The following is a 57,438-nucleotide window of genomic DNA, read 5'->3' on the forward strand; positions in this document are numbered from 1 at the left end:
TGTAACAGCAATGCGAGCAAGGGGAAGTATTGCAGTTCAGATTAGAGATGTGCCAGATGGTGGAACTATAAAACTGAATGTTGATGACTGAGAAACGCTTAGATTCTTCTGAATGAATCCTGTGTAGTGGAAAGAAGAATTTCCCTAAGCGATGCTATTTTTTATTCAATGCCGTAAGCGATAGATGCAAGTATTGTTGAGCAGATGACAGCAACGCACATCGTCACTATAAATATAACACCGTGGTGACAAACGTACCGGTGGGATAAGTTTTCACATAGGGTAGCCGTGGTGGAAGACGTTGTGAGCCTGGTAAGAGGCGTAAAGGGCGAAACTGAAGGATTGGAATACGCGATCAGATATCTTATTTAACATAATCATGATTATGCGCACTTTAGCCCGAAAGGTAAATCAGTAGCACCCATACACAGCTCCATTAGTTTAAGGCTGCCAGTTATGGCGCATTCACCATATTCAAATCCTCGCTGGCAATAATGGATAACACTTCGTCCAGTTATAATTAGTCTTCGCCAGCATCAGTTCTCCCGCCACCGCACCAAAATTAATGCCCCGATTTACCGGATCGTAATAGTTCTCTTCACGGATGTTCCCGATGCCTGCATTTTTCGCCCACAGCGCAATGGTGTTTTCGTTTGCAGAACGGTACCGGGTTTGCAGACTGATTGGTTGCATGTCAGACCTTAAGGTATTTGGATGAGCGCACATAATTAATTATGAAACGTTTTTTAGCAGATACCCCAGCCTGATTGTAATGAAAACGCGTGATTATCTCATGCCTGTTCAACACCGCTTAAACGATGCGCGATTTGTCTTCGCTCTGGCGGATCAAAGCGTCTACAATGCCGGCGAAATTTTCACTGATGAGGATACACAATTGGACACCTGTCCCACACGATTACAATCGGTGCCGATGCTGAGATAGCCTCATCGCTGTCTTAGCCCTGCGTTAAGACGGTGGATTTCCCTCCCCCTTTTTCCTGCGTTCTTCCTGGCCCGCTGTAATCCATTCTTATAACCCTGAATATCCATTGCCCGGCGGTGATGGAGTGAGGTCTGACATGGACTGGAAAATCTTTTTATTGCGCGTCACGGTCGCGCTGATTCTGGGCGCGCTGATTGGCAGCGAGCGCCAGCTGCGCCAGCGCCTGACCGGGCTGCGCACCAATGCGCTGGTTAGCACCGGTGCCTGTTTGTTTGTACTGATGACGCAAAGCGTACCGGGAATTGCCGCAGATGCCTCGCGCGTCGCGGCCTATGTAGTTTCCGGCATCGGCTTTCTTGGCGGTGGCGTCATTATGCGCGATGGCCTGAATGTGCGCGGCCTTAATACCGCCGCCACGCTGTGGTGTACCGCGGCGATTGGCGTTCTTTGCAGCATGGGCTTGTTGCTGGAAGCAGGCATCGGTTGTGTGGTTATTCTGTGCGCCAACATCCTGCTGCGCGAGCTGGCACAGGGCATCAATCGGCAAAGCATCATTACTGCGGAAGACGCCAGCCAGTATTACAAAGTGCAGATCATCTGTCTGGCGGCCGATGAGGTGCAGGTGCGCAGCCTGATGCTGCATAGCCTCGGTGGCAGCGGTCTGCGGCTGCAATCCCTGCACAGTGAGGATCTGGAACCCTCACACCGCATGGCGGTAAATGCGGAAGTGCTGGGTAAACCCAGCCTGACCGATCAGCTGGAAAATCTGGTCAGCCGCATCAGCCTGGAAAAAGGCGTCAGCTCGGTCAGATGGCAGGTGTGTGAGCCGGAGACCGATTGAGTCGTTAAACGCGATGCGGCTGCGCTACCTGCCAAAGCGCAGCCGCAGCGTTGCCGGCAGCACGGTATGCTGGCTGATGGGTTCATCGCTGTTAATCATGGTAGTGAGCAGCGTAAAACACTCCTGCGCCAGGCGCGGCACATCCTGTTCAACGGTATCGATCGGCAGTGTCAGTGAGTCATACAGATAGTGATCGTCAAAGCTGGCCACGCGGATGTCGCTGTGCAGCAGGTGGTGCTGGCTCATGTAACGCAACACCCCTTCCAGCAGTCCGCAGGCAGCGGTAAAAATCGCTTTCGGCGGACGCCCCAGCCGGGCGCACAGCGCGGCGAACATCTCATAACCGCTACTGGGATGATAATTGCCGTGAATAATCCACTCCGGCCGCGGCGTGATGCCCGCCCGCTCCAGCCCCTGCATAAAACCGGCCAGACGGTCTTTGGTGGGTGACAGACGCGGCTGACCGCCGAGAAAGTAAATTTCATCCGGATTGGCGCGCGCCAGCCGTTCCACCAGCTCGGCGGTCGGCGTGACCGAATCGGTCATCACCAGCGGCAGCTGCGTGTCATTAACGTAGCGGTCAAACAGCACAACTGGCAGCTGGTCACTCAGCTTCACATAGTCACTGTCGCTCAACATGCTGGACGCCACAATCAGTCCGTCCACCTGACGCGCCACCAGGTTATCCACTACTACCCGCTCCTGCCCGGCGTTTTCATCAGTGCAGGAGATCAGCAGCTGCAAGCCGGCCTCGCGACACAGATTTTCCAGCGCGTGCGAGAACACGGCAAAACCATGGTTGGTGATCTCCGGCACCACTAAACCCAGCGTATGGCTGCGATTATCGCGCAGCGAGCGCGCGTGAATACTGGCCTGGTAGTGATGTTCGCGCGCCAGCGTTAATACCCGTTCACGCGTCTCTTTCGCCACGCGCAACTCTTTGCCACGGCCATTCAGCACCAGGCTGGCGGTGGCTTTGGACACCCCCGCCAGCGCGGCGATATCCGCTATGGTAACGCGTTTGGTTTTTCTCACGTCAGTGCATCGGTTAAGGAAACAATGACTTATTCTACCATGCACGGCCGTAACGACCAGTAGCGCGCCGTCACTTCTGCGTGTCCGGTCAGGGTTAATTGCGCCGGATGCGCCGGGAAGTAGCGGCTGCTCATCACCCCTTCTCCTTCATTAATGAAAATCTCGACGCTGGAGTGATCGCACAGTAACTGGAGCTGACTCACCGCGCCGCGCCAGTAACGGAACTGCCACTCGTCGTTTGCCAGACTGCGCCGCGCGAGCCGCAGCCCGTCGGCACGCCATTCTAGCCGTAGCCGGTCGGCGAAATTCAGGGTGATGTCGCCCTGCCCGCTCAGCAGTAACTCCAGCCGCTGCGCATCAATGACCGGCGCATCGGCGGCTGGCCCCTGATAGTGCTGTTCAGTGCTGCGCAGCGCCTGCAGTTCAGTGACAGGACGCTGGAAAAGCCGGCCATCACGCGTGCCCAGTTCGCGCACGCAGGTCATCTGATGGATCCAGCCATTGGCCACCGTGGGCTGCAGCATCTCCTCGCCATCCGGCACGCCCATCCAGCCCACCAGCAGCCGGCGTCCGTCGGCGGTTAGCGTGGTTTGCGGTGCGTAAAATTCGAAACCGGCGTCAAGCTCATGCAATTCGCCATGGCTAAAGCGGGCGTTAGCGTAATCAAGATCGCCGGAGAGCCACGCGCTGGGATGCGCATTGAGAAAACGGTGCTGTTCCCGGGCAAGCCCCTGCGGGCAGCAAATCAGGAAGGTGGTATCGCCGAGGGTAAACATGTCCGGGCATTCCCACATATAACTGGCTGCCGCCAGCCCGTTCAGGCCGCTGCCGGCAATCTCGCCCAGATTGTGCCACTCACGCAGGTCCGCCGAGCGCAGCAGCAATACTTTGCCCTGCTTTTGTTGATCCTGCGCACCCAGCACCATGAACCAGTGTTCGCCATGCCGCCACACTTTCGGATCGCGCACGTGTCCGGTATAGCCGTCGGGCAGCGCGATCACCGGCCCGAGTTTGTCAAAGCCGCCCTGCGCATTCTGCACCGCCAGACACTGCCACGCGGTGCGCGAACCATCCGCGAACTTCACGTTGCCGGTATAGATCAGCGTCAGTGCGCCATTATCATCAACGGCGCTGCCCGAATAGCAGCCGCTGCGGTCATACTCCTCATCCGGCATTAGCGCTATGGGTTCATGCTGCCAGTGCAGCAGATCGGCGGAACTCCAGTGGCCCCAGCATTTATGCTGATGCTTACAGCCCAGCGCATTCCACTGATAAAACAGATGGTAACGCCCGGCGAAGTGGATAAAACCGTTCGGATCGTTAAGCAAGCCCGTTACGGGTGCCAGATGCCAGCCCGGATAATGCGGGTCGCTCAGCGCGCGCGGCTGACCGCGCATCACCGCCTGCAAAATATCGGGTAACAATGAAGAAGCCGTCATTATTCCGCGTCCGTTTTGTATTTGAGCAGATAAGAGATCATAAATGCGCTGCTGAACGCGATCACCATGCCAATCGCATAGTTAAGCAACGAACTGGCCTGCACAATCGCCATGCCAGGCAGACCGGTCAAACCGACAGCCGTCATATACACATGCACTGACACCACCCAGGCCCCGCCCAGCGCGCCGCCGATCAGGCCGGCGATAAAGGGTTTCATAAAGCGCAGGTTGATACCGAAAATCGCCGCCTCGGTAATACCCAGCAGCGCTGAAAAGCCGGACGGCAGCGAAATCGCTTTGATTTTCACATCTTTGGTTTTGAACCATACCGCCAGACAGGCACCGCCCTGCGCCACGTTAGCCATCGCCCAAATCGGCAGCAGGAAGTTGACGCCAATCGCCGGATTGCCCAGCAGCCCGGCTTCAATCGCATGGAAGCTGTGGTGCACGCCGGTGATAACGATAACTGAGTAAAGCCCGCCAAACACCAGTCCGGCCAGCCAGCCGGCATGGGCAATCAGCGTGCTGAGGACGAATGAGATACCGTCGCCCAGCATCCGTCCTGCCGGACCAATCACCAGCAGCGCAACGAAGCCGGCGATAATCACCGTCAGAAACGGCGTCAGGATCAGATCCAGCGCGTCCGGAATCACCCGGCGCAGCTGCTTCTCCAGCACGCTCATAAACCACACCGCCAGCAGCACCGGAAACACCGTGCCCTGGTAGCCGATCATCGCCACTTCGATGCCGAAAAAGTTCATGGTATGGAAGCCGGCCGCCACCCCCCAGGCGTTGGTGAGCGCCGGATGCGTCAGGATGCCGCCGAGCGTGGCACCGAGGAACGGGTTACCGCCAAACTCACGTGCCGCAGTAAAGCCTATCAGGATTGGCAGGATGATAAAGGCCGCCGAGCTGCACATATCCAGCATGATATACAGCGCGTTGTCGGGGTTAACCCAGCCGTAGGTTTTAACCATGCCGAGCAGTCCCATCAGCAGGCCAGAGGCCACAATCGCCGGGATGATCGGTACAAAAATGTTCGACAGCAGACGCGCAATGCGCTGGAACGGATTGAGCTTGCGCGCGGCGATATCCGCCGCTTCCGACTTGCTGGTTTCACTGATGCCAGCTTCGCGGATAAACGCGGCATACACTTTATTCACCACGCCAGTGCCAAAAATCACCTGCAGTTGTCCGGCATTGCGAAAACAGCCCTTCACGCCCTCCAGTTTGCCAATCGCCGCGGTGTCGGCTTTGGCGTCATCCACCAGCACCAGGCGCAAACGTGTGGCACAGTGCGCCGCACTGGCGATATTTTCCCGGCCTCCCAGCAGCGGCAGCAGCGACCGGGAAAGAGTAACAAAATCCATAGTAACCTCTGTTTTTGGTTGTTATGCCATCATGCGCTAAGCGGCCCGCACGCGGGCCGTTTCATCAGAACCAGGTTTCCATTTGCACGCCAAAGTTCCACTCGCCACCGGATTTAAAGCCGGTGCTGCCAAAGGCGTCATCGCTGGCGTAGTTATCCAGACGATGATCCCAGTCCATCCAGCTGGCGAACAGGCGGATTTCCGGACGCTTGAGGAATTCGCCCACGTCGCTGGCTTTGAGCGTGGGGGCGACGGTGAGCTTGTAGAAGTTGCCGCTGACGGCCTGACGATTGTTATAGCCTTCAGGCCGCAGATCCATGTACTGATATGAGCCTTCATACTGCATCTCAAAGTTCTGCGTAAATTCCTGAATCAGGCGCAGGTTCACGGTGGCCCACTCATAGCTGTCGCCTTTGACGTAGCGGTCTTTGCTGCTCTGCGCCAGCAGCGCCGGCGCGATATGCCAGCCAGCGCCCAGCGGCGTCATGCCGTAGCTGGCGAGCCGCCAGGTATTCGCCTGCGGCAACAGCGCGCCATCGGAACCGATGCTCTTCACTTCTGCACCGAGGCCATGACCGTACAGCAGCGCGGTTTTCGCTGAACCTTCCCCCAGACCGTAGAAGCTGTCGTTGTGCAATCCGACCAGGGCGTGCACACCGTCACTGGCGGCATCACTTTTCACGCGGTTGCCGTCAATATCGGTGCGCTGATCGTTATCTTTCGCGCGCATGCCGCTCACCATCAGCTGCAGCGGCCCGACGAAGTTATTCAGCGACAGAATGTAGTTTTGCGCGGTGTTGTCGTTATTTTCGATGTCCCCGAAGGTGCGGCCATAAATCGACAGGTTGCTGCGGGCGTCATCGCCCCACTTCATGTCGTAAATACCGGCCCCGGTTCCGGCGAGAAACACCACATCGGAATCGATCCAGTGGATGTCGAAGTTATCGCGGTCGAAACGCTTACCGGCCCACACCGTGGAGTCTTTGAACGCACCGGTGAAGGTCGGTAGCTGCCCCAGCTCGACAAACGCCTGACGCAGGTTGAGATCGCTGCTGGCGGCAGTCCAGTCGTTGTAGGTGCGCTGTCCGTCGGCCAGCATCGCCTTGAAGCGCGTGGTGGCACCGTTGGCCAGCGTTTGTTTATGTTCGAGGTTAAGTTCAACGTAGGTATCCGGCTCATTGCCGAGCCGCCCGACGTGACCGCCGGTCTCACCGGCTGGCGTGACGGTGGGCCCGCCCTGAGTTTTCGCAGCGGAGCTGTTCATCAACAGGCCGGAACGCGCGTAGCCATGAAACTCAAAGCCCTCTGACTCGCTGCTGGCGGCGGGCGCAACAGGCTGAGCGGCGCGCGGTTCGGTCTGTGCGACGGCAACCGGCGTCGGGTTCTGCTGCTGCACCGCAGCCAGCTTTTGCACCTGCTGTTCCGCTGCCTGCGCGCGCTGCTCCGCCACGCTGGCACGCTGTTCAGCCGCGGCCAGCCGTTTTTCCATCGCCGCCAGGCGCGCTTCAATACTGCTCATGTCGTCAGCCGCCCAGGCTGAGCCTGAGCCTAATACGGTGCTAAGGGTTATCGCGATTATACTTTTTTTCACTGTTTTGCATCCCTGAGGCAAGGCTATCATCAGATGTATTTTTTTTGCTAAACCGGTTTAGGCACCGCATCATAGCGGTGCCGATTTTTAAAGCGCAATGGATTTTGCTAAACCGATTTAGTGGATGTGAGATACATCGCAAAACAGGGAAAACGGCGGGGTCAGATACCGTGCTGCTGTAACTGTTGATAGTTGGGTAACGCGGTCATCGCGCCTTTGGCGGTGGTGGCCAGCGCCCCGCACGCCTGCGCCGTGCGCAGGCAGGCCGCCAGCTGCGCTTCATCCGCCGGCAAACCCCGCTGCGCCAGTTCCCACAGCAGTCCCGCCACGAAGGCATCGCCGGCACCGGTGGTATCCACGCTGATCACCGCGCGCGCGGGATAGTGAGTTTGCCGGCCATCAAAATAAGCACGCACGCCAGCGCTGCCCTGCGTGACTAATAACAATTTAAGAGAGAAGCGCTGCGCCAGTTGCGCGATGCCGCTGTCAATGTCGGCGGTGTCCGTCATAAAGGCCAGTTCTTCCACGGAGAGCTTCACCACATCCGCCCGTTGCAGGGCCGCACTGAGGCATTGCAACAACTCCGCCGCATCGGACCACAAATCAAGACGGATATTGGGATCGAAGCTGACAAAACCGCCCGCCTCACGCACACGCTGCATGGCGGTTAACGCCGCCGTGCGCGACGGCTCGGTGAGTAACGCAATCGAACAGCAGTGCAGCCACTCGCCACACTGAAACCGCGGCAAATCGTCTGGCGTGAGAAATAAGTCGGCGCTGGGGCGCACCATGAAGGTGAAGGTGCGCTCGCCCTGCTCATCCAGGGCCACGACCACCGTGGAGGTGCGCTGCTGCATATCTTTGCGCATATGGGAAACATCCACCTTTTCCTGCGCCAGCGTACGACACAAAAACCGACCAAAAGGATCGTCGCCCACCCGTCCGATAAATCCGCTACTGCCCGCCAGCCGGGCGATACCCACTGCCACATTGGCGGGCGCGCCGCCGGGACACTGCAACAAACGGCCTGCGTCATCAGGCAGCAAATCCACTACGGCATCACCCAGACACCAGATACGTTTCATCATGATTCGGTCTCACTTAATCGCTAAAACGGTTTAGCAAAGCAGGCATATTAATCATGAATGCGGGCATTTGTCACCGTGAACAGTCCGACAGGCTTCAGACTTGTCCGTTGCTGGGATCGGTTTCGCCCTGCCGCATGGTCGTCTGCGTATTGACGTCTATGCTTAAAGTTTTCCAAAACCTTATAAAAATCGGTGTCATTGAGATTTCATTTCGCCACTTGTCCGGAGGCAAAGGCATGAGCAACCCACGCGATGAAAAGACGCAGCGGTATTCACCGCAGCAGGAAGAGACAGAGCGAGCCCGGCTGACGGCCGGTGCCGGTTCCGCCGCGCCGGTCCCCGTCACGGTGCCAGTCACGCTGCAGGTGAACGGCGAACCTCAGCAGCTTAACGTGGATACCCGTACCACGCTGCTGGACGCGCTGCGCGAACATTTACACCTGACCGGTACCAAAAAAGGCTGCGATCACGGTCAGTGCGGTGCCTGTACCGTGCTGGTCAATGGCCGGCGCATCAACGCCTGCCTCACTCTCGCGGTGATGCAGCAGGATGCCGAAGTGACCACCATTGAAGGCGTCGGCACGCCCGATGATCTGCACCCGCTGCAGTCCGCGTTTATCCGCCACGACGGCTATCAGTGCGGCTACTGCACGCCGGGGCAAATCTGCTCCTCGCTGGCGGTGCTGCAGGAAATTGCGGCGGGCATTCCCAGCCATGTCACGGGCGATCTGACTGCCGCGCCAGCGCTGAGCGATGACGAAATTCGTGAGCGCATGAGCGGCAACATCTGCCGCTGCGGCGCCTATGCCAACATTCTTGCCGCCATTGAAGAGTACGCCGGAGGCCAGAAAGCATGAGAGCCTTTACCTTTGAACGGGCTGCGACGCCCGCACAGGCTGCCAGCAGCGCGATGCAGCATCCGGGCGCACGCTTTATCGCCGGCGGTACCAATTTGCTCGATTTGATGAAGCTGGAAATTGAAACCCCGTCGCATCTGATTGATGTTAACGGACTGGCGCTGGACAGCATTGAACCCACCGCCGGGGGCGGCTTACGTATTGGTGCGCTGGTGCGCAACACCGATCTGGCGGCAGACGCGCGCATCCGGCGCGACTATGCCGTGCTGACGCGCGCGCTGGTGGCAGGCGCTTCTGGCCAGCTGCGCAATCAGGCCACCACCGCTGGCAACCTGCTGCAGCGCACGCGCTGTCCCTATTTTTATGATGTTAATCAACCCTGTAACAAGCGTCAGCCGGGTACGGGCTGTGCCGCACGCGAAGGATTCAGCCGCCAGCACGCGGTGGTGGGTGTCAGCGAAGCCTGTATTGCCACCCATCCCAGCGATATGGCGGTGGCGATGCGAGTGCTGGATGCGGTGATTGAAACCGTCAGCCCTGATGGCAGCCAGCGCGCTATTCCCATCGCTGAATTCTACTGCGCACCGGGCGACACGCCGCACATCGAAACCGTGCTGCAGCCGGGTGAGCTGATCGTCGCGGTTACCCTGCCTGCACCGCTGGGTGGCACGCACATTTACCGTAAGGTGCGCGATCGCGCTTCTTACGCCTTTGCGCTGGTCTCAGTAGCAGCGGTTATCCTGCCTGAGGGTGGCGGCCGGGTGGCCGTCGGCGGCGTGGCCCATCAGCCGTGGCGCAGCGCGGCGGCGGATGCTGAACTTCCTCACGGGGCGCAGGCGGTCTGCGATGTGCTGTTTGCTGATGCACGTCCCACTGAAGCCAACCGATACAAATTGTTGCTGGCGCAGCGCACGCTCGCCTCAGCGATCGCGGAAGCGAGGAGCAACACATGAAATTTGACACACCTGCAACCGCCAATCCTATCGATCGGCAGCGCGTCGTCGGCCAGCCACTGGCACGCATCGACGGCCCGTTGAAAACCACCGGCTCGGCGCATTACGCCTATGAATGGCACGCTGAAGCACCGGATGCGGCCTACGGTTATGTGGTCGGCGCGCCAGTTGCCAAAGGCAATATTCTCTCGATTGACACCCACGCCGCAGCACAGGCACCGGGCGTGCTCGGCATCGTCACCGGAGCAACTGCAGGCAAGCTCAACAAGGCAGAGCGCAACACCGCGACGCTGCTGGCGAATAATCAAATCGAACACTATCACCAGGCTGTGGCGCTGGTGGTGGCGGAGACCTTCGAGCAGGCACGTGCGGCCGCGCAACTGGTTAAGGTTAACTGCCAGGCTGAAACGGGGGCTTACGATCTCGCAGCGGCCCAGCCAGAGGTGACAACGTCACCCGAAGGTGAACCGGATAAAACGCTGGGCGACGTCGATGCTGCCCTGCACAGCGCAGCCTTTACGCTGGACGCCACCTACACCACGCCCGATCAAAGCCATATGGCAATGGAACCGCACGCTTCCATGGCGCTGTGGCAGGACGATCACCTGACGGTCTGGACCTCGAATCAGATGATTAACTGGTGCCACACCGACCTGGCGCACACGCTCGACATGCCGATGGAAAAGGTGCGCGTGCTCTCTCCTTACGTCGGCGGTGGCTTTGGCAGCAAACTGTTTCTACGAAGCGATGCGCTGCTGGCGGCTCTGGGTGCGCGCGCCGTGGGACGCGCGGTGAAAGTGATGGTGCCGCGCCCGATGATCCCTAACAACACTACGCACCGGCCAGCAACGCGGCAGCGCATCCGATTAGCTACCGATGCGCATGGCCATCTCACCGCCATTGCCCATGAAAGCTGGTCCGGTAACCTGCCGGGCGGAACGCCGGAAACTGCGGTGCAGCAGACTGAATTACTCTACGCCGCTGCCAATCGGCTTACCGGGCTGCGCCTCGCCGAACTCGATCTGCCTGAGGGCAACGCGATGCGTGCGCCAGGTGAAGCACCCGGTCTGATGGCGCTGGAGATTGCCATGGATGAAATGGCCGCCATCGCCGGTATCGACCCGGTTGAGTTTCGCATCATCAATGATACACAGGTCGATCCGCTGCATCCGGAGCGCTTCTTTTCACGCCGCCAGCTGGTGCAATGCCTGCGCACCGGCGCCAGCAAATTTGGCTGGGCTGAGCGCTGTACCGAACCCGGGCAGCGGCGCGAGGGGCGCTGGCTGGTGGGCATGGGCGTGGCAGCCGGTTTCCGTAATAACCTGCTGGCGCCCTCTGCCGCGCGCGTGCAGCTGGATGCGCAAGGCACAATCACCGTCGAAACCGACATGACCGATATCGGCACCGGCAGCTATACCATCATCGCCCAGACGGCAGCCGAGATGATGGGCGTGCCGATTGAGCAGGTCAGCGTGCGGCTCGGCGATTCGGCGTTTCCTGTCTCGGCGGGTTCGGGTGGCCAGTGGGGAGCCAACACCTCCACGGCCGGAGTGTATGCGGCCTGCGTCCGGCTACGCGAAAAGATTGCCGCACAGTTGGGTCTGGATGCGGAAAGTGCAGAGTTTGCCGATGGGCACATTCACGCCAGCGGGCAGCGCCTGCCGCTCACTGCGGCGGGTCCGCTGATGGCGGAAGAGACCATGGAATTCGGCGATCTGGACAAAACCTTCCAGCAATCCACCTTTGCCGGCCATTTCGTCGAAGTGGCGGTCGATAGCGCCACCGGCGAAGTGCGCGTGCGGCGCATGCTGGCGGTGTGTGCTGCGGGGCGCATACTTAACCCTAAAACCGCGCGTAGCCAGGTGATCGGCGCGATGACCATGGGCCTCGGCGCCGCGCTGATGGAGGAGCTGGCGGTGGACACCCGGCTCGGCTACTTCGTCAATCACGACATGGCAGGCTATGAAGTGCCGGTACACGCCGATGTGCCCGAGCAGGAGGTGATTTTCCTCGATGATACCGATCCGGTCTCTTCGCCGATGAAAGCCAAAGGCGTCGGTGAACTGGGGCTGTGTGGCGTCGGTGCCGCGCTGGTTAATGCGGTCTACAATGCAACCGGCATTCGGGTGAGAGACTATCCGGTGACGCTGGATAAGTTACTTGCCGCGCTGCCCGATCAGCCGTAATGCAGGTCCCTTCCGCCAGTGCATGCTGGCTGGCGGATGGTGGAAAAGCGTAAGTGGCTAAGCTGTCAGGACTAGTTAACAGGTCACCAAACTGATAATATTGAGACCTGTTAACCAGTCTGGAGAGACGTATGCCAAACATCATTCTCAGCGATATGAGCGCCAGCGTCAGTGAATTAAAAAAGAATCCTATGGCGACCGTCAATGCGGGAGAAGGCTTGCCGGTGGCGATTCTCAATCGTAATCAGCCCGCCTTTTATTGTGTTCCCGCACAACTTTACGAGCAAATGCTGGAGGCGCTGGACGATCAAGAGCTGGTTAAAAAGGTAACTGAACGCCACCAGCAGCCGCTGATTGAAGTGGATTTGGACAGCTTTCTGTGACATGGACAGTGAAGTTCAGGGAAGAAGCCCTGAAGGAGTGGCATAAGCTGGATAAAGCCATTCAGCAGCAGTTTGCCAAAAAGCTCAAAAAATGTTGTGAAAATCCTCATATCCCCTCAGCCAAATTGCGTGGCATTAAAGACTGCTACAAAATTAAACTCAGGGCTTCCGGGTTTCGCCTGGTTTATCAGGTGATTGATGACCAGTTGATCATCGCCGTGGTCGCGGTGGGTAAACGCGAGCGCAGCGACGTTTATCATCTTGCCAGTGACAGAATGCGCTAACGCATGACGCCGGCCCTCTGCGGCCAGCGTCACTGCGGTGGTTAATGCTCTCAGCGCCCCGCTTCCTTAGCCAGCCCGCACCAGTGCACCAGCGTCAGCGCAATGGCTTTGGTACAGGCCACCAGATCGGCAATCGGCACATGTTCGTTAGGCTGATGCGACAGCGCCGGATCGCCGGGACCAAAGTTGACCGTCGGCGTCTGGCCCAGCGTGCTGGGCAGGCCAATGTCGCTGTGGGCACCAAAGCCGGCCAGCTGCGGGCTCAGTGCCGCGTCACTCACGCCCTGCTGAAAAGCGCTGACAAAAGGATGATCGGCCGGGATCTCGGCGCAGTCGGCGTCCAGTATCCACTCCACGCGCGCCGGATGCTTTGCCAGGTAAGGATCCAGCGCGCATACCTTCGCCACGTGCGCCTCAATCTCCTGTTTTACCTTACCGCCCAGCCCCATCTCATCCTTTTCTGCCGGCAGATATTGCACGTCGATGACGATCTCGGCGCGGCCGGCAATTGACGCCGGATGCTCGCCCACTTTCAGCTGCGTCACGATAATCTGGTTGGGCAGATCCATGAGTGGATGGTTTTTGTCGGGCTGCGTCTGCCAGCGGCGGTTCAGCACATCGAGCCCGTCCAGCATCTGGCGACACAACATCACGGCATCAACCGGACCGCTGCTGTCCCAGCTGTTCGGCGTTAATTCCGCATGACCGCCGATGCCATCCAGAATGATGCGCGCCCACAAAATGCCGTGGCAAATCGGCGCGATACGGTTGGCAGTGGGCTCCGTCATGATACCGGCATCGGCTTTGAAGCCGCGATCCACCATTGCCAGCGAGCCCATGCCGCCGATCTCTTCATCCACTACCGTGGTGAACACCACGTCGCCGGCCAGCTGCACGTTGAGATCCTGCAGCAGCTCCACCGCCATCAGCATGCAGGCCACGCCACCTTTCATATCGACCGCGCCGCGACCATACACCGCCTCGTTGCGGATCTCCGGCACAAAAGGATCGCTGTGCCAGTGCTCAGCCGGACCCGGTGGTACCACGTCAATATGGCCGGTAAGCATCAGCGACCTGCCGCCACCGGATCCGCTCAGGGTGCCGCCCAGATTGGGACGGCCTTCGAAGGTGCGGCCTTTATTGGCGCCCGGGCGGCCCTGATACTTCTGGTACAGCGCCGGGCCATCCGGATCCCACAGATCGGTGTCCATGCCCAGCGCCATCAGCCGCTGCTGCAGATAGCGCTGGCAGTCGCGCTCGCCTGGCCCGGCCTCGCGCGGATCGACCTTTACCACCGAGGGAAACGCCAGCAGGTCGCATAATGTCTGCGCGATACGCTGCGCGCTGGCATCGACGTGCGCGCTAATTTTTTCAGTCAGACTCATGTGTTATCTCCGATAGATAAAAAGTCGTTGTGCCATTAACACCATGATTAACAGCATGCCCACCACGCCCAGTTGCCACACGCTGTTCAGCCCCAGCTGCAACATGCAGGTTTTGAGGGTGACCAGCATCAGCGCGGCGGCGAGAACGCCGATGACACTGCCGCGCCCGCCAAAGATCGCCACGCCACCCAGCAGCGCGGCAGTCAGCGATTCCAGCTCAAGATTGACGCCGATTTCCGGGCGGGCGCTGCCGAGCCAGCACAGCGAAATAAAGCCGGCGCAGCCCGCCAGCGCGCCGCTCAGGCAGTAAACCAGCAGCCGCAGGCGATCGACCGGAATGCCCACCAGCCGCGTGGCGTGCTCGTTGAAGCCGCAGGCGTAGATCCATTTGCCCCACGCGCTATTGCTGAGGATCAGCCACGCCAGCAGAAACGCCGGGATGACACAGGTTAAGAAAGGCAACGGAACGGACAGCATGGCCGCCCGGCCCCACTGCGTCAGCAGCGGCGGCACGCCGGCCAGCGCCGCACCGCCGGTTAATGCCAGCGCCAAACCGGAGAACAGATAAAAACTGCCCAGCGTAACGATCAGCGGCCAGAGGCGTAAGCGCGCCACCAGCAGGCCGTTCAGCGCGCCAGCCAGGCTACCGCTCAGCAGGCAAATCAGCGGCAGCCAGCCGGGCGCAATGCCCTGATCGAGTGCCAGCATGCCGATGACCGCCGAGAGCGAAACGTTACCGCCAACCGACAAATCAATGCCGCCGCCGCCAGTCATCACCACCAGCGACTGCCCAAGCGCCACCAGCGACAGCAGCGTGGCAAACTGCAGGATGGAGGTCAGCGACCATGCCGCCAGCATCTGCGGCAGCACAATCGCGATGGCGCCCAGCAGCAACAGCCACAGCGCCAGCAGCAGCGTCAGGTCGGGGGCTTTGCGCCACAGTTTCATGCCAGCCTCCTTAGCGATAACAGCCGCCCACTGGCTGCTTCACTGCTCAGCACCAGCAACAGCACCGCCCCGGTGACCACGGTTTGCCACAGCGAGGGCACGCCAATCAGCAGCAGGCCATTTTGCAGAATGCGCAACAGCAGCACGCCGAGCAGCGTGCCGAGCAGACTGCAGGAGCCGCCGGTAATGCGCGTGCCGCCCAGCACCACCGCGGCAATCGCCTCCAGTGCCAGCGTGCCGCCGACGGTCATCTCCACGTTACGATAGGTGGCGATGTAGCAGGTGGCGGCCAGGCCGCACAGCACGCCGCTGAGGGCAAAGGTCGCAACACGCACCCGGGTCACCGGAATGCCCGCCAGCCGCGCTTTTTCTTCGGAGTTGCCGGCGGCCAGCAGCCATAACCCGTACGGCGTATGGCGCAGCGCCAGCCACACCAGCGCCCAGGCCGCGACAATCAGCCAGGCCATCAGCGGCAGTCCCAGCAGCGGCCGCATCAGCGCATGCGTCAGATCGCCTGGCAGACCGGAAAGCCACTGCCCGCCCAGCAGTACAAACAGCGCCGTGCGCCAGACGCCGAACAGCCCCAGCGTGCCAACAATCGCCGGAATGCGGCCAATCACCACTACCAGCGCGGTGATCAGCCCTGCCAGCAGGCCAATAAGCGGTCCGGCCAGCGCCGCCAGCAGCGGGGATTGCAGCATCAGCAGTTGTCCGACGCCCCACGCGGCCACGCCCATCACCACGCCCACCGACACATCGACGCCGCCCATGGCGATCACCAGCGTCATACCCAGCGCGATCAACAGCAGTTCGCTGCTGTTGCGCAGAATGGTTAGCAGGTTGTCAGCGGTAGCAAACCACGGCGAAAACAACGTAAAGCAGGCGCCAGCCAGCACGGCGATCGCCAGCAGGACGATTTCCCGCGAAGTCATATGCATCACAGGCCTCGTCAGAATTTGAACTGGTCGACGTTATCTTTGGTGAACACCGCCGGCTTGCCGAGCAGCAGCACACCGGTTTTGCTGTCAAAGGTCACCGGTTGGGCAAAGCCGGGAACGTGATTTTCGGCGGCAAACGCTTTCCCGTCGATCAGCTGTTTGCCCGCCCACACCGTCAGATAGCCAAGCTTTTCCGGGTCCCACAGCACGGTGTAGCCAAACGCCCCGCTTTTCAGGTAGGCGCGCGCGGTGTTCGGGCTGCAGAAACCGCTGCCAATCACCTTGCCGTTTTTGCCGGCGGTTTCGATGGCCTGCGCCACGCCCGGACAGGTTGTGGAGGCCATGGCAATCACCCCTTTCAGATCGGGGTTAGCGGACATCAAATCGGTGGTGATTTGCGCCGCGCGGCTGGCGGAGCCGCCGGCGTACTGGGGTTTGAGCAGCGTAATGTGCGGGTATTTGCTTTTCACCCGCTGCTGCATAAAGCCAATCCAGCTGTTGAGGTTGGACGCGGTAGCTTCGCCGGAGACGATGCCAATTTTGCCGCGCTCGCCGACGCGTTTGACCATCTCATCGATCACCGTATCGCCCAGTCCCTCATCGGTGGCCTGCGCCACATAGACCGGCCGCCCGCTGTCGGGTGCATCGCTGTCGCTGGTGAACAGATGCACATTACTCGCCTGCGCCTGCGCCATCACCGGCGCAATACTGGAGGCATCCAGCACGCTGATGCCAATCGCATTGACCTTCTGCGCAATCAGGTTCTGCACGATCTGCAGCTGATCCATCGGGTTGGTATCTACCGGACCGCTGTAGACAAACTCCACGCCGAGATCGTGCGCGGCGCGCTTGCCGCCCGCCTCCATCGCCTGAAAATAGGGAATACCGATGATTTGCGGCACGAAGGCCACCTTTTGTGCCGCGAAGGCGTAACCCGATACCAGCAACGACAGCGAACAAACAGCAGTAGCAATGCGATGCATGATGATTTCCCCTGGTGTGAGTGCTTAGGTGTTTTCGAAAATGCGCGCATCAGGATGCGCACCGGTAATGAGTGCAACGATTTCGTCTGGCGTGGTGTCCGCGTGACGGCGCTCGGCGATTTTGCGGCCGCGACGAAACACCACCATGCGATCGGCCACGGCAAACACATCGCTGATGTTGTGGCTGATCAGCACCACGGCGCAGCCGCGTTCCGCCAGGCGGCGCGTCAGCTGCAGGACTTTCTGCGTCTCCGCGACCGCCAGCGCGGCGGTGGGTTCATCCATGATCACCAGCTGCGCGTTGAGATTGAGTGCGCGGCAGATCGCCACCGCCTGGCGCTGGCCACCGGACAGACTGCCGACCGCCGCTTCGGCATCGGAAATGTGCGCATCGAGTTCGGTCAGCAGTTGATCCACCGTTTCGCGCATCGCGCGGCGGCGCAGAAAAGGAATGCCGAGCACGCGGCGCTTCAGCTCGCGGCCAAGAAACACGTTCTCGGCAATCGACAGATTCTCTGCCAGCGCCAGCTCCTGATAGATGGTGGCAATACCGTGCTCGGCGGCCTGGCGCGGCGAGGTGAATTTCACCGCCCTGCCGTCTACCCACAGCTCGCCGTCGCTGGCGCTGTACGCGCCGGATAACACTTTGGTAAAGGTCGATTTGCCCGCGCCGTTGTCACCCAGCAGCGCCAGCACTTCGCCGCGATGGATCGACAGATTGACCTGGCTGAGCGCCGTTAGCGCGCCGAAGCGTTTACCGATGTTGCGCGCTTCGATGAAACAACTAGTCATGGGCGCTCTCCGGGTAAGCCGCGCTGTGGAAATCGATCTCCCACTGCAGCACGCGGGCGTAAAGCTGCGACAGCTGCGCCTGTTGCGCCGCGCTGAGCGTCAGTGCGCACTGGTCCAGCTCGGTTTTCAGCCACTGCGCCTGCTGATGGAACTCGTCTTCGGCATGCATCTCTACCCAGCGGCGTACGTCAGCGTCCTGCTGCGATTGCGCGCTGACGCGCAGGCACCAGTGGTAATACATCCACTCGGCACCGAACATCAGGGTGATGATTTCCGCATAGCTGCCCTGCTGCGCGACTTTCAGCATGCCATCGCGGAATGCGCTGACGCCGGGCAGATCGTCCGGATAATCCGCTGGCCGAATGCCGCGCCGCGCCAGCACCGCCTCAAACCAGGCGATTTGCGTATCCACCAGCGCATTGAGCACGCCAATCAGCCAGCGCTGCTGACGAATGCCGGGCGCCTTGCTCACCGCCAGCGCAAAAATAGCGATGGCGGTGGCGACGAAGTTACCCTCAAACACCAGATAACGATTAAACACGCTGGCCGGCAGCCGATCGTGCTCAATGTCGACGACAAAGCGGTGCTGCTGCATCGCCTGCCACAGCGCCTGATGCTGCGTCAGCAGCCGATCGCTGAAGCTTTCCATCACGCCTCCTCCAGCGCAGCCTGCGCCACCGCCATGAAGTGCTTCACGCGCGCCAGTTCCACCGGGTTCCACCACACGCCATCGACTTTCAGCGTGCTGGCGACAATCACCCCCTGTGTGCGGCCAAGGATCTGGCAGACGTTGTCCGGCGTTACGCCTGAGCCCACCAGCAGCGGCAAGGCAGTTGCGGCGCGGATTTCGTCGATTTCACTCAGCGTGGCGCTGTCGCCGGTGCGCTGGCCGGTGGCGATCACCGCATCGGCTTCGAAGAAGTCGACGTCACGCGTTAGCTCCTGAATCGAGCGGTCGGCGACAATGGCGTGGCTGCCGTGTTTAACATGGCTATCGGCAAATACGCGGATATGATCGGCCCGCAGCTGATTGCGATAGCGCAGCGCTTTAGCGGCTGCCCCTTCGATAAAACCTTCATTGGCGATATAGGCATTGGCCCACTGGTTAACGCGCACAAAATCCGCCCCGCCGGCTAATGCCGTGGCAATCGCCGGGATTGCCGCATTGGCCAGCACGTTAATTCCCAGCGGTGCAGCAAAACGCTCGCGAATTTTATCGGTGATCACCGCCATAAATGCCGCCGTTTCCGGACCAATATCGTCGGGCTTGGCAAAGGGAATATCGCCATGATTCTCAACGATTAAACCGTGCACGCCGCCAGCCAGATAATTATCCGCATCGCGCAGGGCGCAATCGATAATTTCACTCACCGGTTTTCCGCGATATTTAGGCGAGCCGGGAAAAGCATCGCAGTGAATAACCCCAATCACCGCTTTACTGCGTGAAAAAATATCTTGTATCGCGTTACTTTTTTCTGCTGATATAGAAGCCATCTCTTTCACCTTATTAACGAGAAAACTATGCGTGTCTATGTTGCAGGCAATATTGTGGTGGATGAAACCTGGTCCATCGATCAACTCCCTGAAAAAGGCGCCTCAATTCATGGTAAAAAAATTGCGCAGGATATCGGTGGCAAAGGCGCCAATCAGGCAATCATACTTTCGCGTTGCGGCATCGACACGCGCTTAATTAGCGCCACTGGCGATGATATTAACGGCCAGTGGATCCGCGAACGCATCCGGCACGAGAAATTAACCCTACTGCCGTCTCAGTTTTTGTCTGCTCACAGTGACACCTCAATTATTTTTAATAGCAGCGATGGCGATAATGCCATTATTACTACCACCGCCGCGGCCGACGCGCTGGCAGCGGATATTATCCTGGCTCACTTAGCCGATGCCGCTGCCGGCGATATTCTGCTGCAGCAGGGCAATTTTTCTGCAGATAAAACCCGCCGGTTATTTAGCTGGGCAAAAGCGCACGGCTTAACCACGGTATTTAATCCTTCACCGGTCAATCCGGACTTCGCCGATCTCTGGCCACTGATTGACATCGCGGTGGTCAATCAACCGGAAGCCGATCTGCTGCAACCCGCCGGCGTTAACACGCTGGTGATTACCCAGGGTGCTGCCGGTGCGCTGCTGATACGCGGCAATCAGCGCGTGTTCTGCCCGGCGATTAACGTCGCGGCCGTCGATACCACCGGCGCCGGTGACACCTTCCTCGCCGTGCTGCTGGCATCTGCCCTGCTGCGCGGCGTCGCGCCCGACCTGCTGGCGCTGCAGCATGCCAGCGCGGCGGCGGCGATCACCGTCAGTCGCACTGGCACGCTGAACGCGTTTCCCTATGCTGATGAATTACAACGTATTCTGGCGCAGCGCTAAGCCTGGGCGCAGACGTTCGCGTCTGCGCCTGGCGGTTACTTAAACAGCGAACGGTAGCTGTCGACGTTGGCTTTGGTCACCACCGTGGCCGGAACCAGAATGGTTTTGCTCACGGTTTTGCCGGCCGTCAGGCTATTCAGCGCTTTCAGCGCTTCTTCACCCATTTTCTTTGGATCCTGCTGCAGCACGGCGGTAACGTAGCCACCGTCAATGCCGCTGATGGCTTTTGCCGTCAGATCCCAGCCGAATACTTTGATGTCCTTCTGCCGCCCCTGATTTTCCACTGCGGCAATGGCACCCAGCAGCGCCGGCTCGCCGGTGGCATAGATCGCGGTGAGATCCGGGTTGCCGGTAATCAGGTTTTCGGCGGCGGTCATGGCGTTGTCCTGAATATTCTGGCCATCGACCACATCGGCGACCGTTATCTGGCTGTTGCTTTTAATCGTCTCTTCAAAGCCTTTCTGGCGCTGGTTTTGGATGGCCGAATTGAGCGCGCCGACAATTCCCAGTCGCGCTTTGCCGCCCATCTCTTTCGCAACATAATCGACAAAGTATTTACCGAGGATTTTTCCACCTTCGAGGTTATCTACGCCCACCTGCGCTGCCTGCGGACCGGCAGGCAATACGGCATCAATCGCAATCACCGGAATATTCGCCGCTGCGGCTTCTTTTATCGCTGGCATAATACCGTTGACATCGATTGCATCCACCAGAATGCCTTTCACTCCCTGCTGAATATAGTTTTCAATCGCATCGTTTTGCGCCACGGGATTATCGTTGGCGTTATAAATCACCAGCTGTTTACCGCTGGCTTTGGCTGCTTCCTGCGCGCCCTGATTCATCAGATTGAAAAACAGCGCCTGCTGATTAATCTGGACTAACGCATAAGTGGGTGCGGCGTGAGCCTGAACGCATAATGAACCTGCGGCGAGTAAACCACTCGCAATGAACAGTGAACGCAGTTTTCCGCTGAAAGATGACATCATTGAGTTCCTCGTCGGGAATAATAATAACCAGCGCTTCTCAGCGATGTACCGCTGAGCGTTTATTTTGGCAGGTAAATATCAGTTCAATGATTCTGAGCACGGCGATAATGCCGTGTTTTGATGCCGCCGGCGTTATCTTTTTCGGCATCCCATCCACTGGGAGTGCGGGGTGAAAAAAACAATGTCGGGTTGGGAAGTTAATCCCGGTACTGCGGTAAACGCTTTATACAATTCGCCCGACGAATTTTTTTGTCAAGTGTTTATTTCTCCAGCAATGCAATCGGGAAAGCGCTGTATTAGTCGCGCTTAACTGTGTTACAGATAAGCCACCCCGGCAAACATGGCGAAATGGATGAGTACAAAACGCGTGTTGTTATCTGACGTGGCAAAGCTGGCTGGCCTGTCAAAAGCCACGGTGTCACGCTATCTGAATCACAGTATTGTGCTGCCGCAGGACACCGTTGACCGCATTGAAAGCGCGATCCGCACGCTGGACTATCGCGGTAATTCTCTTGCGCGGCGTTTAAGCAAAGGCGGCAGCGAAACCCTGGGCCTGGTGTTGCCGGATATCACTAACCCGTTTTTTGCCGAACTGGCGGATGCCGCCGAAGAAGCGGCGTCAGCGCACGGTTACAGTCTGGTGCTGTGCATCACGCGCAACAACCCGGACAAAGAGGCGCAGTTTATCCGCTGGCTGGATACACGCCAGGTGGATGGTCTCCTGTTCACCACCAACCGGCCGGACAACGGCCTGCTGCGCGACGAGATCCAGCGGCAGCGCCATGTGGTGCTGCTGGATGAAGACATTCCCGGCAGTAACGTGCCGAAGGTCTTTGCGGACAACGTGCAGGGTGGCCGCATGGCCACCGAGCAGCTGATCGCCGCCGGGCACACACAGATTGCGTTTATCGGCGGCCCGGAGCAGCTGATGAGCGTGCGCGAACGCTATCTTGGCTTTTGCACCGCGATGCAGCAGGCCGGTTTAACCGTACCGCCGCAATGGGTGATGTATGGCAACTACGAACGCGAATTTGGTCAGCAGGCGTTGCAGCACCTGTTCCGCTGCACGCCGCGCCCTACCGCCGTATTCGCCGCCAGTGACTATCTGGTGCTGGGACTGCTCGACGGTCTGCGCGCCATCGGCCTGCAGGCACCGGCGGCGCTGTCGCTGGTCGGCTTCGATGACGCCAACTACAGCGATCTGACCCAGCCGCGGATCTCCACCATCCGCCAGCCAGCGCGCCAGCTGGGCCACACGGCGGTAAGCATTATGCTGCGCCTGCTCAACAACGACAGCAGCATCCCGATGGAGACACGTTTACCGGTGGAATGGATTGGTCGCGATTCGGTGGGATTTGTTAGCGATGTCCCAAAATGAGGCAAAACTGCACAATCATGGCGCAAAAAATTGAGCGATTTTTTCCGTTAGCGGTATAGTGAGTAAACCGGTTTACTTGCTGATTACATAACATACGATGTATTACAACAAGTTAGCCGCGAGTGCAGTGCCTGTTATTCAGGCTGGCATGGATGCTGCAATGTCATACCTGGCGAGTAAATATCATTGTAGCGTTTACCCTGTTGCTGTGAATTAAGGGTTTATCTGGCAGGTAAACCGGTTTACTAGATTGTAAATCGTGTCAGATAGCCTCTTTTTCCCGACCGGCTAAACATTTCCCACAGGCGTTGATGGGAGTGATCCAATGCAGCAATTACAAGCTCTTCCGGCCCGGGTGGAGATGATTAACATCACCAAAACCTACGGCTCAATTCGTTCTCTGCGCGGCGTCAATCTGCAGCTGGCCCCCGGTGAAGTGCTCGGTCTGGTGGGCGACAACGGTGCCGGCAAATCGACGCTGACCAAAGTGCTGTCCGGCGCGGTGATCCCTACCAGCGGCGCGATCCGCATTGATGGCGAACAGCAGCACTTCAGCAATCCGGCGGATTCGCGCCGTTGCCATATCGAAATGGTTTATCAGGATCTGTCGCTGTGCGACACGGTCGACGTGGCCGGTAACCTGTTCATGGGCCGCGAACCGACCAGACGCATCCTCGGCGTGCCGTTTCTCGATCAGGCCACAATGCATGCGCAGGCGCGTGAGATGCTGAAAGGCCTCGGCATCTCAATTCCCGATACCCGTCTGCTGGTGCGTAACCTCTCCGGCGGGCAGCGCCAGGCGATTGCTATCGCCCGTGCCGCCGCGTTCGATCCTAAAGTGCTCATTATGGATGAACCCACTGCCGCGCTGGCGGTGGCGGAAGTCGAGGCGGTGCTGGAACTGATTCGCCGCGTGTCGGCGCGCGGCGTCAGCGTGATTCTCATCACCCATCGGCTGCAGGATCTGTTCCTGGTGTGCGATCGCATCATGGTGATGTACGAGGGCACTAACGTGGCCGATCGCCGCGTGGCGGACACCAGCCTGAGCGATATCGTCAACCTGATCGTGGGTGAGAAATTTACCGCGCAGTCCGCGGCAGCACACTGAGGTAACAGGATGAGCATCATGAATTTAGGCAGTTCACGCATGATCCAGCACTCTCTGCCGCGCCGCTTGTTGCATAACCATTCGGGTGTGGTGAGCATCGCGCTGTTTTTTGTCTTTTGCTGCGTAGTGTTTTCGCTGATCACCAGCAACTTTCTTACCAGTACCAACTGGCTGAATATCATCCGGCAAAGCGCGCCGCTGCTGATCGTCGCCACCGCGATGACGCTGGTGATTACTACCGGCGGCATCGATTTGTCGGTCGGCTCGACGCTGGCGCTGGTGGGCGCGCTGTCGGCCATTGCGCTCAATAACTGGGGCTTGCCGTGGCCGGTGGTGCTGATTGGCGGGCTGCTGCTCGGTGCGCTGGTGGGCGCCATCAACGGCTTCTTTATCGCCTGGGAAGGGATACCGGCATTTATCGTCACACTGGCCACGCTGGCAGTGGTGCGCGGCATCGCGCTGCTGGTGACGCAGGGCTATTCGATTCCGGTGCCGGCTGACAGCCTGTTCACCTTTATGGGTCGCGCCTGGGTGCTGGGGATTCCCATGCCGGCGCTGATCGGCATCGTGGTGCTGCTGGCCGGTCACATTGTGCTTAATCACCTGCGCTTTGGCCGCTACGTCACCGCCATCGGTGCCAACGCGGAAGGCGCACGCCGCAGCGGTATCAATACCAAAGCGGTGACCATGAAAGTGTACATTCTCAGCGGTATGGCGGCGGCGCTGGCTGGCATGATCATCACCGCGCGCCTCGGCAGCGGCTCTTCTAACCAGGGCGAAGGTTTTGAACTGCAGGTGATTGCGGCGGTGGTGCTGGGCAGTACCAGCCTGTTTGGCGGCTTTGGAACCGTGATCGGTACGCTGCTCGGCGCGCTGTCGATTGCCATTATCCAGAACGGCCTGATTTTGTCGCATATCTCGCCGTTTTATACCCAGATCGCCACTGGCACCATCATTCTGCTCGCCATCTGGCTCAACACCCGCATTCTCAACCCGAGCCGCGCGCCCGCCAAAGGATAGCCCATGAAAGGATCAATTTTTCGCCATGCGGATCCGTTGCCGCTCGGCGTCAGCAGCGGTCAGGTGATGACGGTGCTCGGTCCGCTGCCGGTGGCGGAGATGGGCGTCACGCTGATGCACGAGCACATTTTACTGGATGCCTCCGGTAAATGGGTGCCGCCCTGCTGCTGTAGCGACCGCCACATTGCTGAAATGCCGGTGCGCATCGAAAACCTCGGCGAGCTGTCACTCAACCCGCTGATGAGCCGCGACAACTGCCAGCTGTTTGACGTCGACACCGCAATTGACGAGCTAATGAAATACCGCGCGCTGGGCGGCGAAACGGTGATCGATCCGACCAATATCGGCATCGGCCGCGATGGCAAAGCGCTGCAGCGCATCGCCCGTCTCACCGGCCTGAATATTGTGATGGGCACCGGCCTGTATCTGGAGCCGTCGCATCCGGAGTGGGTAAAAACCATCAGCGTGGAACAGCTGACCGACAAGCTGATTTATGACCTCGGCGGACTGCCGGAGAAGCCGGAGGTCCTGGCCGGGCTGATCGGTGAAATCGGCATCTCCAGCCGCTTCACGCCGGATGAAGAGAAGTCGCTGCGTGCCGCCGGACGCGCCAGCGCCGCCACCGGCGTACCGATTCAGGTGCATCTGCCGGGCTGGGAGCGGCTAGGCCATAAGGTGCTGGATATTCTGGCGCAGGAAGGCGCCGATCTGCGCCACACCGTGCTGTGTCACATGAACCCCAGCTTTGCCGACAAAACCTACCAGCGCGAGCTGGCGGATCGCGGCGTGTTCCTCGAATACGACATGATCGGCATGAGCTACTACTACGCCGACGAATCGGCGCAGTCACCGTCCGATGAGGAGAACGCGCGCGCCATTTGCGCACTGATCGACGATGGTTATCTGCCGCAGATTTTGCTGTCCCAGGACGTGTTCCTGAAAACCATGCTGACGCGCTACGGCGGTCACGGCTATGGCTACATCCTCAAACATTTTGTGCCGCGCCTGAAACGTCATGGCGTCAGCGGCGAACAACTCGAAACCCTGATGATCACTAATCCGCAACGGGTGTTTGGCGGATAAACGGAGAAGTTGGCATGCAAAAGAACGTCTTGCTGGTCGGTGAATCCTGGACCAGTACCGCAACGCACGTAAAAGGCTTTGATCAGTTTGCTACCGCCACCTGGCACAGCGGTGCGGCGGATTTTCTCGCCTCGCTGCAGGAGAGCGCCTATGCCGTCACGCATATGCCGGCCCACGCCGCCGCCACCGATTTTCCGCAGACGCTGGAGGATTTGCAGCGCTGGAACGTGATTATACTGTCCGATATCGGTGCCAATACCCTGCTGCTGCATCCGGACACCTGGCTGAAAAGCCGGCGCACGCCCAATCGCCTGGCGCTGATTCACGACTATGTTGCCGCGGGTGGCGCATTAATGATGGTAGGCGGCTATTACAGTTTTCAGGGGATTAACGGCGGCGCACGCTATCGCAATACGCTGGTGGAGAAAGTGCTGCCGGTGCGCTGTCTGGCCTGGGATGACCGCATCGAAACGCCGGAGGGCAGTTACGTTGAGGTGACAACGTCACACAAAGTGGTTACCGATCTTCCCGGCGACTGGCCGTGGCTGCTCGGTTATAACGAAGTGGAGATGCATCCGGAAGGCACGCTGCTGGCCACTGTGGCGGGCACCGGTCATCCGCTGCTGGCGGTGCGCGAATATCAGCAAGGCCGCTCGCTGGTGTGGACCAGTGACATGTCAGCCCACTGGCTGCCGGAAGAGTTCAGCCGCTGGCCGGGCTATCGCCAGCTGTGGATTAACTGTCTCGACTGGCTGACGGAGCGTGACTGATGCCAGCGCGCTCACTGCCTCTGGCGCAGCAGCTGCTGAGCTTTGACACCATCAATCCACCGGGCAATGAGCTGGTCTGTCTGCAATTCCTCGCCGCGTGGCTACAGGAGCAGGGCTTCGTGGTCGAACTGACGGCGTTTGGCGAGCAGCGCGCCAACCTGATCGCCCGCCTGCCGGGCCAGATGCCGGGCAAACCGCTGGCCTTTACCGGCCATCTGGACACCGTGCCGCTGGGTAATCAGCCGTGGCAGTTTGATCCCTTTGGTCACGATATTGATGGCGACCGGCTGTACGGGCGCGGTGCCAGCGATATGAAAGCGTCGGTAGCGGCGTTTGTGCTGGCCTGCGTGCAGCACAAAGCGGCGATTTCCGCCGGGCGCGGCGTGGTACTGCTGCTGACCGGCGGTGAAGAGACCGGCTGCCACGGTGCGCAGGCGCTGATCGCGGCCGGGCAGTTGCCTGAAATTGGCGCGCTGATCGTGGGCGAGCCGACCGCCAACCAGCCGGTGATCGGCCACAAAGGCGCGCTGTGGCTGCGCTGCGAAACGCGTGGCAAAACGGCGCACGGAGCCATGCCGGAGCTGGGTATCAACGCCATCTACCTGGCGGCTGATGCGCTGGGTAAAATTCGTCACTTTTCACCGGGCGCGCCGCATCCGCTGATGAAACAGCCGACGCTGAATGTCGGTCGCATTGAGGGCGGCCTCAACATTAACTCGGTGCCGGACCGCGCCGCGTTTGATGTGGATATCCGCAGCGCGCCCAACCTGCAACACGCGGTGATTCGTCAGCAGCTGGCGACCTTTCTCGGTGACAGCGTGCACATCAGCACGCTGGTCGATCTGCCAGCGGTGCTGAGCCCGGAGCGGCACCAGTGGATTCAGTCGGTGTACCGTGCCTGCGAAGCCGTGACGCAGCAACCTGCGGAAGCGCGCATCGTGCCCTATTTTACCGATGCCTCGCTGCTGCTGCCGGCGCTCGGCGATCCGCCCTGCATTATTCTCGGTCCCGGTGAGCCGACGCAGGCGCATCAGACCGATGAATACTGTCTGGTGAGCCGTCTGAGCGAGGCAGAGCAGATTTACGGGCAGCTCATCGCTGACTGGATGCGCTAAGTGCCGCTGATGCGCTAAAAACGGATTTTTTCCCGCTGCGCCGCCGGAAACGCGCAGCAGCCTGTTACACTCGTCGGCTATAACAACTTTTTAACGTCAGCGGCGCAGTGTGCTGGCGTTATTACGCAGGATAGTCGCGGTTATGCCCGTCAATTTTGACCTCAACGATCTCTACGCCTTCCGCGCGCTGGTGGAGTACGGCAACTTTCGGCTGGCGGCGGAGTCGATCTGCCTGTCGCAGTCAGCGCTCAGCCGCAGAATTGAGAAGCTGGAAGCGGCGCTCGGCACCCGGCTGTTTGACCGCACCACGCGGCGCGTCACGCTAACGCTGTATGGCCAGAACTTTGCTCAGCGCTCGGAGCAGCTGCTGGATAATGTCGAATCGATGCTGGCCGACGTCGAGCGCGCCAGCCAGGATCGCACCGGCCTGATCACCGTCGCTACCGTGCCCTCGGGCGCTTACTATTTTATGCCGGAGGTGATCCGCCGCTTTCAGGCGCGTTACCCGCGCGTGCGCATCAAGCTGATAGACAGCAGCGTCGGCAACGTGATGGATGCAGTCAGCAGCGGACAGGCCGATTTCGGTATCTGCTTTGCGCGCAATCTTCCGTCGGAGCTCACCTTCACGCCGCTGGTGGAAGATGTTTACGTCGCCGCCTGTCGCCACGATCATCCGCTGGCGACGCGCCAGCAGCTCAGCTGGCAGGAGTATTTTGCGCAGGATTATGTGGCGCTGGATAAAGTGTCCGGTAACCGCAATCTGCTGGACAACGCGCTGGCGCACATTACGCCCGCCCGGCAAAGCATCTGCGAAACGCGCCATGTCACGACGCTGCTGGGGATGGTAGAAGCGGGCATCGGCATTGCTGCCGTGCCCGCGATGTCGATGCCGGCGAACGGGCATCCGCTGCTGCGCCAGCTGGCGCTGACCGATCCGCAGGTCACCCGTTCGGTGGGATTAATTCGCCGCAGCGGACGTATGCAATCTTACGTCGCTGCGGAACTGGAAAAGCTGATTATCGAACAGTCTCATCACGCTTAACGCGCGGTTTGCAACGTCAGCGCGCGGCGGCGATACAGGTACAGCGTCGCCAGCAGCGCACAAATCGCCGCAAAGCTCATCCAGTAACCCGGTGACGCTTTGTCGCCGGTGTATTCGATCAGCGCGGTAGACACCACCGGCGTAAAGCCGCCAAACAGCGCGGTTGCCAGGCTGTAGGCCAGCGAGAAACCGGCGACGCGCACTTCTGCCGGCATCACTTCAGTCAGCGCCGGGATCATCGCACCGTTATACAGGCCGTAAATAAACGACAGCCACAGCAGCACGCTCAGCATCATGCTGAAGGTCGGCGTCTGCGCCAGCAGCGTCAGTGCCGGGTAGGCGGTCGCCAGCGCCAGCAGCGTCATCGCCAGCAGCACCGGTTTACGCCCAAAGCGGTCCGACAGCGCACCGCCAATTGGCAACCAGATAAAGTTGGAGATCGCCACCAGCAGCGTCACCAGCAGGCTATCCGAGGCGCTCAGCATCAGCACTTTTTTGCCGAAGGTGGGCGCATAGACGGTAATGAGGTAGAACGCGGTGGTGGTCATCGCCACCATCAGCATCCCGGCAATCACCACCGGCCAGTTCTGCAACAGCGTGCTAAATACCTGACGCATATCCAGATGATGACGGCGCGCGCTGAACTCCTGCGTCTCCTCCAGACGGCGGCGCAGAATAAAGATAAACGGCACGATCAGGCAGCCAAACAGGAACGGAATACGCCAGCCCCAGGCGCTGATGGCGCTCTGCTCCAGCGCGGCATTGAGCGCGAAGCCCATCGCGGCAGCGACCATGATGGCAACCTGCTGACTGCCGGATTGCCAGCTGGTGTAGAAACCTTTGCGCCCGGGTGTGGCAATCTCTGCCAGATAAACCGACACGCCACCCAGTTCTGCCCCGGCCGAGAAGCCCTGCAGCAGACGACCAATCAGCACCAGCAGCGGCGCCCACAGGCCAATCGACTGGTACGACGGAATCAGCACGATCAGGAAGGTGCCCGCCGCCATGATCGACAGCGTGACGATCAGCCCTTTGCGCCGGCCAACCTTATCGATATAAGCACCCAGCACAATCGCGCCAATCGGCCGCATCAGGAAGCCGGCACCAAACACCGCAAAGGTCATCATCAGCGATGCGAATTCGCTGCTGGCGGGGAAAAAGGTGTGCGCGATATAGGTGGCATAGAAACCGAACAGAAAGAAATCAAACTGTTCGAGGAAGTTGCCGGAGGTGACGCGGAAAATAGCGCCAACCCGGGCTCGGGTGGTCATCGGTAAGGCAGAGGAATGCATAAGTATCTCCAGTTTGTCCCTGGCGCTGTTATCAATCGCGCCTGCTTCGGAAGACTGGATCAGAACGTTAAGGTTAATAAGCGCAATAAACGCATGGCGTGATGCGTGCGGCGCATTAATCGCTGCCGGCAACGGGCCGCCCTCAATATTAACAATGAGTTAACAAAGCCAGCCGCGTTTTTACTCCGCTCAGACCTGCGGGCACTACAATACAGATTTGTGACCAGCTTCAAGCCGCCCACCGTGAGGCTGGCGCATCACAGGTTAAACACATCTCTTTTTTCGCATATGTTGTTGACTTGATCGCGTCGCCGCACGACACTATTGGTTTTTCATCCAGGAGGTATTATGTCGCCGCTGACGCCACTGCAGCTGTTTAAAAACCTATCCGATGAGACGCGTCTGACGCTGGTGCTGCTGCTGAAAGAACGTCAGGAGCTGTGCGTGTGCGAGCTGTCTGCCATCCTGCAACTGCCGCAGCCGAAGATTTCCCGCCATCTGGCGCTGTTACGTAATAGCGGTTTGCTGAGCGATCGCCGTGACGGCAAGTGGATCCACTATCGCCTTTCGCCGCATATGCCGGTGTGGGCAGCGACGGTGATCGAACAGGCATGGCAATGCCAGCGCGATGCGATCCATGCCCTGCTGTTGCCGGTGCAGCGCGACCAGCTGACCACCGATGGCCGGGCGGTGTGTCTGTAAAAAATTTTACCCATACATATTCGATTTTCCACATATGAAACGAACACAACCTGACTTTCCGGAGGAAACATGTTACTGGCAGGGACTATTTTCGCCATTACTTTACTGCTGGTGATCTGGCAACCGCGCGGGCTGGGCATTGGCTGGAGCGCCAGCGCCGGCGCGCTTCTGGCGCTGCTGACGGGCGTGGTGCATCCCGGCGATATCCCGGCGGTGTGGCAGATTGTCTGGAACGCCACCGCCACCTTTATCGCGGTGATCATCATCAGCCTGCTGCTTGATGAGGCCGGTTTTTTTGCCTGGGCGGCGCTGCACGTGGCGCGCTGGGGCGGTGGCAGCGGTAAAAAATTGTTCTCCTTTATTATCCTGCTGGGTGCCGCAGTCGCCGCGCTGTTTGCCAATGACGGCGCCGCGCTGATTCTGACGCCTATCGTGATCGCGATGCTGCTGGCGCTGGGTTTCAGCCGGGGAGCCACGCTGGCGTTTGTCATGGCGGCCGGGTTCATCGCCGATACCGCCAGCCTGCCGCTGGTGGTGTCCAATCTGGTTAACATCGTCTCCGCCGACTATTTCCGGCTCGGCTTTGACGATTACGCCGCCGTGATGGTGCCGGTCACGCTCGCGGCAGTACTGGCGACATTGCTGATGCTGCATCTGTTTTTCCGCAAAGAGCTACCGCTCAGCTACGATCGCGCCCGGCTGACGTCGCCCGCGGCGGCGATTCGGGATCGAGCTACTTTCCGCGCGGGATGGCAGGTGCTGCTCTTGTTGCTGGCTGGCTTTTTTGCCCTTGAGCCGCTGGGCGTGCCGGTGAGTGCCGTGGCCGCCGCAGGCGCACTGATGCTGTGGCTGGTGGCGCGACGGGGCCAGGTGATTGACACGGGTAAAGTGCTGCGCAGCGCGCCGTGGCAGATTGTGGTGTTTTCGCTCGGCATGTACCTGGTGGTGTATGGTTTGCGCAACGCCGGGCTGACCGTCTGGCTTACCGGCTTGCTGAATAGTTTTTCTGCGACCGGCCTGTGGGGCGCAACGTTTGCTACGGGCTTCTTCAGCGCCCTGCTCTCCTCCATCATGAACAATATGCCGACGGTGCTGGTGGGCGCCCTGGCGATTGATGCCAGCACGGCGCACGTCGTGGTGCGCGAGGCGATGATTTACGCCAACATTATCGGCTGCGATCTGGGCCCGAAAATCACGCCGATTGGCAGTCTGGCAACGCTGCTGTGGCTGCACGTGCTGGCGCAAAAAGAGATTCGCATCAGCTGGGGCTACTATTTTCGCGTCGGCATCACCCTGACGTTACCGGTGCTGGCCGTGACGCTGGCAGCTCTGGCGCTGCGCCTTTCCCTCTGACCGTGAAGAGACTGACAATGACTAATATTACGATCTATCACAACCCGGACTGCGGCACCTCGCGCAATACGCTGGCACTGATTCGCGACAGCGGCGTCGAGCCCACCATTGTGCTTTATCTGGTTACGCCGCCCACGCGTGAAACGTTGCAGCAATTGATCGACGCTATGGGGATTGGCCTGCGCGCGCTGGTGCGTCAAAACACCGACGCCTGGCAGGCGCTGGGGCCCGCACGTGAGACGCTGAGCGATGAGCAACTGCTGGATGCCATGCTGGCGCAGCCGATTCTCATCAACCGCCCGATTGTGGTGACGCCACTGGGAACGCGTCTGTGCCGTCCTTCTGAGCAGGTGCTGGATATCCTGCCCGATGCGCAGCGCGGTCCGTTTATTAAAGAGGATGGTGAGGTAGTGATTGATACGCAGGGCCGGCGCGTCAGTCTTTAGTCGGTCAGAAATCGTCCCGGATAATCTGCTTCAATCGCGTGTACCTGGTCATAACGGCCAAACAGGCGATAGCGATTGCGGGCAATCAGGTTGTAGATCAGATTAGTGAGCCCGTCCGGCAGATAACGCAGAACGCCGCAGGCGCGCCACGGCCAGGGCAGCGAGTGCATAATGCGACAGATAGCCTGCGCGCGCAGCCAGTGCTGCCCATCGCGCAGTAACACGATGGTGCGGATGTTAGCTTGCGGTAATCCGGCGCGCTGCAGCAGCTGTTTGCCGCGCTCGCTCTGGATCGCTGCAAAGTGATAATCGCGCGGCAGGCGGTGGCGCAGCAGAAAAATCACCCAGGCATTACACAGCTTGCATTGTCCATCATAAAGAATGATCGACTGGCCGGACTCGGGTTGCACGGATAATGACACCTGACCTCCGCATTGCAGATACAAAAAACCGGTGAGGCGACACGCCCCACCGGTTCTATTATATGTCACTTATCAGAAGCTGACTTTCACGCCCGCCACCGCGCTGGTGTCGCTGTAGCTGTGGTTGCCCAGCTGCTGCGCCACGCCGCCCCACAGATTGACGTTCGCGTTCAGCCGCGCGTCCACGCCCAGCTTCACCTCGGCGGCGTTACGCGTGCCCGCTTGCTGAATGTTGACGCCGTTCAGCGCGGTGCCGAACGCCTTGCTGTTGTGCAGCCAGTTGGCCTCGGCGTACGGCTCGATGGCGCTCTGCGACTGCGGGTCCAGCAGCGTGCGCAGCGAGGCGCGCACGCCGAGGCGGCTCTGCAGGTTGTTCTGGCCGGTGGCCTGCACGCGGCTGCCGTTCTGCTCTTTCACGTCGTCCGCCTTCACGCCCTGCCAGTTCAGCTGCGCCTGCGGACGCAGCCACAGGCTGGTGCTGTCGCTCAGCGTTGCCACCTGTGCGCGGTAGCCGCCGGCCAGCGACGCGCTGATGCCTTTGGATTTGTACGACTGCTGGCCGATGTCGTCGCCCTTCACGCTGTTGTTAAACCAGCCGTAGCTCAGCGAGCTGTCGACGAACGCGCCGCTCTGCTCTGCCGCATTCTGCTGCCAGCTACCGTACACGCCCAGGCTGTAGCCGTTCACCTGACCACGTGACTGGTAGCCGCTCACCGCCGAGCGCGACTTGCTCTGCGCGTTGCCGTAGCCGGCCATCGCGCCGAGGCGCAGGCTGTCGCTGCCGGTCAGCGTGCCGCTCGCCATGTCGCCGCCCAGCTGGATGGCGTAGCGGCTGGTGTCGGACTTCAGCTGGCCGCTGCTGTCTTTCACCCGGCTGTGGCCGGCGCTGTTGTGCAGCCACAGGCGCGTGCTCTGCTGCCGGCCGTTCGCGTCGGTGTAGAAGGTTTCTGCCGGACGGTCGTCCATGCTGGTGGTAAACAGCGTGTTGGCTGCCGCGAGGTTGGCGCTGTAGCCCGCCGCTTCCGGACGCACGATCATGTTGTGCTGGTTCGCCGGCGGCTCGACGACTTCACCACCCTCGCCTTCGCCCGGCGTCACCACCGGATCGGGTTCGCTGCTGTTTTTATCGCTCACCAGATACCAGCCGTGCTGATCCGCGCCCTTCACCAGGCTGTAATCATAGGCACCGGCGACAATACGCCCTTTCTGACGGAACTCGCCATTGTTAGCGCCATCCACCTGAATGATGTTCAGGCCCTGAAGGGTCTGCGCACCGCTGCCACCGGCGTTGTTGACCACCACGTCGGTGCTGCCGCTGCTGTCGCCGAGGATGTGCAGCTTATCGCTGGCCGAGTTATCGTCGCCCAGCGCCGCGTTCATCACCAGCGTGCTGTTGTCGCCGCTGTAGTTGCCGTTCACCGTCAGGGTGCTGAAGCCGGCGCCGTCGTGGGTGAAGTTCAGCGTACTGTTGCTGGCGTTGAGCGTATCGACGCTGCTGTTGCCGGTGATGTTCCACTGGCTGTTGTCGCTGAGCGTCAGCGTATTCAGGCCGGAAGACGCACCGGTCCACGCCGAGCTGCCGCTCAGGTTGATCTGGCTGTCGGTGGTCTGGCTGCGGTCAATGTCTACGTTGCCTTCAAACAGCGAGTGGTTGCTGCCGTTCAGCACCACCGAGCCGGCGGTCGAACCTTCTGCTGTGTTATAGCCGGTTTTCAGCAACGTGCTGCCGCTCAGCAGCGAGTTGTCGGCGTCGATTTTCATGCTGGTGCCGGTCAGCACGTTAACGGCGGTGCCGCCGGTGGCGGTGATAGCGGTATTCGCCAGTTTAATATCCGCCAGCGTGGCCTGCGTCGGGGAGAGAATACCTGTAGCATTCTCGCCGGAAACCCTGATATTTGAATTAGTTAATGACAAGGCATTGGTTAAATCAAAAATATAATTATTCTGCAAGCTGATAGCGGCGTTATACCTTTCGGCATCGATACCGCTTTTATTAATAGTGATGTTATTTCCCGTGAATGTGCTGCCATCCTGTACAAGGATGCCATAGCCACCGCCGCGAGCCACTACGGAAACATCGCTCGCATTGGTCGTGGCAGAAAATGCGGTAAGCAGCGCTGATTTACTAGCATCAGTAACAATCTCAACATTCCTGAGATTAGCAATGCTGCCGTACGTGACATAAGCTACATATCCGGCTTCATGCCCCATCTCAATGCGGCTGTCTGTCAGGTTCAGTTCTGTACCGTCTGCGGACGCAGAGATACCTGAGCCGCTGCCAGTGACTGTAATATTAGTGTTAGCGGCAGTAAGCGTTGATTTCCCATCAGCTTTAAGACCATTGGCTCCGCCACCACTGGCAGCTATGGTCGTGTTATCGATATTTAACTGCGAACCCTCACCGCTTACATAGACAGCATCAGCATTTTGGCCGGAGGTCGTGATTTCTGCTCCTGAAACATCAAGATGTGCGCCGCTCGCGGTATATACACCATAAGCATGGTCGCCATTGGTGCTAACCTGCACATTGCTGGCGTTTAAAGCTGAAGCGCTGCCGGCATACAGACCAATCGCGCTGGCTCCGGCGGTTGTGAACGTACTGTTCTCCAGGTTCACTTTAGTACCGGTATTGTTAGCGGTCACGCCATTCGACTGGTCACCGCTGGTTCTCACCCGTACGCCGCTGGCACTGAGCTTGCTGCCGGAACCCGCGGCCAGGCCGTAGGCTTTCATCCCGGTCGTGGTCACGTTGCCGCCCGTCATCGTCAGTTCACTACCTTTGTCAGCGACCATCACAGCATAAGACTGGTCGCCGCTGGTGTTCACCTGCACATCGCTGGCATTGAGTAGGCCGCCAGATCCCGCCACCAGACCGTAGGCCCTGGTACCGTCGGTAGTGACGCTGCCGCCGGTTAAATCGATCAGCGAACCCGCCGCGCGCGAATAAGCACCATACGCGCCGTCGCCGTGAGTGACATAGTCGGTGTCAGTGCTGTTGATGATACCTGCTGAAGAGGCATACGCGGCGTGGGCGGTCTGGCCGGAAGTTTCCACCTTTGTGCCGTTGGTCTTCACAGCGCCGGTCAGGCTGGCCACGACGCCGTAGCCGCCGGTACCGGTAGTGGTCACGTTGCCGCGCGTCATCTCCGCAGAGGCAGCGCCGACGGTGGAAAACACACCGTAGCCGCTGGTGCCGGCATTCAGCACCGTCACGTCGGTGGCGCTTGCCTTGCCGCCATTCTGCACCAGTAGTCCATAAGCTTTGTCACCGGTCGCCTGCAGCGTCTGATTATTCAGTTCAACCGGCTGCGCCGGATCGCTGATGGTGGCACCGTTGGCCGCCAGCGCCGCCGGTGAACCGGCCAGCAGCAGCGCCGAGCCCAGCGCGCCGCCGATCAGTGCTGATTTATTCGCCGCTTTACCGGAGCAGGATGATTTGACTTTGCCGCGCGCCAGTTCCGAGGTGACGACATAACATTGCAGGGCATAATTCCAGATAACGCGATAGCTCTTGTTCATATTCTTTTCCTGATTCAGGTTAAAGCAATCCCTTCCGGCAATAAGCGGAATAAGCGGTTATTAACGGGCAGGCGCGGAATACACAGCCATCACGCTATTTACGGTGATGCGCTGTCTTACCGGCCTTAATTAATCTCTGCCAGAGCGGCTGATGGGAAAATATTCGCAAAATCGCGGAAGGGTGAATATGAGAGCACCGGCATACGGCTGTAGTCGCAGGACTACAAAAAGTAAGTCGCCGCGCTATGTTCCAGATCAATTAATTCTGTGTTAACACGTCAGGTGAGCAGTAAACAAAAGCGGAGAACGCGGGCGGGCATAAAAAAACGGCCCCCGTTGCGGGAGCCGTTGAGCATCAGAAGCTGACCTTCACGCCGGCGATGGCGCTGGTGTCGCTGTAGCTGTGGCTGCTCAGCTGCTGCGCTACGCCGCCCCACAGGTTGACGTTGGCATTCAGCGTGGCATCGACGCCCAGCTTCAGCTCACCGGCGTTGCGCGTGCCGGCCTGATGGATGGTAACGCCGTTCATTGAGGTGCCCAGCGCGCGGGTGTTGTGCACCCAGCTGGCCTCGACGTACGGCTCCACGCTGCGCCCCTGCTCCAGCCCGGAGCGCAGTGAGGCGCGCACGCCGACGTGGCTCTGCAGGTTATTTTCACCGGTGCCGCGTACGCGGGTGCCATTGCCTTCCGTCAGGTCATCGCCCTTCACGCCCTGCCAGTTCAGCATCGCCTGCGGACGCAGCCAGAAGCCGGTCGACTCGGAGAGCGTCGCCACTTCGGCGCTGTAGCCGCCGGCGAGCGACGCCAGGATGCCCTTCGACTTGTAGGACTCCTCGCCGATGTCCTCGCCCTTGATGCTGTTGTCGAACCAGCCGTAGCTCAGCGTGCTGTCGATAAACGCGCCGCTGCGCGCCGCCGCGTTCTGCTGCCAGGTGCCGTAAATGCCCAGGTTGTAGCCGTGCACCTGACCGCGCGACTGATAGCCGCTCACCGCCGAGCGCGATTTGCTCTGCGCGTTGCCGTAGCCGGCCATCGCGCCGAGGCGCAGGCTGTCCGCGCCGTGCAGCGTGCCGGTTGCCAGGTCACCGCCCAGCTGGATAGCGTAGCGGTTGGTGTCGGTTTTCAGCTGGCCGCTGCTGTCTTTCTGATGGTTGTGACCGCCGCTGTTGCGCAGCCACAGGCGGGTGTGCTGCTGCCGGCCGTTCGCGTCCGTGTACTGCGTGACGCCCGGGCGATCGTCCATGCTGGTGGCGAACAGCGTGTTGGCCGCCGCGAGGTTGGCGCTGTAGCTCGCCGCTTCCGGGCGCACGATCATATTGTGCAGCTCCGCCGGCGGCGCGATGATGTCACCGCCGGTGCCTTCGCCCGGTGCGGTCACCGGATCGGTGTTAACCGGATCGGTTTCGCTGCCGTTTTTGTCGCTCACCAGATACCAGCCGTGCTGATCCGCGCCTTCTACCAGGTTGTAGTCATAGGCACCGGCGACAATACGCCCTTTCTGACGGAATTCGCCGTTGGTCGCGCCGTCCACCTGAATCAGTTGCAGGCCCTGAATGGTCTGCGCGCCGCTGCCGCCGGCGTTGTTCACCACCACGTCGGTGTTGCCATTGACGTCGCCCAGCACGTGCAGCCGGTCGGTGGCCGAGGTGTCGCCGCCCAGCGCCGCGTTCATCACCAGCGTGGCATTGTCCGCCGTGTAGTTGCCGTTGACGGTCAGCACCGTGAAGTTCGCGGTATTGTGCGCCACGTTGATCACGCTGTTGTTCGCGGTCAGCGCATCCACGCTGCCGTTGTCCATGATGTTCCACTGGCTGTTGTCGTTCAGCGTCAGCGTATTGAGGCCGGATGACGCACCGGTCCACACCGAGCTGCCGCTCAGGTTGATCTGGCTGTCCTGCGTCTGGCTGCGGTCGATGTCCACGTCACCGATGAACAGCGAGTGGTTGCTGCCGTTCAGTACCACTGACCCGGCGGTTGAACCTTCTGCTGTGTTATAGCCGGTTTTCAGCAGCGTGCTGCCGCTCAGCACCGAATTATTAGCGTCGATGTTCATGCTGGTGCCGGTCAGCACATTGACGGCGGTGCCGCCGGTGGCGGTGACGCGGGTATTGGCGAGTTTAGTGTCCGCCAGCATGGCCTGGCTCTGAGAAAGAATGCCGGTGGCATTTTCGCCTGTAATATTAATATTCGAATCAGCCAGATTAAGGTAATTGATTAGGTCCGGGTTATACACATTCTGGATGTTGAGCGCGGCGTTAAAGCCATCTTTATCGATACCACTTTTATCAATGGTGATATTCTGCCCGGTGAATGTACTTCCATCCTGCACCAGAATTCCGAAACCACCGCTGCGTGCCTGTACAGAAACATTTTCGGCATTGATATCGCCTGAAAATGCTGATAACAGCGCTGAATTGTTTGCATCAGTGACAATATCTACGTTCTTCAGATTTATAGTACTGTTGTCATAGCTAAACGCTGCATATCCGCCCTGCTGACCGACTTTTATCCGGCTGTCAGAGAGACTCAGCACCGTTCCGGAACCATTGGCGGCCACGCCTGAACCACTGCCGGTAACTTCTATTTCAGAGTTCGACGCATTCAGCGTCGATTTTGGATCTGCAAGCAGGCCATTAGCACCGGCGCCAGTAACCACAAATGTACTATTGTCCACGTTGAGCACAGAGCCCTCGCCGCTGGCGTAGCCGCCATGTGCATTCCGGCCAGAGGTGCTGACGTGGGCATCTGAGGCGGTCATCGTCCCCGAGCCAGCGACGTACAGACCGTGGGCATCCTGCCCGCTGGTCGCAACCTGCACGCCGCTGGCGTTGAGTTTGCCACCGGAAATCGCTGCCAGACCGTAGGCATTGGTACCGCTGGTCGTCACTGCTCCACCTGCCAGCGTAACTTCTGTCCCGGCCAGGTTAGCAAAAACACCAAAGGACTGGTCGCCATGGGTGACCACATTTACGCCATCCGCAGTCAGGCTGCCGCCGGAACCCGCCACCAAACCATAAGCCTTGGTGCCACTGGTGGTGACGCTGCCGCCTGTGATATCGATCAGCGAACCCGCAGCGCGCGAATAAACACCATAGGCACTGTCGCCGTGCGTTATATAGTCTGCGTTCTGGCTGTTAATGATACCGGCAGAAGAAGCGTAGGCGCCGTAGGCGGTTTTTCCGGTGGTTTCCACGCGGGTGCCATCGAGTTTTAAAGTGCCAGTCCGGCTGGCGACCACACCGTAGCCGCCATCGCCCGTGGTTTGCACGCTGCCGCGTGTCATCTCAATCGCAGAAGACGCAAGGGTGGAGAATACACCGTAGCCGTTATTGCCATCATTGAGCACGATGACATCCGTGGCGCTGGCCTGCCCGCCATTCTGCACCAGCAGCCCATAACGATCGTTACCGGTCGCCTGCAGCGTCTGGTTGCTCAGTTCCAGCTTATCCTCAGGGCCGTTTACCATTGCGCCATGAGAAGAGGCCAGCGCCGCCGGTGAACCGGCCAGCAGCAGCGCCGAGCCCAGCGCGCCAATAATCAGTGATGATTTATTTGTCGCTGCACCAGAGCAGGAAGACTTCACTTTGCCGCGCGCCAGTTCCGAGGCCACGACATAACATTGCTGGGCATAATTCCAGATAACACGATAATTTTTGTTCATGCTTTTTCCTGATTCTGATTATGTCGAACCCGGACGGATACGACCTAACGGTTTAAACGGCGGCGATGCGATAAGAATTTTCTCCTCCACCTGATGCCGCAAAATAATTAAAGCTACGGGATTGGGCTGAATTCTAACGTTGAGACAGGTCTTGACCTCTTTAAGACCTGTCTCAAAACTAATCGCCACAAAAATAAAAACCATCAGGTTACGCTGTAGGCTAAGGACTACAGGTTCACTCACCTTGAAATTTAAATAATTCAAAAACAATGCATCAGCGCAACCTGAGTGCGCAGAGAATAAACGCCGCATCTCCCTTTGCAACCCGCAATGCAGCGTGGTTAATTCAGCGTTCATTCATTTACCCGAACTACTGCACGTCCGGTTTATCACCTAAATACAACAACAACGACCAATTCATTTATCAAATAATTCATCTGGCGCAAATTTCATAACCTACCCATAACATCAACCATTTAAAAATTTACTGTAAATTGCTGTTATTAAGACGATAATCTTTTCGCACTCTGTTGCCATGTTAAGTTTCTAAAAACTTACGAACCTTTAATCTTCAGCACTTAAGTTTAATAAATTCGCGCCGTTTATCCTTAGTGAATAATCTTTATGCTAAGCAGAAAAGTCGCAGGCGAGATTTTATCGTTGTAAATAAGACAGCCAGTAATCAGCTGTAAGCTATGGACTACATTTAAAAATAAATGCCCATGTACAGAATGATCTTGAGTTGATTAAGATGACATTATATAAGTGTGCTTTTGAACGAGCGTACTCAGTTTAATTAAGAGAAAGGCAGTGCGTATGGCTAACTTTGTTATTGTTGATGATCATCCCATTGTGCGCGTGGCGATACGGCTGGTGCTGGAAAATGCCGGGCATCGTGTTTCAGCAGAGGCTGTTGATGGCGACAATATATTTAGCCTGATCAAAGAGAATGGCGCCGATGCGGCAATTATTGATATAGATCTGCCCGGCATTGATGGTATTGAAGCGGTCAGGAATCTTCGCACCGCGGGCTCATTAATTCCGGTGATTGTGATGAGCGGGAAAAACGCGGAATTTTACGCCTATAAGAGTAAAAAAGCCGGTGCCAATGGTTTTATCAGTAAAAAGAACAATCTGAACGACCTGGCACAAGCCGTTGACGCGGTGCTGTCCGGCTATGGTTTTTTCCCGCTGCGCCTGAGTCACCAGGCGGAGGGCGATCAACTGGTGCAGGACAGCGACAAATTGCTGCTGCTGTCGCATCGCGAATATGAAGTGCTGCGCTACCTCGGTGAAGGCACCGAGATTGTCAAAATTGCCAACCGCATGAAGCTCAGCAATAAAACGGTCAGTACCTATAAAGCCAGACTGATGGAAAAGTTATCGCTGAAAAATCAAAAGGATTTACTCGATTTCACCCGCCGGAACCAGATTAACTGATGCGACTTTTTTTCCTGTGCGCGCTGTGCTGCGCGCTGCTGCTGGTCGCCCCACTGCGCGCGGCGGTGCAGCAGCTTAACTATCAGCCTAACGATTTGCCGGCGATGCCCGCGCCGATGCTCAATGACAGCGACTGGCACTGGCTGGGACAAAAGCGCGACAGCGTGATTGGCATCTATGGGCCGGATCGGCCACCGATGTTGCGCACCAATCCTGAGGGAAGAGTATTTGGCTACATTCCCGATGCGGCTTACGCTGCGCTGCACAGCCTGGGTATCAGTTTTCGCGTCAAACATTACGACACCGCGCCCGAAGCCTTTGCCGCGCTGGCGCGCGAAGAGCTGGATATGATATTTGTGCCGGCCGGTGAAGCGGTCCCGGCGCATGTTAACGACACCATCAGCGTAACCGCGCTGAAAGCCAGTCCGGTTCGGGTGGTGCGCAGCAGCAGTAACCCGCTGGCCGGTCAGGAGTTTTTACCCGGCCCGGCGATAACATCTCCTTACAGCCAGCTGCCGCAGGTCGCGATGGGCACCCTGCCCTATGCCGATGTGCCGGCGGTGGAAGCCTATTACCTGATTGAACGCAACTATCTGAATACGCTAACCATCGATCACATTCTGCCCGATCTCAGTTCGCCGTATCGCTTTGTGGTCAACAGCAAAGAACACGTGCTGGCGCGGGCGATGCGCATTGCATTTGACGCCCTGCAGCGCCACGCGGCCGGTGAGATCATCGCTGCGCGCTGGGATATTGCCAATATCACGCGGTTTGTTACTACACCGCTGGCGCTGACGCCCACCGAGCAGGCCTGGTTACAAACTCATAACCAAATCAACATGGCCGTCACTGACCTGGTGGCGCCGTTCTTTATCAAAAACAGTGAGGGTGAGATCACAGGTATCGTGCCGGAGTTGCTCAACCTGATTGAAATGCGCACCGGCATTACCTTCAATTTTGTGGAGATCAGTGACAGCCGCGATCTTGCTGCCCGTATGAAACATGGTGATGTCGCCATCGCCGCACCGCTAATCTGGAGTCAGCAGCGCAGTCGTGAGTTTTTGATGACCACACCGTTTATGTTCACGCCGGAAGTGCTGGTGACCAACACGGCCGCGCAGGATGCGCCGCCAAAACGCGCCGCGCTGGTGCGCGAGCAGGATGCCTCCCACTGGTTTCTGAAAAAATATCCTGATGTGTCAGTCGATTATGTTGGCAATCCCAGCCTGGCGATGCAGTGGGTGGCGGATGGGCAAACCGACGCCACCATTAATACGCTGGTGGGCGCGCGCTATCTCTCTGAAGGTCTGTATCCCGGCAAACTGCGCTTAACTGAGCTGAAACCGGCGCAGGAAGCGGCTATCGCCTTTGGCGTCAGCCGCAGCGAGCCGGAACTGCAGGACATCATGAACAAAGCGCTGGCCGCCATTCCGGCTGGCATGATGACCGATGTATTAACCCACTGGCAGGCCACGCCCGCCGCGCATTTCGACACCTGGAAGCTGTACCGCAAAGAGTTTTATGTCGGCGCGCTGGGCGCAGCCACCATCATCGCCGTCACCTTTGTCTGGGCGGTGCTGCTGATGCGGCAGGTCAAACGGACGCGCCGCACCAAAGCGCTGCTGCGCCAGGAAATTCAGCTGCGCGATCGCCTGATCAATGGTCCGCCGCGGCCGTTTTATGTCGCCTCGCTGGATGGGATGATCGTGCACACCAATCCGGCGTTTACCCAGTTTTTCACCCCGGAAGAACAAACCCATCTGGGCTATTCGCTGTATGACTGTCGCCATCCGCTCTATCACGTGTGGCAGCAGATCGACAAAAACATCCAGCCCGGCGACATTCCGGAAGAGGCGGAATTTGTTATTGATGACGGGCGGCAGAAGCGCCATATCCGTCACTGGATGACCTCGTACACCGGCGATGAAGTCGGCAGCGGCGGGCTGATTTGCGGCTGGCAGGACGTCACCGACTACCTGCAATTGCTGGAAGATCTTTCGCTGGCGCGCGAAGCCACCGAGCTGGCCAGCCAGAGCAAAAGCGACTTCCTCGCCACCATGAGCCATGAAATTCGCACGCCGCTCAGTGCGGTGATTGGCCTGCTGGAACTGCAGACGCAGGAAGGCCGCGCCGATACCGAACTGATTCGCGTGGCGCACGAAGCGGCGGTCAGCCTGATGGATATCGTCGGCGACATTCTCGATATGGCGAAAATTGAGTCGGGACGCATGACGCTGCAGCCGCAGTGGGTCAGCCTGCATGCGCTGGTGCGTCCGGTGATCTGTGCCTTCGACGGCCTGGCGCGGCAAAAAGGCATCAACCTGAACCTGATGCTGCCAGTCGGCGATGACGATCTGTTTTGCGATGCCAGTCGCGTACGCCAGGTGCTGTCTAACCTGGTGGGTAACGCCGTCAAGTTCACCGATCAGGGTGAAGTGAAGGTTACGGTGGGTCTGACGCCGCTGGAGAGCCATACCGAGCTGCGGATCCAGGTGGCCGATACCGGACGCGGCATCGATAAAGCAGCGCAAAATGCGCTTTTCCGCCCGTTCGAACAGGCCGGCCTGTCGGATAACGCCGGCACCGGGCTGGGCCTGTTTATCTGCCAGGAGATCACCCGCCTGATGGGCGGCAGCATTTCTCTGGAGAGCGAACCCGGCGTCGGCACCGTGCTCAACGTCGCCGTGCCGGTCAGCGTGCGTGATATCGCTACCCCGCTGCCGTCTCCGGTCGCGGAACCGTTGCCCGCTGCGCCGCAGGTCGCGCTGAATGTGCTGATCATTGACGATCATCCGGCCAACCGCCTGCTGATTTCGCGTCAGCTGACGCTGTTAGGTCATAGTTTCCGCGAAGCGAACAACGGTGAAGAAGGCCTGGCGCAGTGGCGGCAGCAGAAGCCGGATGTGATCATTACCGATTGCAATATGCCGGTGATGAACGGTCTGGACATGACGCGCAACATCCGCCGGGAAGATAAGAGCACCTACATCATCGGTATCACCGCCAACGCGCAGCAGTCCGAACGTCAGCGCTGTCTCGAAGCGGGGATGAACGAATGCGTGTTCCGGCCGGTTAAGCTGGCGCAGTTAACCACGATTCTGAGCCAGATTCACAGCGCCAGCGCGCTGTCGGTCGGTGATGATTTTTCTGACTGGGTCGACATCGCCGAAATCGAGAAATATATGCCCAACAGCCCCGGCGCTATCGCGGATTTTCTCGACATCGTGATTAATGAAGCACGCACCGATCTGACGCAGGCGATTGACGTGGTGCAAAGCGGCGATCTCGCCACTGCCGCCAGCCTGTTTCATCGCATCACCGGATCGCTGCGCGTCACCGGCATCCGTCAGCTGACGGAGCAGTGCGAAATGCTGGAAGAGCTGGCGGAAATGCAGGAGGACCGGGAAATTATCCTGCTGCATTTACGGGAAGCGCTAACGCTGGTGGACAGGATGGAAGCTTCGTTCCGAAATCAAACCACACCCGCCCAGGCCGGCGCGCACTGATTGTGCGCCGTCAGGCGGTTTTGATCAGCTTATGCAGCAGCGGATGAGTAATCTGCTCAAACATCCCGGCGTTATTAAATGCCCGCGCCGCCAGCATCGCGCCGTGCACGCTGGCCATCAGCGTTTTGGCTTCGTTTTCAGCGCTGTCGCTGAGCTGGAAAACGCCGCTGGCGGCGCCTTTACTCAGCTGGCGCGCTAACCAGCCGGAGAGATCGCTGAAGTGGCCGCTGACTTCCGTGGCAACATCCGGCGGCAGCGTGGGCATTTCCGCCGCCAGCATCGCGCAGATGCAGAAAGGTGAAGTTCCCTCTTTAATGCAGTGCGCCCAGTAATCGACGTAGGCTTTCACTTCGTTCAGCGGATCGTTGATCTGTTCATCCATCGCCTGCATGCCCGCCTGCGCCTCAGCACGATATTCCTCCACCACCGCTTTCACCAAATCGGCTTTGCCGGGAAAATGGTGGTGAATGCTGGCTTTGCGGATATCCACCTGGGCGGCAATATCGGCATAGCTAAAGCTTTTATAGCCGCCGGCGGTGAGCAACTGGCGGGTGCAGGCCATGATTTCGCGGGCTTTAGAGGAACGGGCAGTCATAACGCAATCCGGTAGAACAACAGAGATCGGTCAACCTACTGGCAGGCAGGGAAGAAGTCAAGCCAGCGGCCTGGCGTGCAGCGCGCACTTTTTTCATTTTTTCAGCAATATTTTCATCGCTGATTCGTCTACCTCATCACCAACCCTGTTTATCACCGTAATGAGGAACCCCAATGAGAGATTTTGACAGGCATCAGCATCCCCGTGGTCACCGCTTTGTTCATCACCGTATGGCGAAACCGCTGCTGCTCGGCGTGGTGCTGTTTGCTGCCCTTGGCCTGCTGGTGATGTCGCTGTGGAATGCGCTACTGCCGGAACTGACCGGCGTAAAAAGTATTGGCTTCTGGCAGGCGCTGGGACTGCTGGTGCTGTGTCGCATCCTGTTTGGCGGGCTGGGCTTCCATCCCGGTATGTTTGGCATGGCGCGTCGCCGCATGCATGAACGCTGGATGCAGATGACGCCGGAGCAGCGTGAAGCCTTTATGCAGCAGCGGCGCGAGCGGTTTGGCGGCCGTGGTCATCATGGCGGACGCTGTGACTGGCACGATCGCCGCAGCCAGCGTGACGATCCGCGCCCGCCCGCGGACGATGCGCCCGCCAAATCCCCGGATGCAGAGTAAACAGCATGGCGCAGGATTCGCGGCTGCTGGCGGCCCTCGGCGCCTGCCGCACTAAGCTCAGCGCCTTTATTCGCGGCCGCAGCGAGCGGCACGATGAGGCCGAAGATATCCTGCAGGAGATCAGCTGGAAACTGCTGCAGGTGGAACAGCCGGTGGAGAACGTCAGCGCCTGGCTGTTTCGCGCCGCGCGCAACGAGATTACCGATCGATCGCGGAAAAAACGCGAACTCTCGCTATTTAACGCCGCCGGAGACGAGGATTTTCCCGAGGATGAAATTGCCGAAACGCTGTTTGGCGTGGCGCAGACGCCGGAGGATGAGTATCTGAAAACGCTGCTGTGGGAAGAGCTGGACGATGCGCTCGCGGAACTGCCTGCTGCGCAGCGCGAGATATTTGAAAAGACCGAGCTGCTCGGCTTCAGCTATCAGGATCTGGCCGCCGAAAGCGGCGACAGCGTGCAGGCGCTGCTGTCGCGCAAACATAAAGCGGTTCTGTTCCTGCGCACCCGGCTGCGCAGCCTGTACGACGAACTCACTGCCTGACCTGCGCAACCCGATAGCCAAACGGCCATCGGGTTGCGTCCTTTACCACCAGGCCGCGGTGGACTGCGGCTGTAACAGATCGACGCCCTCGCCCAGCATCGGCAGACACAGTGCAACCTGATGCTCCGCCGCCAGCTGGACGATCCGGGTAAACGGATCGTCCCAGCGGTGAAAAGCTAAATCAAAAGCCGCGTTGTGAATCGGAAACAGCCAGCGCGCGTTGAGGTCCTGAAACGCGCGCAGCGTGTCCTGCGGCAGCATATGAATGTCGGCCCAGCGCGCATCGTAAGCGCCGTTTTCCAGAAACGCCGCATCAAACGGACCGTATTTCCGGCCAATCGCTTTGAAACCGTCAAAGTAACCGGAGTCACCGCCAAAAAACAGGCGGAACTGGTCAGAAATCAGCGTCCACGAACACCACAACCGTTTGTTGCTGTCGAACAGGCCGCGTCCGGAAAAGTGCTGTGACGGCGTCGCGACAAAATGGATGTCGCCGATATCCCGCGACTGCCACCAGTCGAGCTGGATGACTTTCTCCGGCGCAACGCCCCACTTAATCAGCAAATCGCCGACGCCGAGCGGCGCGAGAAAGTGCTTCACCCGATCTTTCAGCTGCATGATGGTGTGGTAATCGAGATGATCGTAATGGTCGTGCGACAAAATAATGCCTTCGATCGGCGGCAGATCGGCCACGGCAATCGGCGCTGGCTGAAAGCGCTTTGGTCCCAGTCGCTTAAAGGGTGACGCGCGCTCGGCGAACACCGGATCGGTCAGCCAGAACTGGCCATTGAGCTTCAGCAACAGCGAAGAGTGGCCGAGGCGAAAGACGCTGTTGGGCGCGGCCTGTGCCAGCGCGGCGGCCGTGATGGGCTGCACCGGCAGCGCGGCCGGTGGCTGGGTATCTTTCGGTTTATTGAACAGGAAATCCCACAGCATTTTGCGGTAGTCGCCAAAGCTCAGCGACTGACGCGGCTGGACATTGCGAAACTTTTTGCCATCAAACTGAGCGGAGTGCGGATACTCCCTGATTGCACCCCGGCAGAGGCTGGAACCCTTCAACATAGCGCGGATACCTCAAAAAAGAGAAAGCTGGCTGGCAGCAGCGGTAAACATCTGCGGCTACGTTAACCGTTTTATGCCGCGCGCGTCCTCACATTACGAGCCATCGCACAACCGGTAACGCAGAATTTCACTGCCGGTGTGGCCTTTCCCTGGCGGATGACAGGGCGGCAGCAGGCAGGTAAAGTAGCGCTTTTGCATGATTTTACGAGGGAAAATGAACACGCTTTTCGTTTACGGCACGCTGCAGCCGGGCCAGTGCAATGCGCATATCCTGGAAAACATCGGCGGTGAGTGGCTGGCAGGGACAGTCGCCGGCACTTACTATGCCAACGGCTGGGGCGCGGCCGCTGATTTTCCCGGCATCGTACTGGATGAGCACGGCGCGCGCGTGCCGGGTTATCTGTTCATCTCGGATCGGCTGGCGCTGCACTGGCCGATGCTGGATGAGTTTGAAGATGGCTACGACCGGGTGCCGGTTGAGGTCACCACGACCGACGGCCAGCAGCGGACGGCGTGGATTTATCAGCTGCAGCCACAGCAGGACGCCGCGCGCTAACCTCGCACCTTGCCTAAACTGATCCTCACCGGACTGTGAGGAGACAATATGATTACCATTTGTACCGCCTGCGGCACGTCTTATCAGCAGCAGCAACCTGCCCTTACGCAGTGTCGCATTTGTCAGGATGAACGCCAGTTTGTGCCGCCCGGCGGGCAGCAGTGGATCGATCAGTCTGCGCTGCGCGCCTCGCATCAAAACCAGTGGCAACAGCTGGAGTCCGGGTTGCTCAGCCTGCAAACCGTACCGGATTTTGCCATCAACCAGCGCGCTTTTGTGCTGCAAACGCCGCACGGCAATATCCTGTGGGATTGCATCGCCCATCTGGATGACGCCACCGTCACGCTGCTGCGCGCGCTCGGCGGCCTGCACGCCATCGCCATCTCCCATCCCCACTATTACAGCACCATGCAGGACTGGGCCGACGCCTTCGACGCGCCGGTGTACCTGCACGCCAGCGACAGCGAGTGGATTATGCGCGCATCGCCCCGTCTGCAGCCCTGGCACGGCGACAGCTGTGATCTGCTGCCGGGCGTGCGGCTGTTACGTCTCGGCGGCCACTTTGCCGGCGGCACGGTGCTGCACTGGGCGCACGACGATGGCGTGCTGCTGAGCGGCGATATCTTGCAGGTAACGCCCGGTGCCAGTGCAGTTTCGTTTATGTGGAGCTATCCCAATATGCTACCGCTGGCCGGCACCACGGTGACGGCCATGCTGCAGCGGTTGCAGGGCGTGAAGTTTACGCGCCTGTACGGCGCGTTTGCCGGCCGCGAAATTCTCGCGCGTGCCGATGAGGCAGTACAGCAGTCGGGCCGTCGCTATCTGGCCTGTCTGCAACATCCACAGCCGTAGCGCTTACACAGCCGCGCTGGATAAATACCAGGCGATCGCACCGCGCACGGATGTACAGACGTCTGGACGTATACTATAGTCGGTTTCCTGCAAACATAAGGAAACCTGCAAACAATGAAAAAAACATGGCTTACCGCCCTGCTGGCGGCCTCTGTCACCCTGCTCAGCGCCTGTGACAACCACAACGACAACAAAATCAAAGTGGCGATCAATACCGGACCGGATGAGGCGCTGTGGCAGACCGTGAAGCAGGTGGCACACGATAAATATCAGCTCGATGTTGATGTGGTGGCGTTTAACGATTACGTGCAGCCGAATGAAGCGCTGTTCAACAAAGATGTCGACGCCAACGCGTTCCAGAGCCTGCCTTATCTGGAGATGCAGTCCAAAGAGCGCGGATATAAATTTGCCGTCGTGACCCATACCTTCGTGTTCCCGATTGCCGGTTATTCACGCAAGATTAAATCACTGCAGGATCTGCCGGATGGCGCTACCGTGACCGTGTCTAACGAAGCGACCACCTTGGGGCGTAGCCTGCTGCTGCTGCAGGCGCAGGGCCTGCTGAAGGTGAAACCCGAAGCCGGTCTGCTGCCGACCACGCTGGATATTACCGATAACCCGAAAAAGCTGAAGATTGTGGAGGTGGATACGCCGCAGCTGGCGCGCACGCTGGACGATCCGCAGGTTTATCTGTCGATCATTAATAATAACTTTGCCGCGCTGGTGAATTTATCCGCCTCGCGTGACGGGATGTTTATGGAAGGCAAAGCGTCGCCATATGTGAATGCGATTGTGGCGCGCGAAGATAATAAAGACAGCCCGAACGTGCAGAAGCTGAAAGAAGCGTTCCAGTCCCAGCCGGTACTGGATAAAGCCAACGAGATTTATAAAGGCGATATTATTAAGGGTTGGTAAGGATTACCTGCCTGTTGATGCAGGCAGGAACAGGATTACCGCACCCATCGTAGCGGCGCAATTTATTGCGCATTCGGGCAGTTGTGCGGTGTTTCACTCAGCGCGATAAATCGCGCCGCTACAATGTGTGCAGGATGGTGGTGCCGAAATACAATCCCGCACGGATCGTAGCGGCGCAATTCATTGCGCATTCCGGCAGTTGTGAGGTGTTTCACTCAGCGCGATAAATCGCGCCGCTACAATGTGTGCAGGATGGTGGTGCCGAAATACAATGCCGCACGGATCGTAGCGGCGCAATTCATTGCGCATTCCGGCAACTGTGAAATGTTTAACTTAGCGCGATAAATCGCGCCGCTACATATTGTGCGGTCGGAGGGTACGGATATAATTTTTGGTACAAAGTCTTAGCATCGCTATTTCCTGCATTTTTAATCATCTCGCTATCTGCGCTCCCCCATCCCATTTTCTGCCAGCCAGCCCGCTTCTGCTGCTGTCTGAATCGTCTACACTTCAGGTTGAAAAAGCCGCAGCGGTGTAAAAATGGCGTAAAAATTTGGTCGATTGGTATAAAAATCGCGTACAAAAAAACGCCAACCTCTACCGATTACGTCGCTGAAACGCTATCTTCGCCAGCATAAAAGTGGGTGATTACGACACACCAGTGCGGTTGATGGCGCTCGCCCTTTCTCCCTGAAAAAACAGGAAATGTATGAGTCAATCAGAGAAACAGTCTCTGCCTGCTGGCATGCTGGCCGCCGCCGGCATCGTATTTGGTGATATCGGTACCAGCCCGCTGTATACCCTGAAAGAGTGTCTGTCGATTTTGCCGGACGGCGCGCCGTCGGCGCTGGCGGTGATGGGCTTTCTGTCGCTGATCTTCTGGGCGCTGACGCTCATCGTCACGCTGAAATATGTCTGCTTCGTGATGCGCGCCGACCACGACGGCGAAGGCGGCATTCTCACCCTGATGTCGCTGGCTCGCCGCAACGTTGGCCGCAAAGCCGGTCATATCATCGTGCTGGCCGGTCTGATTGGTGGCGCATTTTTCTACGGTGATGGCGTGATCACCCCGGCCATCTCGGTGCTGTCGGCCATTGAAGGGATTCAGGTGGTCTCGCCCGGGCTGGAAAAATATGTGGTGCCGCTGGCACTCACCATTCTCGCGCTGCTGTTCATTATCCAGAAACACGGCACGGAAAAGGTCAGCCGGGTGTTTGGCCCGGTGATGTTTGTCTGGTTTGTGGCCATCGGCGCGCTTGGCATTCGCGGTATTCTGCTCAACCCGGAAGTGCTGCACGCGCTCAGTCCGTCCTATGCGCTGACCTTCCTGCTCAGCCACAAAGCGCTCTCGCTCGCGGCAATGGGCATGGTGGTGCTGGCGGTGACCGGCGCGGAAGCGCTGTACGCCGACATGGGCCACCTGGGCAAAGCGCCGATTCGTCTCGCCTGGCTGGTGATCGCCATGCCGGCGCTGATACTGAATTACTTCGGCCAGGGCGCGCTGGTGATCGCCGATGCGCAGGCGCTGAACAATCCGTTCTTTAATCTGGCTCCCGGCTGGGCGCAGATTCCACTCATTGTGCTGTCAACGCTGGCCACGGTCATCGCGGCGCAGGCGGTGATTTCCGGCGTCTATACCCTGACGCATCAGGCCATTCGCCAGGGCTTTTTACCGCCGATGCGCATCATTTTCACCTCGCATACCGAGTCCGGGCAGATTTACATTCCGGTGGTGAACTGGCTGCTGTTCACCGCCGTGATGCTGATTGTGCTGGCTTTCCGTCAGTCGTCGGCGTTGTCCTCGGCATACGGCATCGTAGTGACCGGCACCATGGTGATCACTGCGTGTCTGGCGGGCGTGGTGGCGCTGCGTAACTGGCGCTGGCCGCTGCCGCTGGCGCTATTGTTCCTGCTGTGTATGCTGGTGGTCGACGTGCCGCTGTTCATCGCCAACCTGATGAAACTGCTGTCCGGCGGCTGGGTGCCGGTGCTGCTGGCGCTGACCATGATGGGATTGATGCTGATCTGGAGCAGCGAGCGTAACCGCCTGATTCGCCGTTTAAATAACGATCAGGATGGTTTGCTGGCGCTGGTGAAATCGCTGGAGAGCAATCCGCCGAACCGCGTCGAGGGCACCGCCATCTTCCTCGCGCGCAAGGAGTTTGAAATTCCCCAGGCGCTGTTGCACAACCTTAAGCATAACCGCGTGCTGCACCGCCGCGTGGTGCTGTTGCATATTCGCACCACCGACACGCCGCGCGTTTATAACCAGCAGCGCATCAGCATTACGCAATTGTCGCCGTCGTTCTGGCAGGTCACTGCCGCTTACGGCTGGCGTGAAGTGCCGTCGATGGCCGAGATTCTGCATCTGTGCGGACTGGAAGGTTTTGGCTGCACGGTGAATGAAGCGTCATTTTTTACCGCGCACGATACGCTGGTGATGAAAAAACGCCGCGGTCTGGCGCGGGTGCGCGGCGGGATTTTTCACTTCTGCCAGCGCAACGCGCTGCGCGCCCATGAGCAATTTCATATTCCGCCCAACCGAGTGATCGAACTGGGCGGCCAGCGCGAATTTTAAGCCGCAGGGCCACGGATGGCCGGATTTGCCCGCACATGATGCAGCGACTTTTTTAATGGCAAATGTAAGCAGATGAAAAAATATTAGCGAAACATTACCGGAGTTGTGGCGGAACTTTTCTTAACATCTGATTAGCAATTAAAGCTAAAACGCATAACCTCAAAAGGTGTTTATTAACCCTACCGGCATGATGATTCACCGTGCGCTTTGCCGGAATGTATAAACCAATAAACAACGATCTCAGGATCGGTTAATTCACTTCCGGCTCTGTTGTTATTTTTGAGGAGTAAGACCATGAAAGCGTTAATTAACGATGTGATTTCCATTTTTACGCCGCAAAATGTTAAACCGGTTTTAATTCGCGCCGATTTGACGCACCGCGAATTATCCTCAATCCATCCGGCGGGTGTCACCTCCGTAAGCTGGGCCACATCAATGGAAGAGTTAACAGACGCCATTGTGAAAAAAGCCCAGGCGGCCGGAGCGGTCGGTTATCATATCACCGACGTTGAATCACATGAGCCGGGCCACGACGGCCAGCACGTGATGGCGGCCACCGCCACGCTGTATCACATCAATGACAAAGTGGCTTACGGCTGATGCCGGAATTAACGCGTTTTACTGTTTATGGCCTGCCCGTCATTTCCGGCAGGCTTTTTTCATTAAAATAGGCGGCGAGAAAATCGAGAAAAACTTTAATACGCTGCGATTCTGCGGCGCGTTGCGTATACACCGCCCAGATATTGGCTTCCTGATACCACTGCGGTAATACCGCCACCAGCTCGCCCGTCGCCAGATACGGCGCCACATCCCACGCTGAACGCAGCGCAATACCATGCCCCTGCAACGCCCAGTGCAGAATCACCTTGCCGCTATTGGAAGAGTAATGGCTGTTCAGGCGACACAACACCTGCTGCTCGCCATTGGTCAATGCCCAGTTACCAAATGAATTATCGCGTTCATTAATAATCAGACAGCTGTGATGAATTAACGCATCCAGCGAGGCTGGCATACCGGCGCGGGATAAATACGCCGGCGCGGCACATAAAATGCGCCGGTTAGCAATCAGCCGGCGGGCAATATAGGAAGGATTGAGATCATCGCCAACACAGATTTCCACATCCGTGCCGCTCTGTAGCAGGTCGAATGCCCGATCGCTTAGCATCAGTTTAATATTCAGCGACGGATGCTGGTGAATAAATGCCGAAACCGCATCCGACAAATAGTCCTGACCGAAACCAAACGAGCAGCCGACGGTAATTTCCCCGGTCAGCTCGCCGCGCCACTGACGGAAATTATTGAGAAAGCCATCCATTTCCTGCACTACCTGCAGCGCGCCCTCGAGCGCTTTTTCACCTTCCGGCGTCAGGCGCATCACGCGGTTAGTGCGGAAAAACAGCCGCGTCTCCAGCTGTTTTTCCAGAATGGCGATGCGTTTACTGATGTAAGACGGTGACTGACCCAGCTCAATCGCCGCGCGGCCGAAACCGTCATGCCGCGCCACGCTGATAAACACGTACAGGTCTTCAATCGACGGCCAACCCTGTAACGGCTTCTGATAACTTTTTCCGGCAAGCAGTATTTTCATAACAGCACATGGTGAGTGAACGCCACGTGGTTATAACACAGATCCCAGGAAGCGCTGAAGCGAGTACAGAAACCGCTCTGGCACCTCTTCCTGCGGTGAATGGCCGCACGGTAATGCCTCGCCCTGCACCTGCAGCGCCTTGTCCTGCCAGGTGTGCACCACATCATACAGCTGACCGACCGTGCCCTTTTCGCCCCACAACAGTAACAGCGGGCAGGCAATGCGCCGGTCGCTGTCAGCGGCATCGTGTTGCAAATCGATACTGGCAGCGGCGCGATAATCTTCACACACCGCGTGGATCATCGCCGGATCCTGATAGCAGCGCAGATAATCTTCGAATATCGCCGCTTCGGTCGCACCCGGCGTTTTCAGCTGGCCATCAATGTGTTTACGCAAAAAGAACGCCGGATCGTGACCAATCATGGTCTCCGGCAGCGGGTGCGGCTGAATCAGGAAGAACCACCAGAAATAGCGCGTGGCGAACGCCTGATCGGTCAGCGCGTACATGGTGGCAGTGGGTGCGATATCGACAAACACGCAGCAGCTGACTTTCTCCGGGTGATCGAGCGCCAGCCGGTGCCCGACGCGCCCGCCGCGATCGTGGCCGACAAACGCCACGCGCTGCAGGCCGAGCGCGTCGATCAGCTGGCTGATATCCTGCGCCATGCTGCGTTTGGCATACGGCAGATGTTCAGCGTCACTGGCGGGCTTGTCGCTGTCACCGTAGCCGCGCAAATCCGGCAGGATCACCTGATAGTGCTGCGCCAGCTGTGGTGCGATTTTACGCCAGGCCAGATGATTTTGCGGATGGCCGTGCAGCATCAGCAAAGGCGTGCCCTTGCCGCCGCTGGCCACGCGCAGCGTAACGCCATTATCCAGCGTCACATCCTGCAGGGTAAAACCGGCGATAAACGGCGACGGGCCGCGATCGATAATCTTACTCATGGTTGCTCCCTGGTGCGCTGCAGCCACGGACGCTGCGCAAAATGCTGCGCTTCAAACTGGCTGATATCCGCTTCATATTGCAGCGTCCAGTCCACCGCACTGCCGCCACCGATCAGCATCTCGCGCTTCAGGGCACTGACCGTAAAGTGAATCACTTCATCCGCGAACTGAATGGTTTGCTGCTCCAGCGACACGCTGATAGTGTTGCGCTGCGCATCGGCGGCCACCGCGCTCAGACGCTGGTAATCCGCCTCGCTCAGGCTTAGCGTCAGCACGCCGTTACGCTGGCAGTTGTCGTCAAAAATGCCGGCGAAGCTGGTGCCGATAATCGCGCGAATGCCCAGCTGATTCAGCCCCCACACCGCATGTTCGCGGCTGGAGCCGCAGCCAAAATTAGCGCCGACCAGCAAAAACGTCGCGTTCTGCCAGCCCGGCTGATTGAGGATGAAATCAGGGTTTGGCGCACCGTCGGCCAGAAAGCGCAGGTCAAAGAACACGCCGCGGTCCAGCCCCTGCCGGTCAATGCCTTTGAGAAACTGCTTGGGCATAATCACATCGGTATCGATGTTAGCAGCCGGCAGCGGTGCCAGCTTGCCGGTGATGGTAGTAAAAGCTTGCATATTAAACCCCGGATTGCAGATAGTGACGAACATCAACCAGATGACCCGCCAGCGCAGCGGCGGCGACCATCGCCGGACTCATTAAGTGAGTGCGCGCGCCCGCGCCCTGACGGCCGGCAAAGTTACGATTGGTGCCCGATGCGCAGCGATCGCCCGGTGCCAGCACATCTTCGTTCATCGCCAGACACATCGAACAGCCCGACTGACGCCACTCGAAGCCAGCGTCGATAAAGATGGCCGCCAGCCCTTCCGCCTCCGCCTGCTGCCGCACCTGGGTTGAGCCCGGCACGATGATGCCGCGCACGTGCGGCGCGATTTTGCGGGTACCAATCACCGCTGCCGCAGCGCGCAAATCTTCAATGCGCCCATTGGTGCAGGAGCCGATAAACGCGTGGGTGATGGCAATGTCGGCCAGCGGCGTGCCGGCCTGCAGCCCCATATAGTGCAGCGCATTTTTCATCGCCTGCTGTTTCACCAGATCGGGTTCGTCAGCCGGATTAGGCACGTGGCCGCTGATGGCGCAGGCCTGATCCGGGCTGATGCCCCAGGTGACCTTCGGTTCCAGATCGCTGCAATCAATGGTCAGTTGCCGGTCAAATACCGCATCATCATCGCTGCGCAACGTGCGCCACTCGGCCAGCGCCTGCTGCCACAGCTCGCCCACCGGCATTTGCGGTTTGCCGGCAATGTAAGCGTAGACCTTGTCATCCGGCGCGATAATCGCTCCGCGCGCACCGGCTTCCACCGCCATGTTACATAGCGTCATACGCCCTTCCATGCTCAGCGCATCGATCGCGCTGCCGGTAAACTCAATCGCATACCCCGTGGCGCCGGAAGCGCCAATCTGTTCGATCAACGCCAGCACGATGTCTTTGGCGGCGCAGCCAAACGGCAGCTCGCCGGTAACTTCAACGCGCATGGTTTTCAGCGTGCGATAAATCAATGTCTGTGTCGCCAGCAGGTGCTCGATTTCCGAGGTGCCGATGCCGAACCCCAGCGCGCCAAACGCCCCGTAAGTGGTGGTATGGCTGTCGCCGGCGGCAATCACCATCCCCGGCATCACCAGCCCCTGCTCGTGCGCCACCACATGTTCAATGCCCTGTCGCGGGTCGAGCACGTCAAACAGCTCGATGCCAAAGTGCTCCGCATTTTTGCGGAAGTAATCGACCTGCAGCTGGCCGCCAGCGTCGGTCATCGCAGCATCGCGCACTGGCCGCGTCGGGTTCACGTGGTCGACGTTGAGTAGAATGGTGGCCGGATGGCGCACGCGCCGCGACCGATCGCGCAGACCGCTAAACGCCTGCGGGCTGGTGTATTCATT

At 58.8% G+C, this 57,438-nt stretch carries 52 protein-coding genes (2 of these 52 running past the window's edge); 27 read left to right on the top strand and 25 right to left on the bottom strand.

The annotated features are described in order from the left end of the window. Positions 1–91 carry the 3' portion of an SMI1/KNR4 family protein gene (locus C1N84_RS19320; protein ID WP_264444652.1) on the top strand. It extends 548 nt beyond the left edge of the window, so only the last 91 of its 639 coding nucleotides appear in the window; the start codon falls outside the window, past its left edge; its stop codon occupies positions 89–91. A gap of 383 nt (positions 92–474) precedes the next feature. On the opposite strand, the gene C1N84_RS19325 is transcribed toward C1N84_RS19320, so the two are convergent. Further along, positions 475–693, bottom strand: coding sequence for a hypothetical protein (locus tag C1N84_RS19325; protein ID WP_264444650.1), 219 nt, complete (start codon positions 691–693; stop codon positions 475–477). Positions 694–1,079: 386 nt separating this feature from the next. Here C1N84_RS19325 and C1N84_RS19330 point away from each other — a divergent pair, with 386 nt between their 5' ends. Next, on the top strand, positions 1,080–1,784 hold the full coding sequence (locus C1N84_RS19330; protein WP_021509440.1) for an MgtC/SapB family protein: 705 nt from the start codon (positions 1,080–1,082) through the stop codon (positions 1,782–1,784). A gap of 24 nt (positions 1,785–1,808) precedes the next feature. Here the strand turns inward: C1N84_RS19330 and C1N84_RS19335 are convergent, their stop codons facing one another. The 5 genes from C1N84_RS19335 to C1N84_RS19355 all read right to left on the bottom strand — a co-directional run bounded on the left by C1N84_RS19335 (position 1,809) and on the right by C1N84_RS19355 (position 8,307). Then, a complete protein-coding gene (locus C1N84_RS19335; protein WP_260641183.1) occupies positions 1,809–2,819 on the bottom strand; it encodes a substrate-binding domain-containing protein in 1,011 nt (336 codons plus the stop codon). 29 nt (positions 2,820–2,848) lie between these two features. Next, entirely contained in the window at positions 2,849–4,258 is a 1,410-nt protein-coding gene (locus tag C1N84_RS19340; protein ID WP_264444644.1) for a sucrose-6-phosphate hydrolase, read from the bottom strand. Then, positions 4,258–5,628, bottom strand: coding sequence for a sucrose-specific PTS transporter subunit IIBC (locus C1N84_RS19345; protein WP_021509443.1), 1,371 nt, complete (start codon positions 5,626–5,628; stop codon positions 4,258–4,260). Before C1N84_RS19345 ends, C1N84_RS19340 begins: the two co-directional genes overlap by 1 nt. A gap of 64 nt (positions 5,629–5,692) precedes the next feature. Continuing rightward, positions 5,693–7,249 (bottom strand): carbohydrate porin, encoded by a 1,557-nt coding sequence (locus C1N84_RS19350; protein WP_168714985.1) that lies wholly within the window; start codon positions 7,247–7,249, stop codon positions 5,693–5,695. A gap of 131 nt (positions 7,250–7,380) precedes the next feature. Next, complete coding sequence (locus tag C1N84_RS19355) at positions 7,381–8,307, bottom strand: aminoimidazole riboside kinase (protein ID WP_264444640.1); 927 nt, start codon at positions 8,305–8,307, stop codon at positions 7,381–7,383. 236 nt (positions 8,308–8,543) lie between these two features. Here C1N84_RS19355 and paoA point away from each other — a divergent pair, with 236 nt between their 5' ends. The 5 genes from paoA (at position 8,544) to C1N84_RS19380 (ending at position 12,970) form a co-directional block, all read left to right on the top strand. Further along, on the top strand, positions 8,544–9,164 hold the full coding sequence (gene paoA / locus C1N84_RS19360; RefSeq protein WP_104187284.1) for an aldehyde dehydrogenase iron-sulfur subunit PaoA: 621 nt from the start codon (positions 8,544–8,546) through the stop codon (positions 9,162–9,164). After that, the gene (locus tag C1N84_RS19365) at positions 9,161–10,117 is read left to right on the top strand and encodes an FAD binding domain-containing protein (protein ID WP_264444637.1); all 957 of its coding nucleotides are present in this window, start codon (positions 9,161–9,163) and stop codon (positions 10,115–10,117) included. The genes paoA and C1N84_RS19365 overlap by 4 nt, the downstream gene beginning before the upstream one ends. After that, the gene (gene paoC / locus C1N84_RS19370) at positions 10,114–12,303 is read left to right on the top strand and encodes an aldehyde oxidoreductase molybdenum-binding subunit PaoC (protein WP_264444635.1); all 2,190 of its coding nucleotides are present in this window, start codon (positions 10,114–10,116) and stop codon (positions 12,301–12,303) included. The genes C1N84_RS19365 and paoC overlap by 4 nt, the downstream gene beginning before the upstream one ends. 131 nt (positions 12,304–12,434) lie before the next feature. Beyond that, positions 12,435–12,686: a type II toxin-antitoxin system Phd/YefM family antitoxin gene (locus C1N84_RS19375; protein ID WP_058770150.1), complete on the top strand. Its 252-nt coding sequence runs from the start codon at positions 12,435–12,437 to the stop codon at positions 12,684–12,686. Next, positions 12,683–12,970: a type II toxin-antitoxin system RelE family toxin gene (locus C1N84_RS19380; protein ID WP_058770149.1), complete on the top strand. Its 288-nt coding sequence runs from the start codon at positions 12,683–12,685 to the stop codon at positions 12,968–12,970. The genes C1N84_RS19375 and C1N84_RS19380 overlap by 4 nt, the downstream gene beginning before the upstream one ends. A gap of 50 nt (positions 12,971–13,020) precedes the next feature. Here C1N84_RS19380 and C1N84_RS19385 read toward each other — a convergent pair whose 3' ends face one another. From C1N84_RS19385 to C1N84_RS19415, 7 genes are read right to left on the bottom strand one after another with little or no spacing between them, the layout of a single operon-like run. Beyond that, positions 13,021–14,355: a M20 family metallopeptidase gene (locus C1N84_RS19385; RefSeq protein WP_058758757.1), complete on the bottom strand. Its 1,335-nt coding sequence runs from the start codon at positions 14,353–14,355 to the stop codon at positions 13,021–13,023. A gap of 3 nt (positions 14,356–14,358) precedes the next feature. Then, the gene (locus tag C1N84_RS19390) at positions 14,359–15,303 is read right to left on the bottom strand and encodes an ABC transporter permease (RefSeq protein ID WP_021509450.1); all 945 of its coding nucleotides are present in this window, start codon (positions 15,301–15,303) and stop codon (positions 14,359–14,361) included. Next, entirely contained in the window at positions 15,300–16,241 is a 942-nt protein-coding gene (locus C1N84_RS19395; RefSeq protein WP_264444630.1) for an ABC transporter permease, read from the bottom strand. Before C1N84_RS19395 ends, C1N84_RS19390 begins: the two co-directional genes overlap by 4 nt. A gap of 11 nt (positions 16,242–16,252) precedes the next feature. Next, entirely contained in the window at positions 16,253–17,224 is a 972-nt protein-coding gene (locus tag C1N84_RS19400) for an autoinducer 2 ABC transporter substrate-binding protein (RefSeq protein WP_058758760.1), read from the bottom strand. Between the two features lie 24 nt (positions 17,225–17,248). Beyond that, positions 17,249–18,016, bottom strand: a complete 768-nt coding sequence (locus tag C1N84_RS19405; protein WP_058775029.1) for an ATP-binding cassette domain-containing protein — start codon at positions 18,014–18,016, stop codon at positions 17,249–17,251. Beyond that, positions 18,009–18,665, bottom strand: a complete 657-nt coding sequence (locus tag C1N84_RS19410) for a TenA family protein (protein WP_282954366.1) — start codon at positions 18,663–18,665, stop codon at positions 18,009–18,011. Before C1N84_RS19410 ends, C1N84_RS19405 begins: the two co-directional genes overlap by 8 nt. Beyond that, entirely contained in the window at positions 18,665–19,510 is an 846-nt protein-coding gene (locus tag C1N84_RS19415) for a BtpA/SgcQ family protein (RefSeq protein ID WP_058758763.1), read from the bottom strand. Before C1N84_RS19415 ends, C1N84_RS19410 begins: the two co-directional genes overlap by 1 nt. A 27-nt stretch (positions 19,511–19,537) precedes the next feature. Between C1N84_RS19415 and C1N84_RS19420 the strand changes: the two genes are divergently transcribed. Then, a complete protein-coding gene (locus tag C1N84_RS19420; protein WP_264444621.1) occupies positions 19,538–20,401 on the top strand; it encodes a PfkB family carbohydrate kinase in 864 nt (287 codons plus the stop codon). 35 nt (positions 20,402–20,436) lie between these two features. On the opposite strand, the gene C1N84_RS19425 is transcribed toward C1N84_RS19420, so the two are convergent. Next, positions 20,437–21,387: an ABC transporter substrate-binding protein gene (locus C1N84_RS19425; protein ID WP_058758765.1), complete on the bottom strand. Its 951-nt coding sequence runs from the start codon at positions 21,385–21,387 to the stop codon at positions 20,437–20,439. Between the two features lie 340 nt (positions 21,388–21,727). Between C1N84_RS19425 and C1N84_RS19430 the strand changes: the two genes are divergently transcribed. From C1N84_RS19430 to C1N84_RS19460, 7 genes are all read left to right on the top strand, one after another. After that, a complete protein-coding gene (locus C1N84_RS19430) occupies positions 21,728–22,765 on the top strand; it encodes a LacI family DNA-binding transcriptional regulator (protein ID WP_031280100.1) in 1,038 nt (345 codons plus the stop codon). 361 nt (positions 22,766–23,126) lie between these two features. Further along, positions 23,127–23,873, top strand: a complete 747-nt coding sequence (locus C1N84_RS19435) for an ATP-binding cassette domain-containing protein (protein WP_021509459.1) — start codon at positions 23,127–23,129, stop codon at positions 23,871–23,873. An 18-nt stretch (positions 23,874–23,891) separates the two neighbouring features. After that, a complete protein-coding gene (locus C1N84_RS19440; protein ID WP_164861075.1) occupies positions 23,892–24,893 on the top strand; it encodes an ABC transporter permease in 1,002 nt (333 codons plus the stop codon). A gap of 3 nt (positions 24,894–24,896) precedes the next feature. Continuing rightward, the gene (locus C1N84_RS19445) at positions 24,897–25,976 is read left to right on the top strand and encodes a phosphotriesterase family protein (RefSeq protein WP_132463775.1); all 1,080 of its coding nucleotides are present in this window, start codon (positions 24,897–24,899) and stop codon (positions 25,974–25,976) included. Between the two features lie 14 nt (positions 25,977–25,990). Next, on the top strand, positions 25,991–26,746 hold the full coding sequence (locus tag C1N84_RS19450) for a glutamine amidotransferase (RefSeq protein ID WP_264444616.1): 756 nt from the start codon (positions 25,991–25,993) through the stop codon (positions 26,744–26,746). Continuing rightward, positions 26,746–27,861, top strand: coding sequence for a M20 family metallopeptidase (locus C1N84_RS19455; RefSeq protein ID WP_264444614.1), 1,116 nt, complete (start codon positions 26,746–26,748; stop codon positions 27,859–27,861). Before C1N84_RS19450 ends, C1N84_RS19455 begins: the two co-directional genes overlap by 1 nt. 142 nt (positions 27,862–28,003) lie before the next feature. After that, entirely contained in the window at positions 28,004–28,903 is a 900-nt protein-coding gene (locus tag C1N84_RS19460) for a LysR family transcriptional regulator (protein ID WP_059012271.1), read from the top strand. On the opposite strand, the gene C1N84_RS19465 is transcribed toward C1N84_RS19460, so the two are convergent. Then, a complete protein-coding gene (locus C1N84_RS19465) occupies positions 28,900–30,195 on the bottom strand; it encodes an MFS transporter (RefSeq protein ID WP_021509465.1) in 1,296 nt (431 codons plus the stop codon). The genes C1N84_RS19460 and C1N84_RS19465 overlap by 4 nt on opposite strands. Before the next feature lie 348 nt (positions 30,196–30,543). Between C1N84_RS19465 and C1N84_RS19470 the strand changes: the two genes are divergently transcribed. The 3 genes from C1N84_RS19470 to arsC all read left to right on the top strand — a co-directional run bounded on the left by C1N84_RS19470 (position 30,544) and on the right by arsC (position 32,696). Beyond that, positions 30,544–30,897 carry a metalloregulator ArsR/SmtB family transcription factor gene (locus C1N84_RS19470; RefSeq protein WP_021509466.1) on the top strand — a complete coding sequence of 118 codons (354 nt, stop codon included), beginning with the start codon at positions 30,544–30,546 and terminating at the stop codon, positions 30,895–30,897. A gap of 69 nt (positions 30,898–30,966) precedes the next feature. Beyond that, positions 30,967–32,250, top strand: a complete 1,284-nt coding sequence (locus C1N84_RS19475) for an arsenic transporter (RefSeq protein ID WP_264444610.1) — start codon at positions 30,967–30,969, stop codon at positions 32,248–32,250. 17 nt (positions 32,251–32,267) lie between these two features. Next, entirely contained in the window at positions 32,268–32,696 is a 429-nt protein-coding gene (gene arsC, locus C1N84_RS19480) for an arsenate reductase (glutaredoxin) (RefSeq protein WP_264444607.1), read from the top strand. Here arsC and C1N84_RS19485 read toward each other — a convergent pair. The 4 genes from C1N84_RS19485 to C1N84_RS19500 form a co-directional block, all read right to left on the bottom strand. Next, positions 32,693–33,118, bottom strand: a complete 426-nt coding sequence (locus C1N84_RS19485; protein WP_264444604.1) for a thiol-disulfide oxidoreductase DCC family protein — start codon at positions 33,116–33,118, stop codon at positions 32,693–32,695. The genes arsC and C1N84_RS19485 overlap by 4 nt on opposite strands. 72 nt (positions 33,119–33,190) lie before the next feature. Continuing rightward, positions 33,191–36,637: an autotransporter outer membrane beta-barrel domain-containing protein gene (locus tag C1N84_RS19490; RefSeq protein WP_394541890.1), complete on the bottom strand. Its 3,447-nt coding sequence runs from the start codon at positions 36,635–36,637 to the stop codon at positions 33,191–33,193. Between the two features lie 355 nt (positions 36,638–36,992). After that, complete coding sequence (locus tag C1N84_RS19495; RefSeq protein WP_264444600.1) at positions 36,993–40,298, bottom strand: autotransporter outer membrane beta-barrel domain-containing protein; 3,306 nt, start codon at positions 40,296–40,298, stop codon at positions 36,993–36,995. An 18-nt stretch (positions 40,299–40,316) separates the two neighbouring features. Continuing rightward, on the bottom strand, positions 40,317–40,655 hold the full coding sequence (locus C1N84_RS19500) for a hypothetical protein (protein WP_136547792.1): 339 nt from the start codon (positions 40,653–40,655) through the stop codon (positions 40,317–40,319). A gap of 459 nt (positions 40,656–41,114) precedes the next feature. Between C1N84_RS19500 and C1N84_RS19505 the strand changes: the two genes are divergently transcribed. Then, positions 41,115–41,738 (top strand): response regulator, encoded by a 624-nt coding sequence (locus C1N84_RS19505; RefSeq protein ID WP_021509472.1) that lies wholly within the window; start codon positions 41,115–41,117, stop codon positions 41,736–41,738. After that, the gene (locus C1N84_RS19510; RefSeq protein WP_264444597.1) at positions 41,738–45,244 is read left to right on the top strand and encodes a response regulator; all 3,507 of its coding nucleotides are present in this window, start codon (positions 41,738–41,740) and stop codon (positions 45,242–45,244) included. The genes C1N84_RS19505 and C1N84_RS19510 overlap by 1 nt, the downstream gene beginning before the upstream one ends. Before the next feature lie 10 nt (positions 45,245–45,254). Here C1N84_RS19510 and C1N84_RS19515 read toward each other — a convergent pair whose 3' ends face one another. Continuing rightward, positions 45,255–45,839: a TetR/AcrR family transcriptional regulator gene (locus C1N84_RS19515; protein WP_021509474.1), complete on the bottom strand. Its 585-nt coding sequence runs from the start codon at positions 45,837–45,839 to the stop codon at positions 45,255–45,257. Between the two features lie 173 nt (positions 45,840–46,012). Here C1N84_RS19515 and C1N84_RS19520 point away from each other — a divergent pair, with 173 nt between their 5' ends. Continuing rightward, on the top strand, positions 46,013–46,459 hold the full coding sequence (locus C1N84_RS19520; RefSeq protein WP_031280103.1) for a hypothetical protein: 447 nt from the start codon (positions 46,013–46,015) through the stop codon (positions 46,457–46,459). A gap of 5 nt (positions 46,460–46,464) precedes the next feature. Then, positions 46,465–47,001: an RNA polymerase sigma factor gene (locus tag C1N84_RS19525; protein WP_058758785.1), complete on the top strand. Its 537-nt coding sequence runs from the start codon at positions 46,465–46,467 to the stop codon at positions 46,999–47,001. A 42-nt stretch (positions 47,002–47,043) separates the two neighbouring features. Here the strand turns inward: C1N84_RS19525 and C1N84_RS19530 are convergent, their stop codons facing one another. Further along, a complete protein-coding gene (locus C1N84_RS19530) occupies positions 47,044–48,063 on the bottom strand; it encodes an MBL fold metallo-hydrolase (protein ID WP_238562300.1) in 1,020 nt (339 codons plus the stop codon). A 214-nt stretch (positions 48,064–48,277) separates the two neighbouring features. Between C1N84_RS19530 and C1N84_RS19535 the strand changes: the two genes are divergently transcribed. The 5 genes from C1N84_RS19535 to C1N84_RS19555 all read left to right on the top strand — a co-directional run bounded on the left by C1N84_RS19535 (position 48,278) and on the right by C1N84_RS19555 (position 53,564). Further along, a complete protein-coding gene (locus C1N84_RS19535; RefSeq protein WP_021509479.1) occupies positions 48,278–48,619 on the top strand; it encodes a gamma-glutamylcyclotransferase family protein in 342 nt (113 codons plus the stop codon). A 48-nt stretch (positions 48,620–48,667) separates the two neighbouring features. Then, entirely contained in the window at positions 48,668–49,471 is an 804-nt protein-coding gene (locus C1N84_RS19540; RefSeq protein WP_264444589.1) for an MBL fold metallo-hydrolase, read from the top strand. A gap of 114 nt (positions 49,472–49,585) precedes the next feature. Beyond that, positions 49,586–50,386 (top strand): MetQ/NlpA family ABC transporter substrate-binding protein, encoded by an 801-nt coding sequence (locus C1N84_RS19545; RefSeq protein ID WP_058758789.1) that lies wholly within the window; start codon positions 49,586–49,588, stop codon positions 50,384–50,386. A 709-nt stretch (positions 50,387–51,095) separates the two neighbouring features. Then, positions 51,096–52,964: a low affinity potassium transporter Kup gene (gene kup / locus C1N84_RS19550; protein ID WP_058770127.1), complete on the top strand. Its 1,869-nt coding sequence runs from the start codon at positions 51,096–51,098 to the stop codon at positions 52,962–52,964. Between the two features lie 294 nt (positions 52,965–53,258). Then, entirely contained in the window at positions 53,259–53,564 is a 306-nt protein-coding gene (locus C1N84_RS19555) for a YdgH/BhsA/McbA family protein (protein WP_021509483.1), read from the top strand. Between the two features lie 25 nt (positions 53,565–53,589). On the opposite strand, the gene C1N84_RS19560 is transcribed toward C1N84_RS19555, so the two are convergent. The 4 genes in view from C1N84_RS19560 to leuC are tightly spaced (at most 30 nt apart) and all read right to left on the bottom strand, a layout consistent with a single transcriptional unit that may run on beyond the window. Next, a complete protein-coding gene (locus tag C1N84_RS19560) occupies positions 53,590–54,552 on the bottom strand; it encodes a LysR family transcriptional regulator (RefSeq protein WP_021509484.1) in 963 nt (320 codons plus the stop codon). A 30-nt stretch (positions 54,553–54,582) separates the two neighbouring features. Beyond that, positions 54,583–55,497 carry an alpha/beta fold hydrolase gene (locus C1N84_RS19565; RefSeq protein ID WP_394541891.1) on the bottom strand — a complete coding sequence of 305 codons (915 nt, stop codon included), beginning with the start codon at positions 55,495–55,497 and terminating at the stop codon, positions 54,583–54,585. Continuing rightward, entirely contained in the window at positions 55,494–56,117 is a 624-nt protein-coding gene (leuD, locus tag C1N84_RS19570; protein WP_058775054.1) for a 3-isopropylmalate dehydratase small subunit, read from the bottom strand. Before leuD ends, C1N84_RS19565 begins: the two co-directional genes overlap by 4 nt. 1 nt (position 56,118) lies before the next feature. Continuing rightward, positions 56,119–57,438: the 3' portion of a 3-isopropylmalate dehydratase large subunit gene (leuC, locus tag C1N84_RS19575; RefSeq protein ID WP_058770123.1), read on the bottom strand. The gene runs 102 nt beyond the window's last position; 1,320 of the gene's 1,422 nt are visible here — the last part of the coding sequence; the start codon falls outside the window, past its right edge; the stop codon is at positions 56,119–56,121.

The sequence above is a fragment of the Pantoea sp. SGAir0418 genome, from assembly GCF_043529865.1.

Coding starts and splice junctions, on each gene's coding strand:
- C1N84_RS19420 (WP_264444621.1), top strand. CDS start 19,538: ATGCGTGTCTATGTTGCAGGCAATATTGTGGTGGATGAAACCTGGTCC.
- C1N84_RS19435 (WP_021509459.1), top strand. CDS start 23,127: ATGATTAACATCACCAAAACCTACGGCTCAATTCGTTCTCTGCGCGGC.
- C1N84_RS19470 (WP_021509466.1), top strand. CDS start 30,544: ATGTCGCCGCTGACGCCACTGCAGCTGTTTAAAAACCTATCCGATGAG.
- C1N84_RS19450 (WP_264444616.1), top strand. CDS start 25,991: ATGCAAAAGAACGTCTTGCTGGTCGGTGAATCCTGGACCAGTACCGCA.
- C1N84_RS19505 (WP_021509472.1), top strand. CDS start 41,115: ATGGCTAACTTTGTTATTGTTGATGATCATCCCATTGTGCGCGTGGCG.
- C1N84_RS19385 (WP_058758757.1), bottom strand. CDS start 14,355: ATGAGTCTGACTGAAAAAATTAGCGCGCACGTCGATGCCAGCGCGCAG.
- paoA (WP_104187284.1), top strand. CDS start 8,544: ATGAGCAACCCACGCGATGAAAAGACGCAGCGGTATTCACCGCAGCAG.
- C1N84_RS19495 (WP_264444600.1), bottom strand. CDS start 40,298: ATGAACAAAAATTATCGTGTTATCTGGAATTATGCCCAGCAATGTTAT.
- C1N84_RS19345 (WP_021509443.1), bottom strand. CDS start 5,628: ATGGATTTTGTTACTCTTTCCCGGTCGCTGCTGCCGCTGCTGGGAGGC.
- C1N84_RS19395 (WP_264444630.1), bottom strand. CDS start 16,241: ATGCATATGACTTCGCGGGAAATCGTCCTGCTGGCGATCGCCGTGCTG.
- arsC (WP_264444607.1), top strand. CDS start 32,268: ATGACTAATATTACGATCTATCACAACCCGGACTGCGGCACCTCGCGC.
- C1N84_RS19445 (WP_132463775.1), top strand. CDS start 24,897: ATGAAAGGATCAATTTTTCGCCATGCGGATCCGTTGCCGCTCGGCGTC.
- C1N84_RS19500 (WP_136547792.1), bottom strand. CDS start 40,655: ATGAACGCTGAATTAACCACGCTGCATTGCGGGTTGCAAAGGGAGATG.
- C1N84_RS19400 (WP_058758760.1), bottom strand. CDS start 17,224: ATGCATCGCATTGCTACTGCTGTTTGTTCGCTGTCGTTGCTGGTATCG.
- C1N84_RS19520 (WP_031280103.1), top strand. CDS start 46,013: ATGAGAGATTTTGACAGGCATCAGCATCCCCGTGGTCACCGCTTTGTT.
- C1N84_RS19545 (WP_058758789.1), top strand. CDS start 49,586: ATGAAAAAAACATGGCTTACCGCCCTGCTGGCGGCCTCTGTCACCCTG.
- C1N84_RS19455 (WP_264444614.1), top strand. CDS start 26,746: ATGCCAGCGCGCTCACTGCCTCTGGCGCAGCAGCTGCTGAGCTTTGAC.
- C1N84_RS19515 (WP_021509474.1), bottom strand. CDS start 45,839: ATGACTGCCCGTTCCTCTAAAGCCCGCGAAATCATGGCCTGCACCCGC.
- C1N84_RS19375 (WP_058770150.1), top strand. CDS start 12,435: ATGCCAAACATCATTCTCAGCGATATGAGCGCCAGCGTCAGTGAATTA.
- C1N84_RS19365 (WP_264444637.1), top strand. CDS start 9,161: ATGAGAGCCTTTACCTTTGAACGGGCTGCGACGCCCGCACAGGCTGCC.
- C1N84_RS19475 (WP_264444610.1), top strand. CDS start 30,967: ATGTTACTGGCAGGGACTATTTTCGCCATTACTTTACTGCTGGTGATC.
- C1N84_RS19530 (WP_238562300.1), bottom strand. CDS start 48,063: ATGTTGAAGGGTTCCAGCCTCTGCCGGGGTGCAATCAGGGAGTATCCG.
- C1N84_RS19355 (WP_264444640.1), bottom strand. CDS start 8,307: ATGATGAAACGTATCTGGTGTCTGGGTGATGCCGTAGTGGATTTGCTG.
- C1N84_RS19340 (WP_264444644.1), bottom strand. CDS start 4,258: ATGACGGCTTCTTCATTGTTACCCGATATTTTGCAGGCGGTGATGCGC.
- C1N84_RS19525 (WP_058758785.1), top strand. CDS start 46,465: ATGGCGCAGGATTCGCGGCTGCTGGCGGCCCTCGGCGCCTGCCGCACT.
- C1N84_RS19405 (WP_058775029.1), bottom strand. CDS start 18,016: ATGACTAGTTGTTTCATCGAAGCGCGCAACATCGGTAAACGCTTCGGC.
- C1N84_RS19465 (WP_021509465.1), bottom strand. CDS start 30,195: ATGCATTCCTCTGCCTTACCGATGACCACCCGAGCCCGGGTTGGCGCT.
- C1N84_RS19510 (WP_264444597.1), top strand. CDS start 41,738: ATGCGACTTTTTTTCCTGTGCGCGCTGTGCTGCGCGCTGCTGCTGGTC.
- C1N84_RS19425 (WP_058758765.1), bottom strand. CDS start 21,387: ATGATGTCATCTTTCAGCGGAAAACTGCGTTCACTGTTCATTGCGAGT.
- C1N84_RS19410 (WP_282954366.1), bottom strand. CDS start 18,665: ATGGAAAGCTTCAGCGATCGGCTGCTGACGCAGCATCAGGCGCTGTGG.
- C1N84_RS19535 (WP_021509479.1), top strand. CDS start 48,278: ATGAACACGCTTTTCGTTTACGGCACGCTGCAGCCGGGCCAGTGCAAT.
- C1N84_RS19325 (WP_264444650.1), bottom strand. CDS start 693: ATGCAACCAATCAGTCTGCAAACCCGGTACCGTTCTGCAAACGAAAAC.
- C1N84_RS19565 (WP_394541891.1), bottom strand. CDS start 55,497: ATGAGTAAGATTATCGATCGCGGCCCGTCGCCGTTTATCGCCGGTTTT.
- C1N84_RS19460 (WP_059012271.1), top strand. CDS start 28,004: ATGCCCGTCAATTTTGACCTCAACGATCTCTACGCCTTCCGCGCGCTG.
- C1N84_RS19350 (WP_168714985.1), bottom strand. CDS start 7,249: ATGATAGCCTTGCCTCAGGGATGCAAAACAGTGAAAAAAAGTATAATC.
- leuD (WP_058775054.1), bottom strand. CDS start 56,117: ATGCAAGCTTTTACTACCATCACCGGCAAGCTGGCACCGCTGCCGGCT.
- paoC (WP_264444635.1), top strand. CDS start 10,114: ATGAAATTTGACACACCTGCAACCGCCAATCCTATCGATCGGCAGCGC.
- C1N84_RS19390 (WP_021509450.1), bottom strand. CDS start 15,303: ATGAAACTGTGGCGCAAAGCCCCCGACCTGACGCTGCTGCTGGCGCTG.
- C1N84_RS19540 (WP_264444589.1), top strand. CDS start 48,668: ATGATTACCATTTGTACCGCCTGCGGCACGTCTTATCAGCAGCAGCAA.
- C1N84_RS19440 (WP_164861075.1), top strand. CDS start 23,892: ATGAATTTAGGCAGTTCACGCATGATCCAGCACTCTCTGCCGCGCCGC.
- C1N84_RS19415 (WP_058758763.1), bottom strand. CDS start 19,510: ATGGCTTCTATATCAGCAGAAAAAAGTAACGCGATACAAGATATTTTT.
- C1N84_RS19490 (WP_394541890.1), bottom strand. CDS start 36,637: ATGAACAAGAGCTATCGCGTTATCTGGAATTATGCCCTGCAATGTTAT.
- C1N84_RS19430 (WP_031280100.1), top strand. CDS start 21,728: ATGGCGAAATGGATGAGTACAAAACGCGTGTTGTTATCTGACGTGGCA.
- C1N84_RS19330 (WP_021509440.1), top strand. CDS start 1,080: ATGGACTGGAAAATCTTTTTATTGCGCGTCACGGTCGCGCTGATTCTG.
- kup (WP_058770127.1), top strand. CDS start 51,096: ATGAGTCAATCAGAGAAACAGTCTCTGCCTGCTGGCATGCTGGCCGCC.
- C1N84_RS19560 (WP_021509484.1), bottom strand. CDS start 54,552: ATGAAAATACTGCTTGCCGGAAAAAGTTATCAGAAGCCGTTACAGGGT.
- C1N84_RS19555 (WP_021509483.1), top strand. CDS start 53,259: ATGAAAGCGTTAATTAACGATGTGATTTCCATTTTTACGCCGCAAAAT.